This window comes from Bacillus infantis (assembly GCF_020171945.1).
Taxonomy (GTDB): Bacteria; Bacillota; Bacilli; order Bacillales; family Cytobacillaceae; genus Bacillus_AB; species Bacillus_AB infantis_A.
Genome location: NZ_JAIVAP010000002.1, coordinates 344,137 through 401,407, shown reverse-complemented (window position 1 = coordinate 401,407; position 57,271 = coordinate 344,137). Strand labels below are relative to the sequence as shown.

Below are 57,271 nucleotides of genomic sequence, written 5' to 3'. Positions count from 1 at the left end.
ACCCACGACGATGTCCACACCAGGGATGGCCATGATTTCCGCAGGCGAGGTCTGGGCGTAGCAGCCTGTTACACAGATAACGGCATCAGGATTCTTCCTGATTGCCCTTCTGATGACCTGGCGGCTTTTTTTATCGCCCGTGTTCGTTACTGTGCAGGTATTAATAATATATACATCGGAAGCAGATTCAAAATCTGTCCGTTCATAGCCTTCTTGCTTAAACAATTGCCAGATTGCTTCTGTTTCATAATGGTTCACTTTACATCCAAGTGTATGAAAAGCAACTGTTGCCATTGTATTCACCTCATTAGTTCAAAATGATAAGAAACAGCCGCAAGCGCATATAGCGGTGCTGTTTCAGTACGCAATATCCTCGGGCCAAGTCCGCATGACACAAAACCATTGTCCTTTAAAAGTGCAGCTTCCTTTTCCGAAAAGCCGCCTTCCGGGCCAAACACCATGAGAAGGGACTGCCCCTCTTCCATGCCAGCCAAAATAGATGCAAAAGCAGAGCTTTCCCCATCTTTGGCATCTTCCTCATAGGCGATCACTTTATGGTCATAGACCTCGCCAAGTTCTATCAGCTCTTTCATGCTCACAGGCTGCAGCACATCAGGCTGCATGTCTCTATGCGACTGCTCGGCCGCTTCTTTGGCGATTTTCTGCCAGCGTTCTGTTTTCTTTCCCGCTTTCTTTTCATCCCATTTTACAATCGAACGGGCTGCAGTAAAAGGGATAAACACTGAAGCTCCAAGCTCTGTCCCCTTTTGGATGATCAGCTCGAGCTTATCCCCTTTAGGCAATCCGCTCGCTATTGCAGCTTTGATTGGAAGCTCTGAGCTCGCTTCCTTCCATTGTACTACTTCTGCAATCACTTGTTCATCGGTAATTTCTGCAATCCGGCATACCGCACTCCTGCCTCCGCGGACCGCACAAATAATGCTGTCCCCTTCCTTCATGCGCATGACCCTTGTGATATGGTGAAAGTCGTCGCCTGCTATGCTGAATTTGCCATCTCTATCCCGGTCTGTGAAATAACGCTGCATGGCTGCACCTTCCTGCCTTTTCATTTTTGCAAATGCCGTATAGCTGCAAATCCGCCAAACGGAAAAAAGGGACTTTGAAGGACATGGGGTGTATCCCAGCTTCAAGTACTCCCGTTTTTTTCCGCCCAGTCAGATATTTGTCTTATTTATTTCTGGCAATGATGGCAACCCAGTCTTCCATTTGCAGGATTTCTTCAATTTCGAACCCGGCCTGGATGATTGCCTCTTTGACCTGCTGCTTTTTCTGCTGGATGATGCCTGATGCAATGAAGCATCCGCCTTTTTTCACTGTTTTGGCCACATCATCAGTAAAGCGCAGGATAACCTCGGCCAGGATATTGGCAACCACGACATCGGCCCCTTCCTGCACTCCGTTTAACAGGTTGTTCTGCGAAACACTTACGGTCTCATGGACCTTATTCAGCTTGATATTAAGCCTTGCAGACTTAACAGCCACTTCATCAAGATCAAGGGCTTCCACTTTTTCCGCTCCAAGCATGGCAGCAGCAATGCTGAGAACACCTGAACCTGTTCCAACGTCAACCACTCTGTCCCCTTTTGCCACCGTACGCTCCAGCGCCTGGATGCACATGACTGTCGTCGGATGTGTCCCAGTGCCAAAAGCCATGCCCGGATCAAGCTCGATAATCAATTCATCGCTGCTTACAGGAGTATAATCCTCCCAGGTCGGTACAATGGTGAACCGTTCAGATATTTTAACAGGATTATAATATTTTTTCCAGGCAGTAGCCCATTCCTCTTCGTTCACTTCACTGATCGTCACTTTATTGAGCCCGATATTAATATTGTAAAGGATAAGGCCATTGATGGCTTCCTTAATTTCATCGACCGTCTCGCCCAGGAAGCTGTTGACCGGAAGATAGGCTTTCACAATAACGCCTTCTTCTGGGTAATCTTGCGGATTGAGCTGGTAGATTTCACCGAATTGATCTTCTCTGTCTTTAATCAAGTCAAACGGATCCTCAATGACTACTCCGCTTGCTCCGGCTTCATGCAAAATGTTTGAAATCGGTTCAATCGCCTCATTCGTTGTATGAATGCTGATTTCTGACCATTTCATTCTCTACCAACTCCCATTCCTTTATTCACCCTTAAAGGCTCTTTTTACCTTTGCAAAAAAGCTTTCTTCCTGTTCACCCTGCGGCACTTGGCCGCTCACTTCGCCAAACTCCTGCAGGAGCTGCTTCTGTTTTTCTGTCAGTTTTGTCGGTGTGACAATCCGTACAATTATGTGCTGGTCGCCATTTCCGTAGCCCCTGACATTCGGCACGCCTTTTCCTTTCAGACGGAAGCGGGTGCCTGTCTGCGTCCCGGAAGGAACCTTCAGTTTCACTTTCCCATGAAGGGTCGGCACCTCGATTTCATCCCCTAGGGCTGCCTGGACAAAAGTGATTGGCATTTCACAATAAATATCGTCGCCCTCACGTTCAAAGAATTCATGTCCCCTGACATGGAATACTACATAAAGGTCTCCTGGAGGGCCGCCGTTTATGCCCGGTTCACCCTGTCCGGTCACGCGCAGCTGCTGTCCGTCATCAATGCCGGCAGGAATTTTCACATGGATTTTCTTTCGCTTGGTCACTTTGCCTGAGCCGCCGCATGTTTGGCATTTTTCTTTGATCTCTTTGCCTGTTCCGCTGCAGTACTGGCACACTCTTCTGTTTACAATCTTGCCAAATGGCGTATTCTGCTCTACATTCAGCTGGCCGGCGCCATGGCAATGCCGGCATGTTTCAGGCTTTGTACCTGGCTTGGCCCCTGATCCGTCACATGTCTCGCATGTTTCTTCCCTCGGTATTTCAATATCAGTTTCTTTTCCGAATACCGCTTCTTCAAAAGAAAGAGACATTGTATATTGAAGATCGGCCCCCTGCCTTGGTGCATTCGGATCCCTTCTCCTTCCGCCGCCTCCAAAGAAGGTGCTGAAGATATCTTCAAAGCCGCCGAAGCCGCCTCCGAAATCTCCTCCTCCAAAGCCCTGGTTGGGATCTGTATGGCCAAACTGGTCATAGTGGGCGCGCTTCTGATCATCACTCAAAACTTCGTATGCTTCTTTTACTTCCTTGAATTTCTCATCTGCATCCGCTTCTTTATTAATATCAGGATGATACTTTTTTGAAAGCTTGCGGTAGGACTTCTTTATTTCGTCCTTGCTGGCACTTTTGCTGACCCCCAGGACCTCATAATAATCCCGTTTGCTCATGAATTTCACACTCCCCGGTCATTTCACATAAAGATTATTGTATCACTCTACAAAGAAAAAGCGCAACAACAAACTAAAAGCGGAGGCGGCTTGTTCAGGCCCGACAAGCTTAAGACAAGCAGAGCGGAAGGTTGTTCTTTAACCTTCTGATCTGCTTGGCTTAAGACCTCGAGGGCCTAGCCGCCGGAGCTGGATAATACTAAAGCGGAGGGCGCTTGCCCTAATAAGGAATGCAGGCTAAACGGCTGTGCCTGTGCACCCGCTCCAGCTAAAGAAAAAAAGCCAAAGCCAAGTGAAACCTGACTTTGACTTTTATATCCTGCTGCCTGCTATTATTTTTTGTCGTCGTCGTTTACTTCTTCGTATTCTGCGTCAACGACATTGTCATCTCCGCCTTGGCCTTCAGCACCCTGGGCTGCCTGTGCCTGCTTCGCTGCGTCTTCGTAGAGCTTCATAGAAAGATTCTGGACGATTTCCTGAAGGGCATCCTTCGCAGTGCGGATCTCTTCCAGCTCGTTCTTTTCAATTGCTGCCTTCAGTGCATCCTTAGCTTCGTTCGCTTTCGCAACTTCCGCTTCATCCACCTTGCCTTCAAGATCCTTCAGAGTCTTTTCTGTAGTGAAGACGAGCTGGTCTGCCTCATTGCGAAGCTCCACTTCTTCTTTGCGCTTTTTATCTGCTTCTGCATTTTCTTCTGCTTCCCTGACCATTTGCTGGATTTCATCATCAGAAAGGCCTGTGGAAGATTTGATCGTGATTGTCTGCTCTTTGTTTGTTCCAAGATCTTTGGCGCGTACATTGACGATGCCGTTTTTGTCAATATCGAAGGAAACTTCGATTTGAGGAACGCCGCGCGGTGCCGGCGGGATATCAGTCAACTGGAAGCGGCCAAGTGTTTTATTGTCTGCTGCCATTGGGCGTTCACCCTGAAGCACATGAATGTCAACAGCAGTCTGGCTGTCAGCCGCTGTAGAGAATACCTGGGACTTGGAAGTCGGGATTGTTGTGTTGCGCTCGATCAGCTTCGTGAACACTCCGCCCATTGTTTCGATTCCAAGTGATAATGGCGTTACATCCAATAGGACTACATCTTTAACGTCGCCGGAAATGACTCCGCCCTGGATCGCTGCGCCCATAGCCACTACTTCATCAGGGTTTACGCCTCTATGAGGGTCTTTTCCAACTTCCTTCTTGATAGCTTCCTGAACGGCAGGAATACGGGTTGAACCGCCGACAAGGATGACCTTATCAATTTCTGATGGTGAAAGGCCGGCATCTTTAAGCGCCTGGCGGGTAGGTCCCATTGTACGTTCTACAAGACCCGCTGACAGTTCATCAAACTTCGCTCTGGACAGTGTAACCTCCAGGTGAAGGGGACCTGCATCTCCTGCAGTGATAAACGGAAGCGAGATTTGGGTAGAAGTGACACCGGACAAATCTTTCTTCGCTTTTTCAGCTGCATCTTTCAAGCGCTGAAGCGCCATTTTGTCTTTTGAAAGATCAATGCCATTTTCTTTTTTAAATTGCTCTACAAGATAGTCAATGACTACCTGATCGAAATCATCTCCTCCGAGACGGTTGTCGCCGGCAGTTGACTTAACTTCAAAGACACCGTCGCCAAGCTCGAGGATGGATACGTCGAATGTACCGCCGCCAAGGTCATAAACAAGGATTGTCTGGTCTTCGTCCATTTTATCCAGGCCGTAAGCAAGAGCCGCCGCTGTTGGCTCGTTGATGATGCGCTCTACTTCCAGGCCGGCAATCCTGCCTGCGTCCTTTGTTGCCTGGCGTTCAGCATCATTGAAATAAGCCGGAACTGTGATTACAGCTTTTTCAACCTTTTCACCAAGATAATCTTCCGCATAGCCTTTGAGATACTGAAGGATGATAGCAGACATTTCCTGAGGCGTATATTCCTTGCCTTCTGCTTCCACTTTATGATCTGTACCCATATGGCGTTTAACAGAAATGATTGTGTTTGGATTAGTAATGGATTGGCGCTTAGCCACCTCGCCGACCTGGCGCTCGCCATTTTTGAATGCGACAACTGATGGAGTTGTGCGGTTTCCTTCCGGATTCGGAATAACTTTAGGCTCTCCGCCTTCTAGAACGGATACACATGAGTTTGTTGTACCCAAGTCAATGCCAATGATTTTGCTCATGTTCCTTTACCTCCCGATATATGTAGTTTTATTATTGGTTTACTTTTACCATTGCCGGACGGATGACCCTGTCCTTTAGCATATAGCCTTTTTGGAACTCTTCCACAACTGTGTTGGATGCATAATTTTCGTCTTCAACCTGCATGACAGCCTGGTGCAGATGGGGGTCAAATTCTTTTCCGACAGCCTCGATTGCTTCGGCGCCTTCTTTTTTAAGTGCCTCTGCCAGACTGCGGTATACCATTTCCATTCCCTGCTGGAGCGTTTTGGCCTGCTCATTGTCAGTTTCCATTTTCAGTGCTCTCTCAAAATTATCAAGGGCCGGAAGCAATTCAGTAATCAGTTTTTGCGCTCTATATTTTTCAGCCGCCTCTTGATCAAGCTTTGCACGGCGCCTGGAATTATCAAAGTCTGCCTGAAGACGGAGATAGCGGTTTTCAGCTTCCCCCAGCTTAGCCTCAAGCTCAGCAATTTTTTCATGCGCAGCCTTCAGCTCTGCGGAGTCTTCCTGGCCCATTGATGGCTCTTCACCATTTTCACCAGTTTCAGATGCTTCAGCTGATTCGCCAAACACTGCTTCGATCGGCTCATTGCTTTCTTCTGCAGCGGCTGCTTTCTGTTCTTCTTCCTTTAAAAAGTCCTTATTGTCTGCCAACTAGTTCACCTCCCTTAAAGGTTAAGCATGCCTGGCCTGACTTGCATGCCATAGGACGCTGATTGATATAAATATTTAAACGCAATGAAAGGGATGGAAGACAGCTTCCACCCATATCAATATTACCCGTGTCAGCCTTTTTGATACAGCTTCGTCAGGACGTCAGTGAGATCTGCGCTGATAATCTGCAGCAGGCTGATCACCCTGGAATATTCCATCCTCGTCGGGCCAAGGACCGCGATGGTCCCCAGCTGCTCTGCACCCATCGAATAGGTGGCAGTTATGAGGCTGCAGTTTTCCATGGCCGAGTTTTCATTCTCCCTGCCAATCTTAATATTGATTCCTGATTTGTCTTTGCGTATTAAATCATAAATGCTTTCTTCCTGCTCAATCATATTCATCAAATTCCTGATCTTCTCAATATCATGGAATTCCGGCTGGCTGAGCATGTTCGTCTTGCCCCCGAAAAAGAGCTTTTCATTCGCTGACAGCTTCAGTATGTCGGCAAAAGAATAGAGCAGGAGATCATAGTGATTAACATGCTGTCTGAGCAGGACAGCCACTTCTTTATAGATTTTATCATTGAGATTATCTATAGGCACACCGGCTAGCCGCTCATTGAGGATATTGACCAGTTTTTCTATTTCCCCAGGATGGATATTCTCAGGTATGCTGAACATTTTGTTTTCCACATGCCCTGTATCAGTCACAATGATGGCAATGGCCGTATCCTTGTTCAAAGGAACAATCTGAATTTTTCTCAGTTTGTTTTCTTTTACGGCAGGACCAAGGACAATTGACGTATAGCTCGTCAGTTCGGACATGATTCTGGCAGATTTCTGCACAATCTTTTCAAGCTCATAGATCCGCTCTGCAAAGAGGGACTTGATTGTGAAAATATCCTGCTGATTCAGCTTCTGGGGTGATAATAGATGATCAACATAATAGCGGTAGCCTTTTTCAGAAGGAACCCTTCCGGAAGAGGTGTGTGTTTTCTCGATAAAACCCAATTCTTCTAAATCAGCCATTTCGTTTCGGATTGTTGCCGAACTGAAAGAGATTTCTTCTTTTTTCGACAGGCTCCTCGAACCGACTGGCTGGGCAGACCGAATGAAATCATCAACAATCACCTGGAAAATCAATAATTGACGATCTGTTAACACGTTTATCACCTCTGTTAGCACTCTTCAAGAGCGAGTGCTAAATCTAATAATAAATTATCAAATTTATAGGCGCGATGTCAATCATTAGATTACACCGATAAAGGATTGAAATACTTCGTTCCCAAGAAGCCGCCCTTTCAGCGTCAGCCGGATCGACTTCCCGCCAGCTTCGATCAGCTCTAATTTCTGAAGCTTTTCCAGTTCGCTCTTAAACAGCTGGAGCGGATCCTCTTCAAATTTCTCCAAAAAGCGGGAAACTTCTACACCTTCTGCCTTTCTGAGTCCCAGGAACATTTCCTCTTCCATCATTTCAGCTTTTGTCACAATATGCGATTCCATTACCGGAAGTTTGTTTTCCGACAGCGGCTCCATATATTTTTTCAGCGGGCCGAAATTGGCATTCCGGCTTCCCCCTGCATAGCCATGGGCTCCTGCCCCAAATCCATAATACTCTTCATTATTCCAGTATGTCAGGTTATGCCTGCTTTCAAAACCGGGAAGCGCAAAATTGCTGATTTCGTATTGACTGAAGCCCTCCATCTCCATCCTTTCCATAAGAAGCTCATACATAGCCGCTTCTGCATCTTCTCCCGGAGAAGGAAGTTTTCCTTTTCTCATAAGATTATAAAAAACCGTCTTCGGTTCTATGATCAGGGAGTAGCCGGAATAGTGCTGGATATCCAGTGTAAAGGCAGTATCCAGCGTTTCCTTGAAGTCAGAGATGGTCTGGCCCGGCAAACTGTATATAAGGTCTACGCTGATGTTCGTGAATCCTGTTTTTTTCGCAAGTTCAATTGATGCAAACACATCCTTGGCCCTGTGTGTCCTTCCGATCCTCTTCAGCAATTCTTCATTGAAGGTCTGGACTCCAAAGCTCAGCCTGTTCACCCCGGCATCATAAAGTGCCTTCAGCTTATCTTCAGAAAGATCGCCCGGGTTCGCTTCGAAGGTAAATTCTGCCCCTTCTTCCAGTGGCATATGCTTTCTGATTGATGTGCACAGCATCTCGAGCTGGCGTGCATCCAAGGCAGTCGGGGTGCCACCGCCAACAAAAATTGAACGAAAAGGGCTTGAGGGACGATCCTTAAGGGTCAATTCCATTTCTTTTTCAAGGGCCTGCAGATATTCATCGACCGGCTGGCCTTTGAGAAACACTTTATTAAAATCACAATAATGGCATATATGTTCACAAAACGGTATATGGATATAAGCCGCATTTATCATAAATCGTCACAACCTTTAATAATTTGCTCAAGAGCAGATGCTTTTTCCAACAAAAGCGCAAGCGCCTTGATCACCTTAAGGAACGCCACGTCCTGTGGCAACGTCTGCATGGCCAGCTTCCTGGGGGCCTCAAGCCGAACCTCCCGGAAAGGCGTTCTTTGCCTTTATGGGAGGTTTGGCTTGTGACCTCGGCGCAGCTGCTGGACGTTGATCAAGAATTGATAATTATCCACAGGATTTACACTTTATAAATTCCATTCCTAAACAATGAAAAAGGAGGCTAGAGCTGCTTGTATGCAAGCATATCTAACCTCCGGCAACAAATCAAACCTGGAGCCTGTTACTTTTTGGGGGTTGTATCGTCCATTTTCAGGACTGCCATGAATGCTTCCTGCGGAACTTCGACAGAGCCGACCTGCTTCATGCGCTTTTTCCCTTCCTTCTGCTTTTCAAGCAGCTTTCTTTTCCGGGAAATATCTCCGCCGTAACATTTGGCCAATACGTTCTTTCTCATCGCTTTAATCGTTGAACGAGCAACGATCTTTTGCCCGATTGCAGCCTGGATCGGCACCTCGAACTGCTGTCGGGGAATCAGGTCCTTCAGTTTCTCTACAATAACTTTTCCGCGTTCATAAGCGAAATCTCTATGGACGATAAAGCTTAGCGCATCGACTTTTTCAGCGTTGAGCAGGATGTCCATTTTGACAAGCTTGGATTCTTTATAGCCAATCAGCTCATAATCGAATGAGGCATAGCCTTTTGTACTGGATTTCAGCTGGTCGAAAAAGTCATACACAATTTCCGAAAGCGGGATTTCATACACAATGCTGACACGGGTCTCATCCATATATTGCATATCAATGAAAATACCGCGTTTTTCCTGGCATAGCTCCATGATTGCACCGACATAATCATTTGGCGCCATCATCGTGGCCTTTACATAAGGCTCCTCGACACGGTCAATTTTCTGTGCGTCAGGCATATCTGACGGATTGTCCACTTTCAGCAGGGTGCCGTCAGTCATGACAACATCGTAGATAACGCTTGGTGCAGTTGTGATCAGATCAATCTTGAATTCCCGCTCAATGCGTTCCTGGATGATTTCCATATGAAGCAGTCCAAGGAAGCCGCAGCGGAATCCGAAGCCCAGTGCCTGGGAAGTTTCCGGCTCAAACTGAAGCGCAGAATCATTGAGCTCCAGCTTTTCAAGTGCTTCGCGCAAATCATTGAATCTGGCGCTGTCAATCGGATAAAGTCCGCAGTATACCATTGGATTCAGCTTCCGGTAGCCTGGCAGCGGTTCAACGGCGCCATTCTTAGCGCTTGTGATCGTATCGCCGACACGCGTATCGCCGACATTCTTGATCGCAGCAGTCAGGAAGCCTACGTCACCGACAGAAAGCTCCGGCAGCGGAGTTGATTTCGGCGTGAAAACACCTACCTCCGTGACTTCGAATTCTTTGCCGGTCGCCATCATCTTTACTTTATCGCCGACCTTCACTGTTCCTTCAACAACCCTGATATAAGCGACAACGCCTCTGTATGCATCATAAAGGCTGTCAAAGATAAGCGCCTTCAGCGGGGCATCAGGGTCTCCCTGCGGAGCAGGCACCTTGTCAACGACTTGTTCCAGAATCTCCTCAATCCCGATCCCTGCTTTTGCAGATGCCAAAACGGCCTCACTGGCATCAAGCCCGATGACGTCCTCGATTTCGCCGCGCACCCGTTCAGGATCTGCACTTGGAAGGTCGATTTTGTTGATGACCGGTACAATTTCAAGGTCATTATCAATGGCAAGGTACACATTTGCCAGAGTTTGGGCTTCAATGCCTTGGGCAGCATCCACCACAAGCACTGCGCCTTCACAAGCGGCAAGGCTTCGGGACACTTCATAAGTAAAGTCGACGTGCCCTGGGGTGTCAATCAGATGGAAGGTGTAAATCTCTCCATCTTTTGCTTTATATTTTAATTGCACAGAATTCAATTTTATTGTAATCCCGCGTTCTCTTTCCAGGTCCATGGAATCGAGCAGCTGATCCTTCATTTCCCGCGCCGTCAAGGCATTCGTTCTTTCCAGAATCCTGTCAGCCAGCGTTGATTTCCCATGGTCAATATGGGCAATGATTGAAAAATTCCGGGTTCTCGATTGTCTTTCTAGTCTGTCTTCTCTATTCATAGCGTTCACTCCTACTATACTCGCGCATATACACTATTTTTGATTATATCAGCAGGGGTTGGAACATTCAAGGAAAAGCGGAAGCACCAAGAAGTCCTCTAAAATAAAACAGCCATCCCCTGGATGGCCGATTGTTCTCTATTATTTTATCAGATCTGCCACTTTCTGAATGGCGCTGTCTGCGGCCTTTGAAAGCCCTTCGGCAAGATCCCTGCCGGCAGAGGAGAAGAAATTATATGCCTTCATTTCCTCCAGCTTTTCTCTTTTCTTTTCCAGATCATGTGAAGATAAGTCCTCGCCGAGTATGGAGGCCTCCAGCTCCCCTGTGGTGCTTTCATTGATGGAGAAAGCAGGATTCAGCCCTTTCTCATCATAGCCTCTCATAGCCCTCGTCCCCTCATTGGCATGCTGCATGCCAAAAAGGACCGCAATGAACATCAATGCTGCTGCAAGAAAAGCTTTTACCATAAACATTTTCATCGCAATCACCTTTTTCATTCTTTGCCTGCAGGAATTTTTCCCGTGGAATCCACTTTCTCTGCCTGCCAGTAATATTCACTGAACACTTCTGCCAGAGCTTCAGCTGATCGGTAGAGCTCCTCGAACGTATTGTCCACCCCACCGATTTCAACCAGTATTGCATGTTCAGACAAATCCTGATTGAATTTACCGTTCGTCATGATTCCTTCCTTTATGAGTGCTCCTCTGCTCAAGCCTTTATATTTTTTTTCCATAAGTTTATGAAGCTGATTGGCAAACGAGAGATTCTGCTCATAGCCTTTATGCTCTGCGCCAATGATAAAAGCGATTTTAGCAAAATTGACACCGTCTATTTCCTTTGTAGTATCACTTTTTCTTTTGGCATCCCGATGGATATCAATTAAATAAGCCAAATTATGATCAGCTGTCAGGGCAGTTTCCACGGCTTCTCTTGACTGGTCATATGACTGTGAATATCCCCAGCCTTTTCTGTTTAAGTCAGCCTGAATGTCAGTCTTGTTCACCGCGGCGCCAATCCCTTTTGCCTCCAGGGCTGATTTAAGGCGGTCCCCCACCTTGGTGATATTCTGTTCAGGATGAAATGCCTGATCAATATCTTCTACTCCATCCAAGTAAGGAAGAAAGGATTCACGATTATGCGAAAAATAAATATAAACGATCTTTTTGCCTCCGGTCGTCATCCTTGCTTCTTCACTGATCCCCGCCGCCATTCCGCCATTTAGCAGGGAGTCTTCCTGTTGTGCCAGAAGCACTTCAACTGGCGGCGTGGATTCGATTGGCATATTGGCATTATTCGTTCCTTCACCTATCGTAAGGAGTGCGCCTTCATAACCCCGAAAGGCAGGCAGTTCTCTGCCAAGCAGACTGCGCAGGTCATTCAGGCGTATATTCGTGGACAGCTCGAATATTAGGCCGGAAAGAGGCGGATGCGCCGGTCTTTCCGGCAGCGCTGCATGGAAATGGTGATTCTCCAGGCCAATCAGCCGGTACAGCCCCTCTGGTTTCATATTGGACAATGCAGCCCTGATAGATTCAGGGACAATCCTATATTCATTGCCTAGAGAAGCAGCAGCCCCGCTGACTGCAAAAACCAGGCAGGAAAACAGCAGACAGGCGGCGCTTGCCTTCAGAAATCCAGTCCCTTTCATGCCCGGGCGGTTATCATTTGGTTTCGCTGTTTTCATAGGTCCACCTCTTCAGCTTAAGTCTAGTAAATCTTATGACCATGCTAGATTAGATAGAACCTCAAAAAGGCTACCTCGTATAAAAACCGGAATTTTCCTGGTTGATTCTGCTATGGAGGGCAGCATTCAGCCCATTGGCTATCAGATTGGACATATCCTCCATAAACACATCCACCTCTTTCGGTGTTACCATCAGATTATGGCCGATAGGAGAAAGTACCTCATAAATCAGCTTTCTCTTTTCTTCCTCTGGAAGTGTGCCGACAATGCCAAGGAAAGTCTGCCGCTGCTGTTCTTCAGGCAGGTCTTCCTCTGTAAGCTTCTTCCTTTTCCCAAAATTCATGCCTGCAGGGGCGAGCGCCCGGGATGGCCTGTCCCCTTCCTTAAGCTCCCTGCCGAAATGCTTTAGAATAAAATCAATCGTATCGCTTGTGATGCTGACTGCGTCCACGACAGTCGGCACCCCTATCGCAATCACCGGAATCCCGAGAGTTTCCTCGCTGAGCTCCTTCCGCTTGTTCCCGACTCCTGAACCTGGATGGATGCCTGTATCAGAAATTTGGATGGTAGAGTTCACCCTTTCAATTGAGCGGGCGGCCAGAGCATCAACTGCAAGCACAAAGTCCGGCTTCGTCTTCTCCACTACCCCAAAGATGATATCGCTTGTCTCAATCCCGGTCAGTCCCATAACGCCAGGGGCAAGGGCACTTACCGGCCTGTAGCCTTCCTCAACATTTTCAGGCTGAAGCTGATAAAGGTGGCGTGTGACCAAAATATTCTCACATACCTGGGGTCCCAGTGCATCGGGAGTAACATTCCAGTTTCCCAGGCCAACGACAAGGCAGCTTGCATCTTTCTTAATCCCCATTCCTTCAATGAATCGGGACAATTCGCTTGAAAATACATTTTCGACCTTCTGCTGAAGCTCTGTGTCCTGCTGCCTGATACCCTGGACCTCAATGGTTAAATACTTACCTTCTTTCTTCCCGAGGGATTTGGCGCCCTCTGAAGTTACCTCAACATAAGAAATCTTAAGGTCATCTTCTTCTTTTTCTTTAATTATGACTCCTTCAAGCTGCGAGAGATCCTCTTCCTTCTGGAGGTTTTTTGAGCGTTCATCCATTACAATTTCCCTGGCTTCAATGGCAAGATCGGTTCTTATCGAATAATTGCTAAGATCTAAAGGTTCTTTCACATCTCTACCCTCATTTCTCCATTCCGGCTTTAACCGGTGCTTTTTCCTAGTTTTGCCTGAAGCCTGCCAATTCATTCAGAAGCAGGCAATAAGCTTAAGCTAAGCCCATCCTTTAGAATTTATAAGCCGGCTTATAGTGCTGACCTCTAAAAAAAATGGTTTTTAAACTACAGTATTGCATTATTGGCATGCCTTTGATAAAATAGCACTTGTTCTTAATTATTGTTAATGAATGATATGAAAGTCGAGTTAATATAATCTCGATTGCTTTTTTCTAGGAGGTGAATGGAATGCCAAACATTAAATCTGCTATTAAACGCGTAAAAACAAGCGAAGCCCGCAATGCTCAAAACGTGACTGTTAAGTCTTCAATGCGTACTGCTGTCAAGAAAGCTGAAGCTGCAATCGTGAACGAAGATACAGCTGCTGCTAAGACTGCATATGCTAACGCAGTCAGCCAGCTTGACAAAGCTGCTGCAAAAGGCCTTATCCACAAAAACGCTGCTGCACGCAAGCAATCTCGTCTTGCTAAAAAACTAAACTCTTTGAACGCTTAATCGTTTAAAGATTCCCGGCTATCTTTACAGATAGCCTTTTCTTATGCCTTAAAACAAATAAAAATGGCCTTCTGGGCCATTTTTATTTTTGTCTATTTATGGAGGGCATGGTCGTGGAGCCTGAACAGAAACATTTCAATGAGCATTTCCTTGTTCATGCCCCCGGTTTTCATATCATAATCCGCTTCTGCCAGAAGCTTCATGATGCGGGACAGTTCTTCATCGCCGAAAAGCTGGGCTTGTCCGGCTGCAAGCTTGACCCTGAAGGGGTGGACCTTTAAATATCCAGCTGTCTGCTGCTGGCCGTATCCTCTCCTCGACAGCTCCTTCACCTGGTATATAAGCCTGAATTGGCCAGTCAGAATGGAAAGAATTTTAATCGGCTCTTCATTTTGCTTTAAAAGATCATAATAAATCCGCAGGGCCTCGTCGATTTTTCTGTGGACCACCTTGTCGACAAGGGTGAAAATATTCTGCTCAAGCGACCTGGCAACCAGCCTGTCAACTGCGCCGGCATCTATCAGCTTTTCCTCATCAGCATATAAGGCCAATTTATCAATTTCACTTGTCAGCATAAAGAGGTTGGTACCCGCCAAAGTCAGCATCAGCTGTACGGCCTCCTCCTCAATCTGGACGCCGTTCTGGGCAGCCCTCTCCCTGATCCAGACTTTCAGCTCCTGCTCTCCCAGCTTTTTGGCCTCAAGGACACTTGCTTTCTTCTTCAGTTCCTTCGTAATCTTTTTTCTTTCATCCAGCTTTTCATAGGGTGCCGCAAACACAACTATTGAATATGGCGACGGCTCTTTTAAATAGGATTCCAGCTTGGCCAGATTATGCTCAGTCTTCCCCTTTGTTTTTTCGGAAGTCAGAAAAGAGGGGTTTTGAAGAAAGATGAGCCTCTTATCCCCCATAAAAGGGAAGGTCTCTGCATCCTCAAGTGCCGCTTCTATCGGTGTTTCCTCCAGATCATATGTAGACAGATTAAAATCGCTCTCATCTTCAGCCAGCACATTATTGATAAGCAGCTGTTTTGTTTCATTAATCAAAAAGCCTTCTGTTCCGTATAATAAATACAGCGGGGTAAATTGTTTGTTATTTATTTGCTTCCACACATCTAAAACCAAATGTCTCGCTCCGTTCAATACTTTTTTTCATACTACTATCCTAAAGAAGACCGGACGATTTGACAAGCATTCAAAGGAACCGGGCTCGCCGATGCCCGGTTCCCCATCTATATTGAACGTCGCCAGCCAAGGCCTAGGATACTTGATTGGCGGCGGTGCGAAAACATCGTAATACTATTTTCTGCAGCACGAAATCAAACTATTTGTGACAACTCCTTCTAGTCCAGGAAAACGCGCACAGGAATTGTGGATTTTTTTTAATATATCGCTTATACTAAAAATGATATAGGAGGGGTAGACTGTGAACGAATTTGAAAAGAACGTCCAAAGCAAACGCAACGATGCTGTTGATTCCGGCGTAGGGTTTGCCGTATCTTTCGGCTTTTTCGCATTATTGTTTGTTATTGCAACAGTCATTAAGTTCATTGGAGCGTAAAAACAGCTACATAGCGTAAATTTATGGAGACTGCATACACATGCAGTCTCTTTTCATTTCTGCTTATGAAGCCTGCGGTGAATGGGAAGGGCTTTCTTAATCTTATATTATGGGAGCTTGAGGGAAAACGTTCCTGCCTTTTCGGTAAATGTATAGGTTATTGCCCCATGAAGATCAGTTCTTAAGATTTTTATTTTCTCTGAACTCAATCTTGAAAGGACTTCTGGATGAGGATGCCCGTATCGATTATTCCTCCCGGCAGAGATAACGGCCGCTTTGGGCTCAATATGACGCAGAAACCGGATTGAACTGGAGGAATTGCTTCCATGGTGCCCAGCTTTAAGTATATCAGCCTTTAGATGAGGGTAGGTTTGTATGATCCAGCTCTCTCCCTCCTCCTCAAGATCGCCTGTAAAGAGCCATCTTAATCCTCCGGCTCTCGCCAGGATGACAAGCGAGCCGTCGTTTTTACTTCCATACTCCCTGCCCTGTATCGGGGAGATGATTTGAAAGCTGCTCCTGCCGATCTGCCATCCGCTCCCTGATCCCGCATAGACAACTGGTATGGACAGTTCCTCCGCCCTCCGGATCAGCGATTTTTCAAGCTCTCCGCTCTCGGCCCCTGAAGGGAACACGATTTCATCGATTATAATCTCATCCAGCACACCAGCTGCTCCCCCTATATGATCCGCATCCCCATGTGTCAGGATCAGTCTGTCCAGCCGGGAAATACCTCTGCTCTTCAAGAATGGCACCACAATATCCTTCCCTGGATCAAATGTTTCTTTTCTTTTTTCCCACTCCTCAGTCTCAAACAGAAGCCTGCCGCCTGTGTCGATCAAATAATTCCCCTTGCCATACGGCAGGGAAACCAGAATGCTGTCCCCCTGCCCTATATCCAGAAAGGTGATTTCCCCTTTTGGAGAGATTCTTTGCTCCAATGGCTGAAAGGAGAAAAGCAAAAGCATGCCTGCAGCCATTTTAAGGGTAAAGTGCTTTTTCTTCTTTTCCCAGATAACCAATAATGCCGGCACTCCTGTCACGTACAGGAACAAAGCAGCTCCAGAAGGCTTTCCCAGCACCAGTACAGCGCCAGGCAATGATCCAAGCTTTCCGGCGGCCATATTAGCCATGTCAGCGCTCCAATCAAGCGCGTTAAGGATCAGGCCCGCATTTTCCCCTGAAAGTATATGGAAGAGGAATCCGAACAGGATGCCAGGCAAGAGAACAAATGAAAAGAAGGGTATATACAGAAGATTGGCGAAGAGAGCGAAAATCGATATCTCATAAAAGAAGAGCAGGATGATCGGGGCGGATGCAAGCTGGGCCACCAATGAAACTGCCATACTTTGGGAAATCCAGTGGTTCAGATTTTTGAAGATAGAGGGAGCAGAAATAATGAGGGCAAAACTGACGCAAAAAGACAGCTGAAATCCAGGTTCGAAGACGATATAAGGAGAAAAGAACAGGCAAGCGGCAAAAACAGAGCTAACGGCATCAATAGGCTGAAGCTTCTTCTTTCCTCTGGCAGCCAGCGAATAAATCAGCATACACATCAGCATCAGCACGGCCCTGGTGACAGAGGGAGACCCCCCACTCAGAACACCGTAAACCGGCAAGAACAGCAGCAGCAGGAGCTTCATCCTTTCGCCGGTAACGCCTGCTCTTTTCCCTATATAAAGGATCATGCCTGCAAGGAGGCCTACATGAAGGCCTGATATTGCCAGAAGATGGACAATGCCAAGCTTCTGGTAGTCCTCCAGCAGGCTGGTGTCCATCAGGCCCCTTTCTCCAAAAACAAGGGCGGCTGCAAGCGGTGCAAGGCTTTCTGGGAATTGTGCTTCAATATAATTTATCCCTGACTGCCTCAGCCTCTTTAATTTTGCCACAGGATGGCTATTCGGGCGGGAACAGCGGCTGAGCAGCAGCGAATCGGCTTCAAGAAGCCAGAACGTTTTCTTTCTTTCCAGATAGAGCCTGTAGTCAAATCCATTCGGATTGACAGCCTTCATGGGCTTTTCAAGGGTGCCATCCACACGGCATACCAGTCCTGGAACCAGATACTTCCGCAGAAGCAGTTTTTCTTTCTCGGAATCCAGCTTATAGACAAGAAGCAGCTTTTCCCCCGTCTTGCTGTCACGGGAGTTTATAGAAACGCGGTTTCCATCAATCTTCCTTTCAGCAAGCTCCAGCTGAAACGTTTTCTCGGCTCCGCTTAGTACACTGTGATTCGCCTTGCCTGCAAAATAGCCTCTGCAGGCAAATATCAGCAGCGTTAAAAATAAAAGAAGAATCATCATTTTTGAAAATCGTTTTATTAGTGCAAATGCACTGAACAGGAATACGGCAAATAGCAATAATGCCATGTTCCCCTCCAGCACGATTACCAGTCCGGCCAGGGCAGCAGCAGCAAAATAAAAAGAATTCCCTCTCACTGATACCTCCTATCATGTTATTTAGCTGTATTGCCAGCCCCGGTTCCGAACAGCATCTCGGCTTCTGCCTGAAGTTTATCCATTCGTTCACGGTCTGTCCCGTTTTTCTTCATCTCTTCCAAAAGGTTTTTAATATATTCAGCCTTTTCCGCACGGTTGAATTCGAGGGAAATGTCTTTATGCTTTACCTGCTCCACCCTGACGCCGGCCTGTTCAAACAGCTCAATCGCATACGGATGGTTTTTATAGGCTTCTGCATAATACACTGTTGCAATGCCAGCCTGAATGAGGGCCTTGCAGCATTGAAGGCATGGGAAATGCGTAACATAAATATCAGCTCCTGCCGTCGGGACACCGAATTTGGCGCATTGAAGAATGCTATTCATCTCAGCGTGGATTGTCCTGACACAATGATTGTCAATGACATAGCAGCCGTGGTCGATGCAATGGTCTCCTCCCGCGATTGAACCGTTGTAGCCGCCGGCGATGATGCGTTTGTCGCGAACGATTGTAGCTCCGACTGCCAGCCTAGTACAAGTGCTTCTTAAAGCAAGCAAATGGCTTTGAGCCATAAAATATTGGTCCCATGATAAACGCTGTTCCATTTTTCTCCTCCTAAAACCTCTTTTTCATAGAATAATCTCCTGCTACAAGTTTAATCTCTTTTTCAAAAGCCCGTCAATGAGGCTCATTTCAATTTTATATAAGATTTAAGCTTTTCAAAGGTTTTTTCACCTATCCCGCTTATCTGCATCAAGTCCTCAAGCGACTTAAACGGACCTTCCGTTTCCCTGTACTCAATGATGGCGGCGGCTTTTGATGGGCCAATACCCGGAATATCCTGAAGCTCCTCACTTCCCGCACTGTTGATATCTACCATTCCATCTTCTCCCGAGGCTGCACTTATTGTCTGTGCCGGTTCAATTCCCCCTGACAATTCCTCCCCTTCTTCCGGTACGTAAATAACCATCTCATCGCCCACTCTTTGGGCAAAGTTAATCCGGGTCTCATCTGCATTTTCTGTCAGCCCCCCTGCCTTTTGAATAAGATCGGCCACACGCTCTCCTTCGGCTGCTTCATATAAACCCGGATTCCTCACACTCCCCTTCACATCGACTTTAATGACAAGCGGAGCAGATTCTTTTTCCTTTTTTTCCTCTCCTTCCTCATCCTCCCCTTGGCCAGGCAATGACTCCAGTTCTTCCTCCATCTGCAGGCTGTCAAGCGGGTCCTCCTTCCCGCTGTTTCCCTGAATAAAAAAATAAAACAGCAAAATTGATAATAATACCGCACCAATCCCGGCCATCGGGCGGTGCTTGATCCATTCCAGCATGCTCGGCATCCCCTTTCAAGGTATATTTGAGTTTTCAAATTCATATCGTTATATGAGATATCTTGCTGTCAAAGGAGGGTTATTTATGAATGTAGGATTTATCGGTACAGGGAATATGGGGAAAATTCTTATTCAGGCCATGCTTGATGCAAAAGCCGTTCCCCCCTCCTCTGTGACGATTACAAACAGAACTTTGGAGAAAGCGGCAGAGATACAGCAGGAATATAGCGGCCTGAAGCTTGCGGAGGGAGCAGCTGAAACGGCTGCCAATTCGGATTTGATTTTCATTTGTGTGAAGCCTCATGATTTTGCAGATGTAATCCAGGAAATCCGGCCATATTTAAGCGATGAGGATTGCGTGATTTCAATAACAAGCCCTATTAGTGCCGAACAGCTGGAATCTTTTGTCCCCTGTTCAGCAGCGCGTGTGATTCCAAGCATTACCAACAGGGCACACGCGGGGGTGGCTCTTGTTACTTACGGGGAGCATTTCAGGGATGAATGGAAGCAGAAGCTCATGCCGCTTATCGAGGCCATTGCCAAGCCAGTGGAAATAGAAGAAGAAATAACAAGGGTATCATCTGACATTGTCAGCTGCGGGCCTGCATTTTTCAGTTATCTGACACAGCAATTCATTAATGCGGCCGTTGCGGAAACAAAAATAAACCGGGAGACTGCCACCGTTCTTGCAAGCGAAATGCTGATCGGAATGGGAGAGCTGCTGAAAAAAGGGCATTATACCCTTCCTGCCCTTCAGCGGAAGGTCTGTGTTAAAGGAGGAATAACCGGTGAAGGAATAAAGGTGCTGGAGAAGGAATTAGGTGATGTTTTTCGGCATGTGTTCCAGGCAACACATTCTAAATTCGAAGAAGATCTCACACAGGTCAAAAAACAGTTCACTGTCCATTAACATTCTCTGTTTCCTTTTAAAATTCCTTCTTATTCCTTTGCTGCCTCTGACTTTTTTTAAAAAAGAACCTTCCGGGAATGCCGGGAACAGCAAAAGCCGCCCCATCAGGGAGCGGCTTTTGCTAGTTTTTACGGCAAATGAAAAAGATTCTTTCCGACTCTTGCGCCGGAAGCTCGGTCTCAAAGTCCGCTGTTATTTCCAGCAGGGTAAAGCCTGCCTTTAAAAGCCAGTCTTTATAGATATCAATAGGATAAGTGCGCTGCAGATGCAGCTCATCATATCTGTCATATTTCATGATCGAAGGGTCCAGCTGAAAGAAAGTCAATTCATGCTCAACACTGAAAGGATGCTCCCCAGGGAAGCATTCCCAAATATAAGAGATTTCATCTTCATTCAGGGCAAAGGTCTGATCCCTGAAGATATGCTCCATCTTATAGACAGAATGTACATCAAAGATGAACAAACCGCCTTTCTTCAGGTGCCTTCCCACACTCTCGAATGTCTGCTCAACCTCTTTTTCGCTCTGAAGATAGTTCAGGGAATCACAGAAGATCCCTGCAATATCATACTCGCCAAGCCCCTCGAGTTCTGACATGTCCTGCTGATAAAAAGAGATATCTGCCCTCTGCTCCATAGATTTTGCCTGGGCGACAGCGAGCATATCCTCCGATAAATCAACTCCGGTTACATTGTATCCGGCTTGTGCGAGACGGACAGAAAGCTCCCCGGTGCCACAGGCAAGATCAAGAAGGCGCTTCCCTTCGATGCCGTACTTCTCCGCACTGCTTTTTACTGTTTCCACCCAACACCCATAAGGCACATCCTTCATCAGTGCATCATAAAGGTAGGCGAACTTCCCATAGGTCATTGTCCAAGCACGCTCTGGACATCCACTGAAGGTGCATCGCCCCACAGGCGTTCTAAGTTATAATAGCTTCTTTCATCCTTATGGAAGACATGGGCTACGACATCACCGAGGTCAACGAGTATCCATCTCGCCTCGTCGAATCCTTCCATCCGGTTGACTGTATAGCCAAGCTCTTCGCTTTTTTCTTTCATTTCACGGGCGATTGCCTGGACCTGCTTATCAGAATTGCCGTGGCAAATCAGAAAATAATCTGAGATTAGGGATATCCCTTTCATATTCAATACCACAATATCTTCTGCTCGTTTATCATCGGCTGCTTTTACAGCCATATCTAATAAGGCGCGTTCACTCATTTAATCAGTCTCCTTTTTCATTACAAGATCATTATACGACAGAAAAGTCAGCGGAAACACCGGCTGATTCTTCTTCATTAAAAACGTGATAGTATTCTGCATTGCTTTTATTAAGGCTCCATCAAGATCTGCTTCAGCCAGTTTCCGGACTTCATCCACCCCTGGAAAATGCCTGCCGGGTTCAATATAGTCGGCGAGATAAATAATTTTGTCAAGCAAAGGCATTTGCGGCCTCCCTGACGTATGATACCGGATTGCATCCAGGATTTCAGGATCGGTTACCCCTGCCTCTGATTCTGCAAGGTAGGCACCAGCAGGAGCATGCCAAAGCTCGCTGTTATACATAAGGAGCTCCTCAGGCATTTTTTGCTCTATGATGATCCTCTTCATTTCTTCCTTGGGGCGGAACTTCGCATAATCATGGAGAATAGCTGCCGTTTCGGCCTTTTTAATATCAGCCCCGAAGATCCGGGCAAGGCCGATTGCCGTTTCCATCACACCGATTGTATGCTGGTAGCGGTGTTCCGTTAATTGTTTCTTTACTATTTTTAGATAAAATTCACGATCCATACAAACGATTCTCCTCAATATACTTCCTGACGCTTTCCGGAATAAGATAGCGCACGGTCTCCCCCTGGCTGAGCCTTTCCCTGATCATGCTCGATGAAACATCCATCTGCGGCACATCAACCTGGACAACCGGATAGTCAGTACGGCTGTTATAGGAAGGCCTGCCGACGCCAGCAAAGACGGCAAGCTTAAGGAGTTCATTTATTTTATACCACTTCGGCAGATACTCAATCATATCAGCCCCGATGATAAAATAGAATTCGGTATCCTCATTCTGCTCTTTAAGCAGCTTCATTGTATCATAAGTGTAGGAAGGCCCCCCGCGTTCCATTTCAATTTTCTGGATTTCAAAGCGCGGGTGCCCCTCTATCGCAAGCTCCAGCATTTCTACCCTAGCTTGATCAGATGCAGCTGAAGACTTCTTTTTATGCGGGGGATCCTGGTTTGGCATAAACCAGACCTTGTCCAATGAAAGGGAATGGAGCACCTCATTTGCAATCAGCAGATGGCCATGATGGGGAGGATTGAACGTACCTCCAAGAATGCCGATTCTCTTCATCTGCAGTCCTCCTTTTGCCGCCTCCTGGCTGCAATCAAGCCTTCATTATGGCAGCTGGATTTGTTTGTTTTCTTTTGATTCTTTATAAAGGACGATCATATTGCCGATGATCTGCACCAGCTCTGCTTTAGTCCCTTTAACGAGCTTCTCAGCCACTTCGTCTCTATCTTCATCACAGTTCTGCAGGATGCTTACCTTCAGCAATTCCCTTGCCTCGAGCGCTTCCCCGATCTGTGCGATCATATTTTCGTTCACCCCGCCTTTTCCAACCTGAAAAATCGGGTTCAAGTGATGTGCCTTTGAGCGCAATAATCTTTTTTGTTTTCCTGTTAACATGTTTGTCCTCCCAGTTGTGTAATAACGCCTGCTTCCATCCTGTCTGTATCCGGAAAGGTTCCAGTCCACCTTTCAAAGGCCAATGCCCCTTGGAAGACAAACATTTTCAGGCCATTCTGGATGGATGCACCTTTGTTTTTAGCTTCCCGCAAAAATTTGGTTTCAAGCGGGTTATATATAATATCGCTGACAAAAGCATTGGCCTTCAGGTTATACATTCCAAAGGGCAATGCATCCAAGCCGGGCAGCATTCCGATCGGTGTTGTCTGGATGATGATATCATACTCAGCCAATTTTTCTTCTGCCTGCTGAAAACCAAAAGCATTTGTTCTAACAGGAAAGGGGCATTTGTCCGCAAGAGCCTCCGCCTTCGCGGCTGTCCGATTGCTTATATCTATTGCCTGAACGCCTTTTTGCGCGAGCGTATAGTAGATTGCCCTTGCCGCTCCTCCTGATCCGGCAATCAGGATTTTTTTCCGGCTGAAATCAGGCAAATCAGAAGCGAGGCCTCTTACATAGCCCTCCCCATCCGTGTTATAGCCAATCAATTTCCCATCTTTATTAAGGACAGTATTCACCGCCCCAATCGCCTCTGCCAGCGGATCGATTTCATTCAGAAAAGGCATGATTTCTGTTTTATGGGGTACAGTGACATTAAAGCCGGCAATCCCGATTGCCCGCAGCCCCTTCACTGCGTCCCCTAAATCTTCCCGGCTGACTTTAAGCGGAACATAGCAGGCATCCAGACCATATACATTAAACAGATCATTATGCATCGCCGGCGACATTGAATGGCCAATCGGATCGCCGATTACAGCAAAGAGCTTTTTCAAGTCCCTCTCCCCTTTCTGTTAAATCAGGGATTTCCTTACCATCGCCTGCACTCCTTTAGGTACATAAGCGGCAACCTTCGTTCCCGGCTCACTCACTGTAACCCAGCCCAGACCAGAAATCACAATATCGGTTTTCCCTTCCTTGACAGTGAATTCATGCCTGACAAGCTCAGGAAATTCATCCATCTGTTCAGGGCGGGGCGGCGTCAGCATTTCCCCTGCGTGCTTCTCATACAGTTCATCTGCATTTTCAAGCTTTGTGCGATGAATATTGATTTCGTTGGATACATGGCAAATGAATGCCTGTCTGCTTCCGCTGATAAAATCAAAGCGCGCCAGGCCGCCAAAAAATAAGGTCTGTCCTTCATTAAGCTGATATATCTTTGGCTTGATTTCCTTCTTAGGCATTATCACCTTAAAGTCACGCTTATCGACAAAGTGGGCCATCTGATGATGGTTGATGATGCCCGGTGTATCAACCAGAGCTTTTCCATCCTCTAAAGGTATCTCGATAATATCCAGAGTTGTCCCTGGAAAATGGGAAGTTGTGATGATATCCCCTTCTCCTGTTACTTCCTTCAGGATCCGGTTGATGAAGGTCGATTTGCCGACATTTGTACAGCCGACCACATATACGTCCTTGCCTTCCCTGTACTCATCTATCGCAGAAGCCACCTCCTGGATCGACTGCCCTTTTGCAGCACTGACAAGGAACACATCTTCCGGCCGGAGCCCCAGATTTTTCGACTCCTGCTTCATCCAGTTGATCAGTTTATTGCGCTTCACTGATTTTGGAAGCAGATCTGCTTTATTGCCGACCAAAAGAACCTTATTGTTCCCTGTAAAACGATGCAGTCCCGGAAGCCAGCTTCCATTGAAATCGAAGATATCGACAATCTTGACGATCAGAGCATCGCTTCTTCCGATTTCATTCAGGATTTTAAGAAAGTCGTCATCAGTTAAGCTGACATCCTGAACTTCATTATAATGCTTGAGGCGAAAACAGCGCTGGCAGACGATCGCCTCTTTCTCTAAAGCTGATTTTGGTGCGTAGCCGAGCTCCTCGGGATTTTCTGTCTGGACCTTCACTCCGCAGCCTATACATACAAATTGTTCACTCACGCATTAATCCTCCCATTGAATCTTGCCTTTTTTTCTGAACCAGTTTAGAATCCGCCTTTCAACTTTGCGGTTAAATCTTGTTACAAATCCGTCCGTCTGGGCAACGGGGACGACGAGGATTGTATGGAACCCGCTCCTGTTGCCGCCAAGAACATCGGTAAGCAGCTGGTCACCTATTACAACCGTTTCTTCCTTTTTAAGGCCCATCTCACCAAGTGCCCTGTTAAAAGCCCTTGTCATCGGCTTGCGTGCCTGGAAAATGAACGGGATGCCCAGGGGCTCAGAAAAGGACTTTACACGGATTTCTTTATTATTCGAAACAATTGTCACCTTGATGTTCTGATGCTTCATTTCCTCAAACCATTTGATAAGCTTCGGGGTAGCAAGAGGCCTGTCCCACTCAACAAGCGTATTGTCCAGGTCAGTGATGATTCCCTTTACTCCCTTTGCCTTAAGGCTTTCGGGTGTTATTTCAAATATATTCTTAACATGCTGATCAGGCAAAAAATGCTTTAACATTGAAAACACCTCATTATTTTCATCCATTTTTGCAATGTATCCATCATACCCAATTTTAACCGCCAGTTCAAAATAAATCTTGCAAAGAGTGATCCTTTTTTAAAGGCTGTATTAATGTACCTTGCTGATTTTGGGCTCATTTGTGTGAAACTCTGTTTCACACACATTTCAGCAAAGCTTTTTAAAAGATGCCTGACAGGCAGTAGATAGATTCTCAGCTTTATTCCAAAAGATACCCAAATATTTTTCGACAAAATTCAAAGCGCTTCCAGCATGTGGATAACTTTATTCACAAAACCCACTATGTTTTATATAATATTTTCCCATTTATAAACAAAATAATCACAGGTTATCCACCGGTCTATGTGGATAATCAGAACGGTTGTTCCTTCCGTTTATTTCTGATAGAGTAAGGGTACAACAAAACATCTTACATTATATGTATATAAATATGCTTTTTAGAACCGTTATTTTACCGGACAGGAGGTACGGATTTATATGCGCAAGCTGTCGGACGAGCTGCTGATCGAATCTTATTTTAAAGCCAGGGAACTGAACCTCAGCCCGGACTTCATCCGCCTGATTGAAACCGAAATCCACAGGCGTTCATTGACACATAAGATAAGGGTTTCCTCTTAAACAACAATGATACATAAACATTCCAGAAGGCATGAAAGAACAGAGGGTGAGCTCAGGGCTCACCCTTTTGCTTTACTCTCTTTTCAAACCCGGAATCACTGCTGCATAAATTCCCCTATTGCTTCCCCGACTTTGATATGCGCCGGAAGCTGAAGATTGTCCGCAGGCTTGAAGGTGCCTGCTTCAAATAAGAGGACCACAGTCGATCCAAAGGAGAAATAAGCCATTTCTTTTCCTTTTTCGAGCTGTTCACCTTCGTGGGTCGCTTCAATAGTATTGACAAACATGGCGCCTACCTTAACAATGGCAAGATGGCCAAAAGCGTGGGCTACCTCCGTAACAGTACGATAATTTTTGGATAGCGGGGCTTTACCATATTTCAGTCCATGCTTATTGACTGGATAGGATTTGCCGCCCAGGGTCCACTGTCCTTCTACAGTCCCTGTAACCGGGCTGTGGATGCGGTGATAATGGCTTGGGCTCAAGTAAAAGATCATATAATGCCCATTCCTGTATTTTTTCAGTGCATCCTGATTGCCAAGCATTTCTTCAATGGAATAGACCTTTCCTTTTACGGTGATCATGTGGTCATCCTGAATGATGCCAATATCTTCTATCACTGCGTCAACCGGGCTGCCCGCAGCAGCCGGACTCGGATCCGCCGGGCGCATCCCGCCCTTCAGGCGCCGGATGAAGAAGTCGTGAAGTGTAGGATATTCGTCGATGGACTTATCCATTTCTTCTATATTAATATTATAGGCATTTGAAAATGGCCGGATCATAATGCGGCTCTTTTTCGAGCGTGCAAACCTGCGCAGTAGTGCAGAGGTGCCTTTTCCGTTTGTAAGTTCAATGAACATTCGATATATTGGACGAATCAAGTTTTCAGCCTCCAGAGTTTGAGAATGCTCTTTACGTACATGCATAAAAGAATTAAAATAAAATATTATTATATAACAAATCGAAAATAAGTTGTATCCTTTCCGGCTTATAAGGAGTGAAGAGATTGTTCTTATTGGAGGTTTTTGACAGCACTGTCAAAAAACTAAAGACCCAGACAGCGAATGCTTTAACGCTTCTGAACCTTTCGCTCGGCGGTTTTGCCATCATCTACAGCCTTAAGGGCAGCCTGAACCTCAGCCTTTTGCTCATTTTTATAGCGGCGCTTGCCGACCGATTTGACGGCATGCTGGCCAGAAAGCTGAATATCGAATCAGAGCTTGGCAAACAGCTGGATTCCATGAGTGATATTATATCATTTGGCGTGGCTCCGGCGTTACTCATTTATCAATCTGTTCTGTTTGATTTCGGGGCTCCCGGCTCCTTCTTCACCGTCTTCTATATAGCATGCGGCGCTTTCAGGCTGGCACGCTTCAATATTTCTGAGAATACCGGCTATTTTACCGGGCTGCCAATCACTGCGGCAGGCTGCCTGGCCACACTCAGTTTTCTTGCTGTCCCATACTTCCCGCAGCATTTTTATTTATACCTCATGATGCTCCTCTCCCTTCTGATGATCAGCCCATTCAGGCTGAGGAAAATGTAAAAGCTAAGAATGCATTTAAAAAACCGCACAGATATGTGCGGTTTTCATTGTTATCTTTTTTCAGTCAGGCTCAGGAATTCTTCGACATCATCCATACACAGCTTTACAGCTTTTTCCCAGAAATCAGGCTTAGTCAAATCAGCATTCAAATGCTTCATCGCCAGATCCTCGACTGTCATGGAAGCTGTATCTTTAAGCAGGCTGATATACTTTTCTTCATAACCTTTTCCTTCTTCCAGTGCATTGGCATAAATGCCAAGGGAGAAAAGGTACCCAAATGTATAAGGGAAGTTATAGAACGGAACCCCGGTAATATAGAAGTGAAGCTTCGATGACCAGAATGATGGATGATACTCATCCAGGGCATCGGCGTAGGCCTCTTTTTGGGCATTGAGCATCAGTTCATTAAGGCGCTCGCCGCTTACCATGCCATTTTTGCGCTCATTGTAAAAGCTTGTTTCAAAAAGGAAGCGGGCATGGATATTCATCAGGAGCGCCACAGAACGCTGAATTTTGTCCTCCAGCAGGGCCAGCTTTTCCTCTTCCGCTTCCGCATTTTTAACAGCTGCATCAGCCACGATCATTTCAGCAAATGTAGAAGCTGTCTCCGCGACATTCATGCTGTAATTCCTGTTAAGCGGATGCAGATCTTTCATGGCATAAGTATGGAATCCATGGCCCAGTTCATGCGCAAGTGTGGACACGTTTGAAGGAGTCCCGGAATAGGTCATGAAAATCCTGGACTGGCTGCTTTCAGGGAAATAAGTATGGAAACCTCCTGGACGCTTGCCAGGACGGTCCTCGGCCTCAATCCATTTATTTTCGAATGCCATTTTTGAGAATGAGGTCATTTCCCCGCCAAATTTTGAGAAGTGATCCAGGATGAATTCCGCTCCCTCCTGATAAGGCACCTTAGTCTCTGTAGAACCAAGCGGAGCATCAAGATCATACCAGCTGAGCTTTTCAAGTCCAAGCAGGCTTGCCTTGCGGTTCAGGAATTTCACCAGCGGCTGTTTGTTTTTGGAAATGACACCCCACATTGCATCCAGGGTTTCTTTTTTCATCCTGTTGATCTCAAGCGGCTCTTTCAGAACATCGTCCCAGCCGCGCATTTTGTAAACATTCAGCCTGAAGCCGGCAAGATGGTTAAGTGTCTTCGCCAGATAGTCCTGTTCTTTGTCCCAGGCATTTTCCCACTCTTTAAATACATTCTTCCGGACACTTCTTTCCGGGCTTGAAAATTTATTGGCTGCCTGGCCGACAGACAAAAGCTGTTCCTGCCCTTTATCACTGAAAGGAATCCTGATCTTTCCGACGATTACATCATACATCTGTCCCCAGCTGTGGTACCCGTCAATACCGAGTGCATTGATGAGGGATTCCTCCTGCTTGGACAGCTTCTCAGCTGCCCTTTCACGGCGCTCTGTAAGGACGAACTCAAGCTCTGACAATTTATCATTCTGCAGGAGCTCCTTCCATCCCTCATCAGAAAAACCGGCCAGCTTCTCGTCAAAATCAGTCAGCGCATTCTGAAAGCCTGCACTAAGTACTGTGACTGCAGCACGAAGCTCACTGGCTTTGCTGTCAGCCATATTCTGCGCTTCAAGGCAGCTTACAAATGCTCCTGCCTGGCGCAGTTTCTTGGTGGTTCCTTCAAATTTCCCGATCAGGTTCAGCAGGGTCTGCTGATCCTGCTCTGCCGATGATGGCTGCCAGCCTTCTGTCAGCGCGATAAATTCATCGATCAGCTCTTTAGTTTGATCTATATGTACTGCAAAATCCTTGGAGGAGCTGCCCCCTTCGAAAAAAACATCCAAATCCCAAACCTCTGAATATAAAGCTGTTGCCATTGTTAGTCCCCCCTTATGTATTCTAGTCTATTATAGGTTTATTTTTCCGAAATTTCTATCAATATGCACGATAACAAGGGATGGCCGGTCCACCATCCCCCCTTGCTGCTGCTAGCAGTTGCCGTAATAATTCCATCCCCCGAACACGATCAGCAGGATCAGAAGTACGACAATCAGCGCATACCATGCGCCCCCTGCCCTGTAATAGGGCACTGGCGGAGGCGGCGGATAGTAAGGATATGGATAATACACTGCTCCCTTACCTCCCTTCAGACTAAGGCTGCCAGATGAAATTTATTAGACTTTCTGATTCTATTTTATGCAGTACAAACGCCCCTGTTTGGGCAAACATGCCGGTTTCCGCGAAAAGAGCATAAATTTGTAGCAATTCATTCCCGGGTGAATACCCTGCATTATAGCATTGGAACGGGGGGATTCCATGAAGATCATTTCGATTTGCCGGAGATGTAAAGGAACAGGCCGGGCTTCAGCATTCAGGCTGTTCAAGAAAAGCTGCTCCCTTTGCGGAGGATCCGGAAAAATAAAAATTACCATTTCTGAACAGCAAAAAAGCACTGGGCACTCCTGAAAATTTTTCTTCCTATAGATTGCAGATTTTTGAAATGGACAAGCATATGGCACACTTAAGCTCTTTTGTGTCTTTTCTGATATAATATTGTCAGCGCACAGGCTTATTAAGAAGCCGGATTGCTGACTATACATAGCTGGAGTGAATACAATGAAGTTGAGAATAGCAATAATTGCCCTGCTTTCCTTCACCCTGCTCATTATGCTGGCAGGATGCACACCTGAAAAAGAGGAGCAAAACAGCAGCCAGGAGAAGGAACAGGCCGGGAAAGAGGAAGCATATGAAATTGAAAAGGCAGAAAAACAGCAGATCAGCAATATTTATGGCCTTGGCTATCCTGGAAATGATGATGCGCTTTATACAGCAGAAGAAGATGGCCTGAAATTCTATAAAGACGGCCAATGGCTTGAGCAAAATAAAAACAAGCATATGTATACGGGCTTCCAGGCAATCGAAAGCGGATTTATTGCAAGCGGAAAGCCTGCAGAAGGAGCAGGACTGAGAAGCCCGCTCGGCATTATCAAAAGCGATGATAAAGGAGCTACCTTGTCCCAAATCAAGTTCTATGGCAAAGACCAGTTTTATTTCCTGGCCGCAGGCTTCAGTGGAGATACCTTATACGTCATCAGCCAGGAGCCTGAATCAGAGCTTGGTGCCGGGGTTTTCCGTTCCACTGATAAAGGAGAGAATTGGGAGCCAGCGGAATTGGAAGGAATTGAGTCCGATACTCTTGGGATGATAGCTGTTCACCCTTCAAAGGAGGGCGTGATGGCCATGTCTACCCGCTCAGGGATCTTCCTGTCCAATGATTTCGGAAAAACGGTCCAGCGAGTCACAGATCCTGTTATGACCACTGCACTGGCATTTACGGAGGACAGTCTGATTTATTCCTCAGTGGAAAATGAAAAAATCCTTTTAAAAAGCCTTGACCTTGCCAGTTTGGAAACCGAGGGGCTTGACATACCTTTTCTGAGTTATGACAATCCGATCACTTATATTGCTGCAAATTATAAAAAAGCTGGCACCATCTCGTTTTCCACCTATTTATATGATATCTACGAATCTGCTGATTCCGGGGATCATTGGAACCAGCTTCTGAAAAACGGAAGAATTAAATAATGAAGAAGGGCACTATCCCCAGTGCCCTTCCTGTTAGCAAGGGACTATTTATCCCCGCTTTTTCTTTTCTCTTTTTCTGCCCGGTAAAATTCATGGAACATTTTCATGAGCGCCCGCTTTTCGATTCTGGATACATAGCTCCTCGATATCCCGAGCTCCTTGGCAATTTCCCTCTGGGTCTTTTCTTTTTTCAAATCAAGCCCAAATCTGCCGATGATGACCTCTTTCTCCCGGTCATCCAGCACATCAATATACTCCTTAACCTTCTCCAGTTCCATATTCAGCTGAATCGTATTAATAACATCCTCTGACTCAGACTTCAGCACATCAATCAGGGAGATTTCATTACCTTCTTTATCCTGTCCGATCGGATCATGGAGAGAAACATCCTTCTTTGTTTTCTTAAGGGCCCTGAGATGCATGAGGATTTCATTTTCAATACAGCGTGCGGCATAGGTTGCAAGCTTTGTGCCTTTCCCTTCTGAATAGCTTTCAATTGCCTTGATCAGGCCGATGGTGCCTATAGAAATGAGATCTTCTGAATCCTCTCCCGTGTTTTCAAATTTTTTCACAATATGCGCCACAAGCCGCAGATTATGTTCAATCAGCATATTGCGTGCATGGGCATCGCCTTCCGCCATGAGCCGCAGATACTTCCTCTCGTCGGCAGCTGAGAGCGGCTGGGGAAAAGCATTGTTTTTTACGTAAGAGACAAGGAAAAAAATCTCCTTCACCAAATAGCCAAGTGCTGTTGCAATTCCTGACATAAATGCACCCCCGCTTTCTAGGACTATTGCCTATATCTCATTCCTATGAAAGCGCAAGCCATGTTTTGTCTGTCCCACATATATTTTTCCAAACAATCATGCCCGGCATTGCTTCCCGGCTAGCTGTACAGCATTAGACAAAACAGCTTATTCTCTATAGAATGTAAGGACAAGATATGAAAGAGGTTACATTATGCTACCGCAAAAATTAATCATTTTATTGGTTCTAATTATAGTCTTATTATCAACCGCAGCTGAGTTTATCTTTGAAGGACTTTCTGCGAGGGGACTGTTTCTGCTGGCAGCGACGGCCGGCTTGACTTTTTATCTGTGGAAGCGTCCGGAAAGAGAAAAATAAGCTTAAGCGGGGATTTTTTAAGGAAAGAAGCAGAATAGCGATTCCAGCTCACAGTTCCCAAATCGCTATTTCAACAAAAAGAAGCACAAGCAGGTTCTGAGGTTCCCCCAGTCCCGCTTGTGCTTCTTTTCTGTCATTCCGCCCCTACCTCGGCTGAGATGATCAGGCCGGCTGCACAGCAGACTACCAATCCCATTACAATCATGAACATGGTCAGCACTCCCTATGGTTAGTCACTTCCTGACTTGAATGTACCATATGAAAGCAGCATGGCTGCGCCCCTGTTGTGAAAGTTTTGTTAACCTTGTTTTTTGGCGGCCTTTTTCCTAAACGGCAATGTCAGCAGCAATACGTTCAAAAGCATCTTTCATTCCTCCCAACCGATCAGTTAGGTGGAGTCCTTCTCCACCCAGAAGATTGCCTCACGGCCCTGCATTAAGTAAATCATCTAAAATTCCACCTTTCGCGAAGTATTTTTTCAAAACAGATTAAAATGGGCGGTACATAGAATATTGGCGATCCTTGTTTTGATCATGAATCTTTTTGGCTTGCTCCTGCATCATAATTTCTTCTGCAGTCATTGTTCGCTTTCTAATCGTAATTGATAAAAATAGAATATTTAGTGTCATAATGTCTCACCTCCCTTGTCATATCCTGCGGGCACGCAAAAAGGCCGCAGAGGATTATCCCCTGCGGCCTTCAAATGGACATAAAAAGCCGCAGGGCACGATTCACCCTGCGGCACGGATATGCTAATTAATGCTTTGCATTGAAATTAAGCGTTCCATTCCTTAAAGGCTGAATACGTGTTAAATTTAGTTGTTTTTGACTTCATCACAATTACATTGATCATTTTGTTCAGCCTCCTTTTCTAGAAATATTCGCTTACATTGGTAAGTATATCCACTTTTAATCTATTTGTAAACCTAAAATCTGCCTAATTTTTATTTTTTATTTTTTTCATATCAGGCAGCTGTAAAAAAGCATGAAAAATAGCTTCGGAAGTATCATGCCATTCTAAAAAAAAAAAACAGGGTTCAGAGCATATCGCCCCGAACCCAGCTATCTATAAATCTTTATTTTTTCATCAGGAAATCTTCGCCTTCATCCATTTCGCTGAGCCTGCTGCGCAGCTTTTTGGAAACAGAGAAGAAATATATAGAACCAAGCAGAAACACCATTGAAGCAGCAGCCATGATATTAAGGCTGAAAGCTTCCTTCGCTTCCTGCGGAATGATAACACCCAAATAGAAAAACGCGCCGACTGCCAGTAAAGCAATTGCAAACCTCTTATAATCTGCCATTTTCTGATAAAGCTGTTTTGCCTGGGTCTTCAATGCGTTCACCTACTTTTCTAAGCTATGCATCTACCATAACATAATTGAGGCAGGTATTCGATGTAAATATCTGTTAAATCTCTGCCTGAGAACAAAAGCGCAAGCGCCTTGATCACTTTAAGGAACGCAGACTAAGAACGCCACGTCCTGTGGCAGCGTCTGCATGACCAGCTTCCTGGGGGGCCTCTAGACGAGCCTCCAGGAGAGGCGTTCTTTGCCTTTTTGGGAGGTTTGGCTTGTGACCTCGGCGCAGCTGCTGGACGTTGATCAAGAATTGATGTTTATCCACTAGACTTACAATTTATAAATTCCTATACAGCAAAAAAGGAGAGCCCTCTTCAGGCTCTCCGCTGTTTTACTTTTCCAGTGCGTTTTTCAAGTCTTCAATCAAATCTTCACTATCTTCAAGTCCGACAGAAATACGCACAAGCCCGTCTGTAATGCCGAGTTCAGCACGGCGCTCCGCAGGAATGGATGCATGCGTCATCCTGGCCGGCACTGAGATCAGACTTTCAACTGCCCCGAGGCTTTCTGCCAGGGTGAAGTACTTTACCTTGCTTAGGAGCCTGTCGGCATTCTCTTCGCTGCCGACATCAAATGAAACCATGCCGCCAAAGCCCTGTGCCTGTTTTTTAGCCACTTCATGATTTGGATGGGATTCAATGCCAGGATAGTAAACCTTGCTTACAGCAGGGTGGCCTTGCAGGAATTCAACGATTGCTTTTGTGTTTTCTTCTGTTTCTTCCATGCGCACCCCAAGTGTCTTGATACCGCGCATCAGCAGCCAGCTGTCCTGCGGGCCAAGCACCCCTCCTGTGGAGTTCTGGACAAAATGCAGATCCTCTGCCAGCTTGCTGCTGTTCACTACTACGAGGCCGGCTACTACGTCACTGTGGCCGCCGATATATTTGGTGGCGCTGTGGAGGACAATATCCGCCCCAAGACTGATCGGTGTCTGCCAGTATGGAGTTGAGAATGTATTATCGACGATTGTCAGCAGGCCATGCTTTTTTGCAGCTGCTGCAGCCCCTTCAATGTCTGTGATTTTAAGAAGAGGGTTCGTCGGAGTCTCAAGATAGACAGCCTTTGTATTGGGCTTAATTTCAGCTTCAATGTTGTCAAGATTGCTAGTATCTACAAATGAAGACTCTATCCCAAAACGGTTAAGTACTTTGGACATAACGCGGTAGGTGCCTCCGTATACGTCATCTGTCATGATGACATGGTCACCGCTGCTGAACAGCATCATAACAGCTGTAATGGCTGCCATGCCTGAACCGAAGGCAAATCCTGCCTCGCCTCCTTCAAGGTCCCTGATCAGCTCTTCAAGCGCATGCCTTGTCGGGTTTCCTGTCCTGGAATATTCAAAGCCTTTATGTCCGCCGACACCTTCCTGCTTATACGTGCTGACCTGATATATTGGAATATTGACGGCCCCAGTGTGCGGATCGCCCGCAATCCCGCCGTGTATGAGTTTTGTTTTTCTTTTCATATTAAATGCCTCCTTCGTAAATCTTCTTGCTCAAATAGCGTTCGCTGCTGTCAGGGAATATCATGACGATATTCGTTCCCGGCCCCGCTTCCCTTGCTTCGGCCAGTGCTGCATGCAGTGCGGCGCCTGAGGAGCTGCCGACAAGCAGACCCTCTTTTTCTGCCGCCTCCTTTACACGCCTGAATGCATCTTCATCAAGGACCGTATGGATGCTGCTGAAGTAGGCTTCATCCATATAATCCGGCAAAAATTCCATGCCGATGCCCTCCGTTTTATGCGGTCCTGATTCTCCGCCGTTCAAAATAGATCCCTCAGGCTCCACAATGACGGTTTTGATATCAGGATTTTGTTCCCTTAAGTATCTTGCCGTTCCCATGAAAGTTCCGCCAGTGCCTGCCCCTGCCACAAATACATCAACATTGCCGGCCATCTGCTCCCACATCTCAGGGCCAAGCGTCTTATAGTAGGTTTCAGGGTTTGCCGGATTGCCAAACTGTCTTGGACAATAGGAGCCCGGTATTTCCTCCAATAGTTCATCAGCCTTTGCGATTGCGCCTTTCATTCCCAGCTCAGTCGGGGTATTGATGACCTCTGCCCCCAAAGCTCTCATTAAGTCCTGCTTTTCCAGGCTGAATTTTTCAGGCACGATTACTTTCACGTTAATGCCTTTATTCAGGGCTGCCAGCGCAAGGCCAATACCGGTATTTCCTGCTGTAGGTTCAATTACCGTACCGCCTTTTTGCAGCTTTCCGCTCTCAAATGCTTCATTCAAGAGCTCCATCCCAAGGCGGTCCTTCACACTGCCTCCCGGATTCATGAACTCCAGCTTGGCAAACAGCCTGACTCCTTCAGGCACATCGAAATGCTGAAGCTCAATGATTGGTGTATTTCCAATAAGCTCATGGACACTTTTAAAAACTTTCAAAGAGTCTCTCTCCCTTTTTTCGCCTTCCTTATGCTTTCTCTTTAAGCGAAGAAACGATTTTCATAACTAAATTTGCCGAATGCAGGGCAGCCTTCTCAAGGAACTGGTCGAAGGAAACATCGGATTCCTTGCCGGCAATGTCTGATAACGAGCGAATGACCACAAATGGTGTGCCGAACTGGTAAGCTACCTGTGCAATTGCTGCTGCTTCCATTTCAACAGCCTGCAGATCCGTAAATTTCGTCCTGATCGCTTCTACACGCTCGGGATCGCTCATAAATGAATCTCCAGTTGCAATCAGGCCCCTGACAGTCTGGATGCTGCTGATTTCCTTTGCAGAATCCTCGGCAATCCGGATAAGCTCCTGATCTGCCTCAAATGCTGCAGGCAGCTGCGGCACCTGTCCGTATTCGTAGCCGAACGCCGTAACATCGACATCATGATGGCGGACTTCAGTTGAAATGACCACATCCCCGACATTCAGCTCAGGGTTGAAGCCGCCGGCTGATCCTGTATTGATAATATAGTCGGGCTTGAAGCGTTCGAGGAGAATGGCACTGGACATTGCCGCATTTACTTTGCCGATGCCGGAGCGAAGAAGGATAACCTCGGCTCCATGCATTTTTCCTGAAGTGAACTCACAGCCGGCAATCGTTTCTGCTGCTGCCTCTGAAATATTTTCCCTTAATAGAGTCACTTCTTCTTCCATTGCTCCGATGATTGCTATTTTCATGATAGAACCTCTTCCTTAAATTTTTTCACCTTCCATCAGCCAGACAAAGTCATTGCAGCGGGAAAAACTTGCCTTAAAACCATTCTGTTCCAATATCCCTCTAAGGATCGGGATGGTTGTGTAATATTCACGCTGCAGGTCCTCTGCAAGATTGTGGAAGTCCTGTTCTTCTGCATCTGATATCGCTTTCTTATAGGCTTCTTCAGACTCATACATTGTATCCGCAAAAACTATTTTACCACCTATCGCAAGCAGGTGGCTATATGATGCAACCGCTTCGTTCTTTTCTTCATCCGTCAAATGGTGGAAAGCATAAGTAGACACAACCGTATTGACCGGGTCCTTATCAGGATAGGACAGGAAGTCTCCCTCTACGATGGACGCCTGCTCCCCAAGCTTTTCCCTCGCAATCTTCCTCATGGCAGGAGAAGGCTCAGCACCAGTTACCCGGAGCCCTTTTTCCAGCAGCTTCGCAGTCAGGTTCCCAGTCCCCGGGCCGAACTCCAGTACATGGCCCGATGCGCGGCCGGCCACTGCATCCAGAATCCCCTCATAATTTCTGAAAACCTCTTTATATTCAAGATCATGGCCAGTCACACTGTCATCATATGAATCCGCCCACTGCTCAAACAGCTCAATAAACTCTTTACCCATTTTTTTTTCACTCCTGTTTTTGTATACTCATAAATCCTATAAGTATACTATGAATTAAAAAATGACTTGTTCTCAATTTATCACAGTCTTTTTTTATATTCAACTCCGGGCTCATAAGAAATTTCTTCAAAATTCGTTTCAACCCCCGGGCTGTCAGGTACAAAACAGGCAGAACTTCCTGTAAAATAAGGGGGGAAAAGCAAGAAGGGAAGATGCGCATGAACTTTCAATTTGATATGATTGAAGACAAAGTTGAATTTTTTGAGGCTGCAGATTTAAAGACTCTGGAGAAAAAAATAAATGATCAGATTGAAGTGAACAAGGCGATCCTGCTGACTGTCCACCATGTCTCCCATCAAATGCATGTGGATGAGAACGGAAGGACTTACTATACTGCCGTTGTTCTCTTCAAGTCAAAGTCACATAAATAAAAACTGGCCTGCCGGCAATCTGTGTACCACAGATCGTCTGGCAGGCCAGTTTTTATTTTAGGCTGTTTTCGTATAGATTATTGCATTCGGAAAAATCCCAAGGGCCGGATTTATCCCCTTAATACAAAGACTTTCTCTTTGAAAAAGCAAGCAGCTATTTCTTATCATGATATTTCATGGTAAGAAGGGTATATCTGAATAAATTTTTATTGGAAAACAAAGATGTGTAAGAAAAGAGCCATTTTTATTGAATGCTGTTCAGCTGTTCCATTTTGACTGGCTTCCACCCTTGTCCGTCCACCCATTCAATATAGACGCGGTATTTTTCCTGCTGGTCTTTGGTGGAGACGGTTCCTACCGATTGATTTGGGCCGTTATTCCCTAAGAACCAGATGGTCATATTGCTCTCTGGTATTCCAGTGGCATATGTGATGGCCTGAACCATTTCATTCCAGTCCACGCCTTCATAGACGGCTGTATGTTCGCCTGTCTGGGAAGTGCCGACCGGCTGCCATGATGGATTGACAATGGTTTTTTCAACATCAGGAGCACTGCCGCCGTCGGTGACCTCAGCATCTTCCTCTATATCCTGGTCTCCTTCTGCTTCTTCCCCATTATCCTCATCCGGATTTTCAGCATCTCCGCCATCCTCGGCAGAATCCTCAGCCTGGTCTGTTTCTTCTTCCTGGCCTGCTGTTTCATCAGCTGTATTATTATTATCCTTATCATTATTTTCTGGATCGGCTTTTTCAGTCGCCGGTGCCTGCTCGGCTGCTTCATCATCATTGCCGCCCAGGAATATCGCGGCTGAGACAATAATGATTAATAAGAGCACAACCCCGATCAGCGTATTTAGTATAATATTGGTTTTTCTTCTTTTAGCCCGTTTCCCTGAGCGGGAAGACCCGTTTGATTCTTCAAAATTGCCATTCACGTGTTTTTCTCCTCCCCATATATATGGTTGTCAACATTCTACCATGACTGCCGGCAAAACATGAAGGAATTTGTTGTTAGAAAAACTTGCCGGCTGCGGGCCCTCCACTATTCCTTTCCCGCATCAAGCCCATGGACGAGTTTAACCATATCCGCAAACAGCGGATTGACTCCCCCCTCGTTCTCCTTGACTCCAAGATTAACTGTAACCAGGGCGTATTTTGGTTTTTCATAGGGAAAATATCCAGCAAACCATTTGTTGTGCAGCTGCTCTCCATCTGCAAACTGCCCTGTTTCAGCTGTTCCTGATTTTCCGGCAACTGCGTATGGAAGCTCCTTGAACCATCTGCCTGTGCCTTCCTCATTGACTATAACTTCCCGCAGCAGCTTTTGAAGCTTCATAGCCGTATAAGGGGATATTTTGCCGCCCCCTAACTCTTTGGACGGAAATTTCAGCAGCGAGGTTTCATTTTGATATTCAATTTCCGAGGCAACACGGATGCTTTCTTTCTTTCCCCCCTTTGCAATGGTCCCCATCATATTTGCCACCGCAAGCGGAGTTGCCCTCACTTCATGCTGCCCAATACCGGTCAACGCCACAAAGTTGCTGTCCTTTTTAGCTTCCTCTGAAAAAAACACCCGCCCCTCGTCCTCCCGCGGGAGCTGACGGAAATCAGTAAAATGATAGATATCTCCTTCCCACCCAGCTTTTCCGGTCAGAGACAGCTTTCCGGCGTACTCTTCAAGAATAGCAGGGTCAATTTCCTTCAATTCTTTTGCAATGGTAGCAAATGTATTATTGCAGCTTCTGGCAAAGCTGTCTGTAAAATTAAGCATTCCATGCTGATAAACCGTGTCAGGCTGCCCATTGATTTTCCTGCTGCAGTCAAACTGCCTTTCCGGGCTGTCCAGGTTATAATCAATGGCTGCAGCTGCCACCACTGTTTTAAAAACGGATCCGATGATCTGCTGTTTGATCATTGCGTTCACCAGGCCGCCATCTTTATAAGGGGCCGTTTTATTGACTTCCGGCCTGGACACCATGGCAAGGACGGTATTTGTCTCTATATCCAGTAAGACTATCCCCCCATTTTTAATTCCATGCACATCTGCCAGCCGTTCTGCTTCCTTCTGAAGGGCGGCATCCAGAGTGGTTTTGATGTTGACAGGATAAAAAGGGTTTGCCGGCTCGACGTATTTGACGTTTATCCCAAACAGCGGGCCTCCTGCAGCGTCCACATGGTAGACGAGCTTGGATTCACCGTCTGGCAGCAGAAACTCATCGAAGCTTTCTTCAAGACCGGAAACGCCGATTACAGTATCTTCAGGAAGATTTTTGCCGGGATAGCGCTTTTGCACCGCCTCTTTATTCTGTCCGGTGATGCCGATCAGCTGTTCAGCCAGATTATTGGCCAGCCCGTATTTCTTTTCAACAGCAAATACACCCGGTATCTTCAATGAATTGATTTGTTCTGCCTGTACATCCGTCAATTCGAGAGGCTTCGGCTTTCCATAGGCAAACGGCTCTTTTGCTCCTTTGATGCTATACAAAAGAGCAGTTTCCGATATACCTGTGATGGAGGCGACCTTTTGCGAATCCCAATCCATATTTTTTAAAAACGGAAATAAAACCAGCACAGGTATTTCCTGATGGGTCAGGGGCTCGCCGTTTCTGTCCAGGAAAGAGCCTCTGCCGCTGTCGATCACCATCTCCTGTGAACGCTGTCTGACGCTTGCATCCAGAAGATTGATATTATGGGCAGAAAAATGTTCTGCTGAAACAAGCTGGATCTGGATGAGCCGCCCGATCAGCAGGACGATTCCCAGCATGAATATACTTATGACAATGACGGCCCTTTTTTTCCACATAAAAAAACACCTCGTCAAAAGTGTTGACGAGGTGTGCCCATTTCAAACCATATTTATGAAAAAGACTGGTTCCTTATTTAATGCTTGTAATACGGACGCTCATATCCCCGCCCGGTGTCTGAACTGTCACTTCATCCCCGACCCTTTTGCCCATCAGGCTTTTCGCAATTGGAGAATCATTGGAAATCTTTCCTTCAAACGGATCTGCCTCTGCACTTCCGACGATTGTGTAAGATTCTTCTTCTCCATCCGGAAGTTCAACAAATGTAACAGAGCGTCCTAGTGTCACTGTATCGCCGCTTGCTTCATCTTCTTCGATGATCTTTGCATTGCGGATCATATTTTCAAGGGTAGTGATGCGCCCTTCTACAAATGCCTGTTCTTCTTTCGCTGAATCATATTCAGAGTTCTCGGAAAGGTCTCCGAAGCTGCGGGCGATCTTAATGCGCTCTACAACATCTTTACGCTTCACTGTTTTTAAATGTTCCAGTTCCTGCTCAAGCTTTTCTTTCCCAGCCTGTGTCATCGGGAATACTTTTTCTGTAGCCAATATCCTTCACTCCTTCTAGAATCACAACCCCCATTAAGATTGTGCATTGGTAAGTATGTAAGCATCTGCTTTATTCGCAAATGCACAGGAGCGCGTCCTTTTGACAAAGGGCGCGCATGCTTTCTGTTCATTAGACTTATCTTAACATTTTTTCTATGCTATTGTTTCATAAAAATGACTTTTGTTCAAGAATTGTATGAATTTTTGTTACCATCAGGTCAATGGCCACATGGTTATGGCCGCCCTCCGGGATGATGATATCTGCGTATCTCTTGGTCGGCTCGATGAATTGGTTGTGCATCGGGCGTACAACATTGACGTATTGCTCAATGACTGAGTCCATCGATCTGCCCCGTTCCTTAATATCCCTGAAAAGGCGCCTGATGATGCGCAAATCTGCATCTGTATCAACAAAAAGCTTCATATCCATAAGGCTGCGGAGCCTTTCATCCTCCAGTACAAGTATGCCTTCGAGGATGATGACATCCTTTGGCTCCACATGGATGACGTCATTGGACCTTGTATGCATGGCATAATCATAGACAGGCTTCTCAATGGGTTCATAGCTCTGCAGCTTTTCGATATGCTCAATCAGAAGGTCATTATCAAATGCAAGCGGATGATCATAATTGGTTTTCAGCCTTTCTTCAAAAGGAAGATGAGTCTGGTCTTTATAATAATAATCCTGCTCAAGCATTAAGATGGAATGACCCTTAAAGCTTTCATAAATCGCTTTTGTCACACTTGTCTTACCAGAACCGGATCCGCCGGCCACACCAATAACAACAGGTTTGCGATTCATTATGTTAAAACTCCTTCCGCATCATGTTGTTAGGGTATACCGGCTTGTCCAATTTAAACTGGACGATTTGCAGCGGGTGGCGGGCAGCATCCAGTTCGTTGCCTTTTTCATCCCAGATTTTATCGACCACCTGTGTAAAGTTATCGATTTCCGGACCGAAGAATTCCACTTCCTGTCCCGGTGCAAATTTATTGCGCTGCTGGAGTGTAACGATTTGCGTTTCTTCATCATATCCAAGGACCAGGCCGGCAAAATCATTGGTCGTCTTTTTGCTATGATTTCCAAACATCTGCTCTTTATACCCTGGAACCCCTTCAAAGAAGGCTGGTGCTGTTTCCCTGTTCGCACACTTGTCCAATTCTTCCAGCCATTCCTGCTTGATTACGAAATTATCGGGATCCGCACAATAAGCATCAATAACTTTGCGATAAACACTGACAACTGTAGCAATATAGTGGATCGACTTCATGCGGCCTTCAATCTTGAGACTGTCAATGCCCAATTCAATCATGCGCGGGATTGATTCTATCAGCTTCAGATCCTTAGGGCTCATGGCAAATGGTGCATCCTGTTCCTGGAATAACGGCACTTCCTCAGAGCCTTCCAGCTTGTACAAATCATAGTCCCAGCGGCATGACTGGCAGCAGCCTCCCCGGTTGGAGTCCCTTGCCGTCATGTGGTTGCTCAGCGTACAGCGGCCTGAATAGGCGATGCACATTGCGCCATGGATGAATGTCTCAATTTCAATATCCACTTTTTCCTTCATTTCACGGATTTCTTCGGCACTTGTTTCCCTTGCAAGCACAACCCGCTCAAGCCCTTCTTCCTTCCAGAACTGGACGGCTTTCCAATTTGACAGTGACTGCTGGGTGCTAAGGTGAACCTCGATTTCCGGAGCAACCCTGCGGCAGGTTTCAATAATAAGCGGATCAGCTACGATAATACCAGCCACTCCCGCTTCCTTGAGGCCAAGAAGATAGTCCTCTAGTCCGTCGATATTTTCGTTATGGGCAAAAATATTAGTGGTAACATAAATTTTTGCTCCATAATTTTTGGCGAACTCTACGCCTTCCTTCATTTCCTCAAATGTAAAGTTGCCGGCATTTGACCGGAGCCCATACTCCTGGCCGCCAATGAAAACGGCATCTGCGCCATAGTGTACGGCAATTTTCAGCTTTTCCAGGTTCCCGGCCGGAGCAAGAAGCTCAGGCTTTTTTACGATTACCCTTTTGCCGTCCACTATTTGCGAGATATTATCTTTAACTGCGTTCACGATAAAACCTCCTGATTATAAGTCAAAATAGGCTTATAGTTGAATTAATATACTGTTTCTTTGAAGAAGAAGCCTGTATCCAGCGGCCTGCTGTCCGGCTGGATTTCTTCGGCCGCGTTCAGCAGATCCTCTTTCACTTCTTCGTATTCTTCCGGATTTTCTGTGCACAAATCGATCGCTTTGCGGTAGAGCTTTGTGATTTCCAGGATATATTCTGCTGATTTCATGATACCATCAATCTTGAACGAATCTACACCGGCTTCGACCATTTCCTGGAGCTCATCGATAATGCAGATATCATTAGGGCTCATGATATGGGTCCCGTTCGCGTCTTCAAAAATCGGATATTTATTTTCCCGTTCTTTGTCATGAAGGAACATATTCTGCTCTTTCGCCCGGTTTTCGACCTTCATCGCTTTTCCCTGGTATTCATAATAGTTCCCGAGAAGGGAGCGCTTAGACTGGAACATTGCCGTCATGCCGTGCACCTGGACTTCGATTTCAACGTCTGCGTTTTCCTTGATTTCAATAATGGAATCCATATTGATTTCACGGGCAAGCACTGAGCGCTTGGCTCCTTTTCTTCCCCAGTAGTTGCATGTATACCAGTTTGTGGCAGTTGTTTCTGTATTCCAGTGGAGCTTCATCTCAGGCGCCGTCTCCCGGGCTGCCATCAATACAGCCGGATCACCGAAAATAACTGCGTCCGCCCCGGCTTCCTGTGCAAAACGGATATAATCTCCAAGCTCGTCCACTATTTCATTATGGAAAATGGCGTTCATGGCCACATACACTTTTTTGCCTTTTGAATGGGCCAATGTGATTGCTTCTGCTACTTGCTCCCTGCTGAATTCACCGGCCAGCCTCAGGCCGTATCTCTGCTCACCAACTACAAAAGCATCTGCCCCTGCTTCCGCAAGCGGGATGATATCTTCTGTCCCTGTTGGAGTAACAAGCAATTCAGGTTTTTTCATTATGGTCACCTCTTTTTACTGATTGCAACGCCGTCGCCGACCGGAAGGATGACAGTATCATAATCCGGATGGTTCATCAGCCATGCATTGAACTCGCTGATTTTCTTCACAAGACTGCGAATGCGTTTATTCTCAATCTCACTTTCACAGACAAGCCCTTTGAACAAGACATTGTCCGTTATGATCAAGCCGCCATTTGAAAGCTGGCGCGCATACATCTCAAAGAATTTTTTATACTGGCCTTTTGCCGCATCAATGAATACTGCATCGTATGGGCCATATTTTAATGTTTCTCCCTCGAGCTCAAGGGCGTCACCCTCAAGCAGGGTGATCTGCTCTTCCCGGTCTGCAGCCCTGATATATCCGCGGGCCTTGTTAATCCGCTCTTCATCCCTTTCAATTGTCACAATCTGTGCATCAGGAATGGCGAACGACATCCGGAGAGCAGAGTAGCCTATTGCTGCACCAACTTCCAGTATCCTCTCAGGACTTTGGATCCTGAGAAGCTGGAGAAGAGCTTCTATCCCCGGCAATTCCATGATGGGTACACCATTCTCTTTTGCATACTCCTCCATCTCAAGAAAAAGCCCCGGCCGTTTTGGAATCAGTCCCTCTATATATCCATGTACTTTATCTGTCAGCAAGCAGTCTTCCCCTCCATCCTTTAAACGCCTGCAGCCTCCATTTCAGGCATGAAAAAATAGCGCACAACAGAGCGGATGTCTCGCAAAGCCTTAAGAAGGCCGTACAGAAAAGGGCTTAAGTGAAGCCAATCCATGCTTGTCTGTGGTTCACGCTATCACACATGCGTATGAAGGATGCACAGGCTTACTGTGCAGAAAGATAATAATCGCTATACAGGCAGCTGCCGGCAGTTCCGCTGCAGCGTGCCGGGCCGATTGAATCAGCCAATTAGTCAGTCTGTATAAAACACTTGAACTATTTTACCATAAACAAAAAGGGAATGCGAGTGTTTCCGCATTCCCTTTTTCCGGCCCTGTCCCTCACCTTAAGCCAATCAGTTCAAAAGGTTAAAGAACAACATTCTGCCCTGCTTGTCTTATGCTTGAGGCCCACAGGATGTGGGTCATGCAGACGTTGCCACAGGACGTGGCGTTATTAGTCTGCGTTCCTCTATCGAGCAAGGCTTTTCCGCTTTTCTCATTGTCCAGCTCCGGCTCCTAGGTGCTCGAGTCATAAGTCACTTTGGAACCGAAGGTAAAGGACACCTTCAATTCCAAAGCGCCTTATGCTTGCCGCACCTAACCAGTCGCCTCCGCTTTTCTCATTGTCCAGCTCCAAAGCCTAGCCCCTCGAGTCATAAGCCAATCAGGCCAAAAGGTTAAAGAACAACCTTCCGTCCTGCTTGTCTTATGCTTGAGGCCCACAGGATGTGGGTCATGCAGACTTTGCCACAGGACGTGGCGTTATTAGTCTGCGTTCCTCTATCGAGCAAGGCTTTTCCGCTTTTCTATTTTATATGTTCTGCTTTCTTCTCATTATGCTCATCAAGCGTGTTGGAGAATAGGACTTCTCCCTCCGGGGTGGCAAGGAAGTATAGGAAATCCGTGTCTTCCGGGTTAAGGGCCGCTTCAATTGACATGGTGCCCGCGTTGGCGATCGGGCCAGGGGTCAATCCGGTATTTTTATACGTATTATACGGCGAGTCCACTTCAAGGTCCTTATAAAGGACTCTGGATTTGTGCTCGCCCTTTGCATAAAGGACTGTCGGGTCAGTCTGCAGCGGCATGCCCTCTTCAATCCTGTTGTAGAATACGCTTGCGATTTTATTGCGGTCCACCTGCTGTGTAGCCTCTTCCTCGATAAGGGAAGCCATTGTCAGGAGCTGATGCGGTGTCATATTCTGCTCTTCTGCCTGGGGGATGTACTGGGCCAGCACCTCTCTTGTCTTATCGAGCATAACCTTTACAATCTCTTCTAATGATGGATCTTCTTTATAAAATGGGTATGTTGCAGGGAAAAGATATCCTTCCAGCGGATATTTGATATTTTCATTCAGAATTTCTTCTGTCAGCACCTCTGGATATTGTTCCATCAAAGTGCTGATGAATTCCTTATCATTAAGCTTGGCAAAAACATCCTCCTGCTTCTGCCCGGTTTGATCCGCAATAATACCGGATATCTGGTCAAGCTGAATGCCTTCAGGGACAGCCAGTTTAAACACGGCTTCCTGAACCACCTTTCCAGTCTTCAAGCTTTCGATAATCTCCGGGATCGTCATCGACGGATTCAGAGGATAATCCCCTGCCATGAATCCGGACTCGTTTTTAAGCTTGACATAATACTTGAAGACGCGGGCATCTTTAATAAGCCCTTTATCTTCCAGCAGCCGAGCGATCTCGCCAACGGAAGATCCGATCGGCACTTCAACGGGAATCTTCTTCTTGTTGTCCGGATCAGTTGGCTCGAGTGCCGACTTTATGTAAAAATAGCCTCCTCCGGCAACCAGACCGACTGTAAGCACAAGGACAGCCGCTATGATCAGCACAATTTTGCGGACTACCTTTGCCTCATTCTGGCGCTCCAGCATCTTTTGCCGAATCAGGTCTTTTTTAGAATTCTTTTCTTCAGCAGACATCTAATCCCCCTCAGTGTACAGGATTCTAAGGCTGTTTGGCCTGTTCCTTTATATATAATCTCGCATTATTATACTATACTTTCAAAATCAGCGTGCGAAATTTAGCGAAAAACCGGAAATTTTCCACTCTTTTCCTTAAAATAACCAGTTTTCCTAAAGACAGAAAAAAACCGGCCCCTCTTAAGGACCGGTTAAGCTCTTATTCTTCGCCTTCTTCTTCATCAAGGAAGGTATTGAGCATTTCCTCAATCATATCCCACTCTTCGTCTGTTTCAACCGGCAGCAGGTCGCCTTCTTCACTTTCCCCAGGCACATATGCAGAAGCATGGATCTCGATGTCATCCTGATCATCTTCATCTGCTCCTACAGGATAGTATAATACGTAAGACTTGCCAAATTCCTCAGAGTCGAATGTGAAGAGCACCTCACATAATTGTTCGTTGCCGTCTTCATCTACGATTGTAATGTTCTTTTCTCCGTGTTCCATTATGCCACCTCATCATTTCCGGCTGTCCAGGTATCCTTGAAGGATCATGGAAGCAGCCATTTTATCGATTACTTTTTTCCTTTTTTTCCTGCTTACATCAGCTTCAAGCAGAACCCGTTCTGCTGCCATTGTAGTCAGGCGTTCATCCCAAAGGACAACAGGGAGCCCGAACAGCCTTTCAAGCTCGCCCGCAAAAAACTGGCTTGCTTCTCCCCGGGGACCGATCGTCCCGTTCATGTTCTTCGGGAGGCCTACCACAATGGTGCTGACATCGTACTCTTTAATTATTTTACCTAATTGATCAAAACCAAACTCTTTTTCTTCTTCATTTATGCGGATGGTCTCCAATCCCTGCGCAGTCCAGCCAAGTTCATCGCTCAGCGCTACGCCTACAGTCTTGGAACCCACATCCAGCCCCATGCTTCTCATAATAGTCTATCCCTCTCGCTGCTGCTTTAAATACGATTTGACCAATTCTTCGATTATCTCGTCCCGTTCAAGTTTGCGGATGATATTTCGTGCATCTTTATGGCGCGGGATGTATGCAGGATCTCCTGAAAGAAGGTACCCGACAATCTGGTTAATGGGGTTGTACCCTTTTTCTTGAAGTGCTTCATAGACTTGCAGAAGAACATCATTTACATCATGTTCAAATGGCTCCTCAGGAAAATTGAATCTCATTGTCTTATCAAATGAGCTCATCACATTACACCTCGCTTTTCTGCATTGCGGCCGGAGCCGGCACATCTGCCAAGAAGCTTGTACCGGCTTTTCGGCCCCGCACAGCAAATGTTAATAGTTACCTACATTCTACACTACTTTCAAACGATATCAAACGGATTTTACCCATTCTTCCACAAATTGAAGCGCACTTTCCAGTTTTTCAGGATCTTTTCCGCCCGCCTGTGCCATATCCGGACGGCCGCCGCCTCCTCCGCCGCAGCGTGCTGCCACCTCTTTGATGACTTTGCCGGCATGATAGCCTTTTTCAATATAGTCCTTTGTCACAGCTGCGATGAGATTTACTTTCCCTTCATTCACACTGCCAAGTACGACGACTGCTGAACCGAGCTTCTGCTTCAGGTCATCCGCCATATTGCGGAGGTTGTTCATATCTGCTGCCTGAACCTTTGCAGCCAGATAAGTGATCCCATTTTCTTCCTTCGCTTTTGAAACAAGGCTTCCAGCTTCAATATTGCCCAATTTGGCTGAAAGGGATTCATTTTCGCGCTGAAGCTGCCTCATTTCGCCGATAAGTGCATCCACCCTGGAAGCTACATCCCGCGGACTAGATTTCAGTGAAGCTGCAGCTTCAGACAGGATATTGACCTGTTCCTTAAGGAGCTTGTAGGCTGCTTCGCCAGTCGCTGCTTCAATCCTTCTTGTCCCGGCGCCTATTCCGCTTTCGGATACGATTTTGAACAATCCGATGGCCGACGTATTGCGGACATGGCATCCGCCGCAGAGCTCAAGGCTGTAATCGCCGACTTGGACCACCCTGACAATATCTCCGTATTTCTCGCCGAATAATGCCATGGCCCCCATTGCCTTCGCTTCATCGATCCCTTTATTCTCTATGACGACATTCAGGCTGTTCCAGATCTTTTCATTGACGATTTGTTCGATTTTTTCCAATTCATCTTCCTTCACTTGCCCAAAATGGGAGAAGTCAAAGCGGAGGCGGTCCGGACCTACGAGTGAGCCTGCCTGGTTTACATGTGTGCCAAGCACATCCTTAAGAGCCTGGTGCAGAAGGTGGGTAGCAGTATGGTTCTTAATAACTTTATTGCGGGAATCCGGGTCGACTTTCGCCGCGACGACGGCCCCGGCCTCAAGGATGCCGCTTTTCACGACTGCACTGTGCAGGTTCTGGCCGTTCGGCGCTTTTTGGACATCTTTAATAATGACCTTTACCCCATCGCCTTCAAGTACGCCTTTATCGGCAATCTGGCCGCCGCTTTCTGCATAGAAAGGCGTCTGGTCAAGAATCAGCTGCACTTCTTCGCCTGCCCCGGCTGCTTCGGCCACTTGCCCGTCCTTGATGATGACAGCGACGGCAGATTTTGTTTCAAGCCCCTCATAGCCGACGAACCGGCTTTCAGTTTTGATATCGCCAAGCACACCTTCCTGGACCTTCATAGAGCCGACGTCCTGGCGTGCTGTACGCGCGCGTTCACGCTGGCCTTCCATTTCAGCTTCAAAGCCGTCCTGGTCGATCTTCATGCCTTCTTCTTCGGCATATTCCTCTGTCAGTTCAACAGGGAAACCGTAAGTGTCATACAGGCGGAATACGTCTGTGCCCGGGATGGTATTGCTGCCTTTTTCTTTTTCCTTCTTAATAACAGATGAAAGGATGGAAAGGCCGTCATTCAAAGTCTCGTGGAAGCGCTCTTCTTCATTCTTGATGACCTTTTTGATGAATTCAGCCTTTTCCGTTACCTGCGGGTAGAAGTCTGCCATGATTTCTCCAACTACATCTACCAGTTCAAACATGAATGGGCGGTTAATATTGATCTGCTTTGCATAGCGGACTGCCCTGCGAAGGAGCCTGCGCAATACATACCCTCTGCCTTCATTGGAAGGCAGAGCGCCATCCCCGATTGCAAATGCAACTGTCCTGATATGGTCCGCAATTACCTTGAACGCTGTATCCTGTTCATTGCTTTCCCCATACTTGCTTCCAGAAATCTTCTCTACTGCATGGATGATCGGCATGAACAGGTCTGTATCAAAGTTTGTTGCAACATTCTGGACAACAGATGCCATCCGCTCAAGTCCCATGCCTGTATCGATGTTCTTCTTCGGAAGCGGTGTGTAGGTGCCGTCCGGATTATGGTTGAACTCGGAGAATACCAGGTTCCAAACCTCAAGGTAACGCTCGTTTTCCCCGCCAGGATACAGCTCAGGATCGTTATGATCATCACCGTACTCTGGTCCCCGGTCATAGAAAATTTCGGTATTCGGGCCGCTTGGGCCTTCCCCGATATCCCAGAAGTTGCCCTCAAGACGGATGATCCTTTCTTCCGGCACTCCAATTTTTTTCGTCCAGATGCTGAAGGCTTCTTCATCTTCAGGATGGATGGTGATTGACAGCTTTTCTTTGTCAAATCCGATCCAGCGCTCATCCGTCAGGAACTCCCATGCCCAGTCGATTGCTTCTTCCTTGAAATAATCGCCGATCGAGAAGTTCCCCAGCATTTCAAAGAAAGTGTGGTGGCGCGCAGTTTTGCCGACATTCTCAATATCATTTGTCCGGATTGACTTTTGGGCGTTAGTGATCCTAGGGTTTTCCGGTATCACCCTGCCGTCAAAATACTTTTTCAAAGTCGCCACACCGCTGTTGATCCATAGCAATGATGGATCATCGTGGGGCACAAGAGGCGCACTCGGCTCTACAGAATGGCCTTTTTCCTTGAAAAATTCCAAAAACAGCCGGCGTATTTCTGAACCTGTAAGATTTCTCATTAGAATTTCCTCCTGATCTTATTTTGCCGCCCATTGCTTTATAAGCAGAGCAGCTAAGAAGTCTAAAAAACAACAAAAAAAGCCCTCATCCCTGGACAGGGACGAGAGCTTGCTCGCGGTACCACCCTGATTACGAAAGTAAACTTTCGTCTCTCAAGCTCCTTAACGCGGAGAACGGCAGGGATTAGCTGCACTCAGGATTAGCGTTCTGTTATTCTTCATCCGGAATCCTTTCAGCCGCGGAATTCCTCTCTGGTGCACCCCTAAAAAAGAGATGCCAGGATGGTCTATAACATACTCGATCCTTCTTCATGTTGTTCTTATCTTCAATTATCGTATAGTCGCATTATACTGATATGAAAATTGATTTGTCAATCTGTTCTTTTCGGGCGGCTCCATTTTCATCCTGCCGCCAGGCTATTCGGCTGCCGGTCTTGATGCAAAATGCCTTCTCGCATGGATGGCGCCTACTTTAAGGACGGCCAGTACCGGAACAGCCAATATAAGGCCGGCAACACCGGCAATTTCCCCTCCTGCCAGCAGGGAAAACATGATGAGGAGCGGATGCATATGCAGGCTTTTGCCTACAATCAGCGGAGACAGGATGTTTCCTTCCAGGAATTGAAGCACCATGACGATGACTGCAGCAAAAATGATCATTTTCACTGACATGGTAGAAGCAATCAGTACAGCCGGCACCGCCCCGATGATCGGGCCGAAATACGGGATTACATTTGTCGCCCCGATGATTGCGCCTAATAGAAGCGGATATTTTATGCCGGCAATCCAGAAGAACAGGGAACTCAATGCACCGATGACTGCACATACAAGCAGCTGTCCCCGTATATAGCTTCCCAACGATTTGTCAGCATCCCGCAGGAACAGGCTTCCGCTTTCCCTCCATTTTTTTGGCGTGAGATACCAGACGGCTTTCTTCATCAGGAGAAAGTCCTTCAGCATATAAAAGGATATAAACGGAATAATGATAAGAATCAAAGCAAAGTTCAGGATAGCCCCGGCAAATGCCATTGCCCTTGAGAGCAGCCTGTCAAGAGATGCTTCGAGAGACTGGATTCCTTCATCAAGCCTAAGCTGCACCGGCTCAGGCCATTGGGACGTCTTTGCCTGAAGAAGAAGGAGCCACTCCCGGTACTGGTCGGCCAGCTGCGGAGCATGCTCCGCCAGATCCCTGATCTGGACTATAATGGCCGGAAGCCCTTTGTACAGCGCATAGCCTGCTCCCCCGAAGAACAGGGTATAAATGATAATCACTGCCAGCCCGCGGTGGAGGCCTGCTTCATGGAGCCGCTCAACTACCGGATGAAGGAGATATGTAATAAACGCTGCAGCTGCAAATGGAAAGATAATAATGAAAAGCGTCCTGATGATTGGAAGCCATAACGGCTGAAGCTTTAAAAATGTGAATAAGACAATGAAAAGCAGCAGAAGGAAACCAAGCCTGTAAAACCATTTCAACCGGATATCCATTTTTCCCACCTCTTTTGTAGTGTGAAGCAGGAAGCTTAAAATATGCAAAAATCCCCCGGAATGGGGGATAGAATCATGAAAATGAACGGACAATACTTTTCTGCAGTTTCTTCATCTGCCTTGAAGACATGATATCATTTTTTTGTATATAACTTTGGGCTGCCATGCCGGCGCCGATGAGAAGAGCTGTTGTCATTAATCTGTTCATGCTGTCACCTCTTCATTTCATAGTATATAGCGGCGGTCATCTTCATCAAACAGGTCATCCAGGGAGCTCAAGGTCCCGTCTTCCTCTACCTGATGGGTGCTGATGACTCCTTTTGACAAGGACAGCTCAATGAAGCAGCTCCAGCAGTAATATTGGTTGATGCCGATTTTTCCAATATCTTTGCTTTGGCAGTTAGGGCATTTTAACATATGAAGGACACCTCGCATTGTTTGGCAAGCCAGCCTGTTCAGAAAGAGCAAACGGCTATTTCTTAGCGTTAACAATGATGGCATCCTTTCCAAATGCAGGCGGTTCATCTGAATTGACTACCTTTTTTCCTTCGGTTATATCCGAAAAGAAGCCATCTGATAACTCATACCCTACAATGGTGCCCAATTCTTCCAGAAAATATACATCCTCCAAAAGGCCGAGCTGCTCCCCTTCACGGGAAATCATCATCTTACCGCAGATCCGATGCTGATTTTCAAAGGTATACCCGGAAAGGCGTTTAACCGGAGAAAGCCCGGAAGCTGTTTTGATCATGACCCCGCCGCTGCCAAAGCTTGCAATGGATGCAAAGGGAATCAGAAAATTTTTCTTCAGGAATGCGCCTTTGCGGAGGAGAAGGCCGGTGATGCTGCCTTCCGGAGAAATGCATATATCATGCACTTCACCGACTGAAGCCCCGTTCTCCATGTCAAAGACAGGCATCCCTTTCAGCAAGGAAAAAGTCCGCAAAGATCGTCCCACCTTCCCGAACATTTATTATTGTCTGCTCCCGCCCTTGAATTATTAAGCAAAAAATTTACCTGAATAACAGAAAAAAACCTGTCAGGCACTATGCCGGACAGGTCTATTCTCATTCTTTTTCAGCTCTTTCAATGAATTCATTTCTTTCTCCGCCATCTGAAAGCTCTTCAGAAAATTGCAGTTCGTCACTGTTTCCGGTCAGCTCGGATGATTTCAGTTCTGCTGCGGGAAGATTATTGTTCGGAGCGCTTTCCTGATTCCATTTTCTCATTTGTGCACCTCTATGACTGAAATAGTGATATCTTTCAGTCTGTTCAGGAATCCGCCGGATTATGCTTTCTCTTCCAAAAAGTCATATGGGGTGATGGAGCCCATGCCAATCATTGGATCTGCATTCATGAGCTTAACCTCGTATGGAAGGTCTTCTCCCTCTTCGCCTGCTTCTTCCTGTCCAGCTTGTTCAGCCTGTTCAGGGGCTTCCCCCAGTGCATCCTGAAGCCGTTTTGTCAGCGAAGTCAGCCTTGCCTGTTCATCCGCCCTCTGTACCCCTGATCTCAAGGCTGATTCTTCCCCGCAAAGAATGAGAAACTGCCTGCTTCTCGTAATGGCTGTATAAATCAGGTTTCTTCTGAGCATGCGGTAATAGCTCCGGACGATCGGCATAATGACAATCGGAAACTCGCTTCCCTGTGATTTATGGACAGAGCAGCAGTAAGCAAGCGTAATCTGGCTGAGGTCCTGTCTCGTATAGGTTGCCTCGTTCCCATCAAAAGAAACAACGATCATATCCTGCTTTTCAGTGTTTTCCTTCGCATAAAAAACTGATACAATTTCGCCCATGTCTCCGTTAAATACGTTATTTTCCGGCTGGTTGACCAGCTGAAGGACCTTATCGCCAACCCTGTATTTCACATCGCCGAACGAAAGCTCTTTCCTGGTGCCATCAGGGTTGGGATTTAAAATTTCCTGCAGGATCTTATTCAGGTTATCAATTCCTGCCGGCCCCCTGTACATGGGAGCGAGAACCTGAATGTCTTTGGATCTGTAGCCTTTTTTCCTGGCATTCAGGACTACCTTTTCGACCACATCGGCAATTTGGGCAGGGCTGCACTTAAGGAATGATCTGTCAGCCTGCTGAACCGAGATATCATCAGGAAGACCGCCTTTCTTGATTTCATGCGCCAGCTCAATGATGGATGAGCCTTCTGCCTGCCGGTAAATATCTGTCAGCCTGACAGTAGGCACTTTTTCTGAAAGAAGAAGATCCTTCAGCACCTGGCCGGGTCCGACTGACGGCAGCTGGTCTTCATCTCCTACCAGGATGACCTGGATGTTTTCCGGCAAGGCCTTGAACAGCTTGTTCGCCAGCCAGATGTCTACCATGGAGGTTTCATCGACAATAAGGATTTTCCCTTCCAGGGGATTGTCTTCATGGTGGTCAAAGCCTTCGGTTCCATTCCAGCCGAGCAGCCTGTGGATCGTTACAGCAGGCAGACCGGTCGATTCGGACATCCTCTTGGCTGCCCTTCCTGTCGGGGCGGCCAGGAGAAACGGAAAAGGCTCTTCCTTTTTATAATCTTTTGGTTCCAGTGAGCAGCCATGCAGCTCAGCATACAGCTCGACTATGCCTTTAATGACTGTCGTCTTTCCAGTTCCCGGTCCCCCTGTCAGAATAAGCATCGGGCTCATCAGGGCAGTCTGGATCGCCTCCTTTTGTGAAGGGGCATACTGCACGCCTATCCTGTCCTCAAGGCTTCCAAGGGCAAGCAGGAACTCCGACTCAGGGAATTGTTCATCATACTCCGTCTGCTGCAGCAGCCGCTTGATGCTCGTTACAAGCCCTTTTTCAGCAAAATAAAGGGAAGGAAGATAAATCTGCTTATCTTCTGCCATGATCTTGCCTTCTTCTTCGAGCTTGATGACTTCCTGCGAAATGGAGCTGTATTCAATCTGATCGCGTTTATTTTCTTCAAGAAGGGCCCTCGCTTTTTCCAGGAGGGTGCGGGCGTGCACATAAACATTTCCGTTCTGCATGCTTTCTGTTTCCAGGATATACAGGCATGCCGCCTTGATGCGGTCGGGATGGCTCCCTGAAATGCCAAGCTGGTAGCCAAGCTCATCCGCCCTGCCGAAGCCGATGCCCTCAATATCCTCAACCAGCTTGTATGGATTGGTCTGCAGAAGCTGGACGGTCTCATCCTTGTACATCTGATAAATTTTCATGCTCAGCTGGGGGCCGAAGCCATACTGATTCAGTGCAATCATTGCCTGTTCCAGACCCTGGTGCTCCATGAGTGTGTCATAAAGGAGCTTTGCCTTTTCAGAAGGGAGTTTCGGGATCTCGTCAAGGAGGGAGGGCTGGTTAAGGATTCTGGAAATCGCATTCTCCCCAAGTTTATCTACGATAGATTCAGCCGTCTTTTTCCCGATGCCTTTAAAGAGCTCGCCGGAAAGATAACTGACTACGCCCTGCTTGGTCTGGGGGATATCCTTCCTGAAATGATTCGCCAGGAATTGAAGCCCGAATTTCGGATGCTCCTTGAATTCCCCGTAGAAAATATACGATTCATGGTCATGAACCTTTGGAAAATAGCCGGTGATGACTGCTTCCTTGTCTTCATATTCATGATTGGTCTCTTCGACCCGGATCCTGAGAACCGTATATAAATTTGATTCATTATGAAAAATGGTCACGAGATGCTTCCCTTTGATGAACTTGCCCTGTTCGGCAAACAGATCAAGAGAATCCTGCTTCTCCATATTTATTCCCCCTTCCTTAAAGCAGGCTGATTTCTTCGGTTTGTCAGCTTTTTTCAATCAATTTTTTGCCATATCCTGCAAGCATGTGATCCGGCTGGATTTCCAGTGCCTTATCGAACATAGAAAGCGCCTTTTCAGCTTCTTCCTTGAATCCATAGGCTACACCGAGATTGTAGTAACCGTCAGCATGATCTGGGTCAATTTCCACACAGCGGCTGAACTGGACGATTGCCTCGTCAATTAATTCCTGCTGGGCAAGGCATAGTCCATACTGGAAGTGTGCTTCAGCATCGTCCCCATTCAATTCAGTGCTTCTTTGCAGGTACGGCAGAGCCAGTCTGGCCTGATCCAGCTGCATTAGTGTGAGTCCGAGCATGAAATAGTTATCGGCTGATTCGAGCCCCTTTCTCATTGCCTGTTCAAACATATTTTTAGCAGAATCCAGCTGATCTGCTTCGAAATAAAGATTGCCTGCACTGTAATAGGCAGCAGCGGCATTTTCATCAATTTCAATGGCCTTTTCATAGAATTTAAGGGCTTGTTCGTTTTCCCCTGCTGCGGCGAGAACATTGCCTAAATTAATATAAGAAACAGGATCCGTGCCATTTTCACTGATAGCCTCCATAAAGACCTTGGCCGCTTCCTCCCATTTCCCTTCCCTCATAAGCTCGATTCCATGCTGATTTTTGTCCATATGAACCACTCTCCATCTATGTAATGCAAGGAGGCACGCACTGACAGCGTCCACCCTGTTCCTTAAAAAGCAAAACTGCACCATAAAGGCGTCTGCAGAAATTATATCATAATGATACGGCTGATTTCCGCTTGGGCAAAGCACCCTTACTATCCTTCATTCCAAAAGAAAGCCCCGATTCCAGCTGGACCGGGGCCTTGCTCAGCCGACATATGTCAGCATTTGTTCATTGTTGAATACACGGTCGATCGTTCCGCCTCCAAGGCAGACTTCGCCATCATAAAACACGACAGCCTGGCCTGGTGTAACAGCTCTGATAGGCGAATGGAAGGTTACCTTTGCCTGTCCATTCTCAAGCAGTGTGACCGTTACTTTATTATCCGGCTGGCGGTATCTGAATTTTGCCGTGCACTCAAAGGTTTCACCTGGCGCTTTTGAAACCCAGCTGACCTTGTCAGCAATGATTGAATCTGAGTAGAGCTTTTCATTGTCGA

The 57,271-nt window shown here is 46.6% G+C and carries 62 protein-coding genes (2 of these 62 running past the window's edge); 8 read left to right on the top strand and 54 right to left on the bottom strand.

The window, feature by feature from the left end:
* From mtaB to gpr, 12 genes are all read right to left on the bottom strand, one after another.
* Positions 1-294, bottom strand: the start of a protein-coding gene (mtaB, locus tag LCM00_RS06040) for a tRNA (N(6)-L-threonylcarbamoyladenosine(37)-C(2))-methylthiotransferase MtaB (RefSeq protein ID WP_224898915.1). The gene continues 1,059 nt to the left of window position 1, outside the view; the window shows 294 of its 1,353 coding nt (coding positions 1-294); its start codon is at positions 292-294; the stop codon falls past the left edge of the window.
* 5 nt (positions 295-299) lie between these two features.
* Positions 300-1,046, bottom strand: coding sequence for a 16S rRNA (uracil(1498)-N(3))-methyltransferase (locus LCM00_RS06035; protein ID WP_224899330.1), 747 nt, complete (start codon positions 1,044-1,046; stop codon positions 300-302).
* Between the two features lie 142 nt (positions 1,047-1,188).
* On the bottom strand, positions 1,189-2,127 hold the full coding sequence (gene prmA / locus LCM00_RS06030) for a 50S ribosomal protein L11 methyltransferase (RefSeq protein WP_224898912.1): 939 nt from the start codon (positions 2,125-2,127) through the stop codon (positions 1,189-1,191).
* Positions 2,128-2,148: 21 nt separating this feature from the next.
* A complete protein-coding gene (dnaJ, locus tag LCM00_RS06025) occupies positions 2,149-3,270 on the bottom strand; it encodes a molecular chaperone DnaJ (protein ID WP_224898909.1) in 1,122 nt (373 codons plus the stop codon).
* A 332-nt stretch (positions 3,271-3,602) separates the two neighbouring features.
* Positions 3,603-5,432: a molecular chaperone DnaK gene (gene dnaK, locus LCM00_RS06020; RefSeq protein WP_224898904.1), complete on the bottom strand. Its 1,830-nt coding sequence runs from the start codon at positions 5,430-5,432 to the stop codon at positions 3,603-3,605.
* A 31-nt stretch (positions 5,433-5,463) separates the two neighbouring features.
* Positions 5,464-6,087, bottom strand: coding sequence for a nucleotide exchange factor GrpE (grpE, locus tag LCM00_RS06015; protein WP_263623282.1), 624 nt, complete (start codon positions 6,085-6,087; stop codon positions 5,464-5,466).
* A gap of 131 nt (positions 6,088-6,218) precedes the next feature.
* Complete coding sequence (gene hrcA, locus LCM00_RS06010; protein ID WP_224898901.1) at positions 6,219-7,250, bottom strand: heat-inducible transcriptional repressor HrcA; 1,032 nt, start codon at positions 7,248-7,250, stop codon at positions 6,219-6,221.
* Positions 7,251-7,334: 84 nt separating this feature from the next.
* The gene (hemW, locus tag LCM00_RS06005) at positions 7,335-8,474 is read right to left on the bottom strand and encodes a radical SAM family heme chaperone HemW (RefSeq protein ID WP_224898897.1); all 1,140 of its coding nucleotides are present in this window, start codon (positions 8,472-8,474) and stop codon (positions 7,335-7,337) included.
* A 340-nt stretch (positions 8,475-8,814) separates the two neighbouring features.
* Positions 8,815-10,650 carry a translation elongation factor 4 gene (gene lepA, locus LCM00_RS06000; protein WP_224898894.1) on the bottom strand — a complete coding sequence of 612 codons (1,836 nt, stop codon included), beginning with the start codon at positions 10,648-10,650 and terminating at the stop codon, positions 8,815-8,817.
* A 141-nt stretch (positions 10,651-10,791) separates the two neighbouring features.
* Positions 10,792-11,148, bottom strand: a complete 357-nt coding sequence (locus tag LCM00_RS05995) for a YqxA family protein (RefSeq protein WP_224898891.1) — start codon at positions 11,146-11,148, stop codon at positions 10,792-10,794.
* Positions 11,145-12,335, bottom strand: coding sequence for a stage II sporulation protein P (spoIIP, locus tag LCM00_RS05990; protein ID WP_224898888.1), 1,191 nt, complete (start codon positions 12,333-12,335; stop codon positions 11,145-11,147). The genes LCM00_RS05995 and spoIIP overlap by 4 nt, the downstream gene beginning before the upstream one ends.
* A 70-nt stretch (positions 12,336-12,405) precedes the next feature.
* A complete protein-coding gene (gpr, locus tag LCM00_RS05985; protein ID WP_224898885.1) occupies positions 12,406-13,530 on the bottom strand; it encodes a GPR endopeptidase in 1,125 nt (374 codons plus the stop codon).
* Between the two features lie 290 nt (positions 13,531-13,820).
* Between gpr and rpsT the strand changes: the two genes are divergently transcribed.
* Positions 13,821-14,087 (top strand): 30S ribosomal protein S20, encoded by a 267-nt coding sequence (gene rpsT, locus LCM00_RS05980; protein ID WP_009796269.1) that lies wholly within the window; start codon positions 13,821-13,823, stop codon positions 14,085-14,087.
* Positions 14,088-14,179: 92 nt separating this feature from the next.
* Here the strand turns inward: rpsT and holA are convergent, their stop codons facing one another.
* A complete protein-coding gene (gene holA / locus LCM00_RS05975) occupies positions 14,180-15,211 on the bottom strand; it encodes a DNA polymerase III subunit delta (RefSeq protein WP_224898882.1) in 1,032 nt (343 codons plus the stop codon).
* Positions 15,212-15,512: 301 nt separating this feature from the next.
* On the opposite strand from holA, the gene LCM00_RS05970 reads away from it, so the two are divergent.
* Positions 15,513-15,647, top strand: a complete 135-nt coding sequence (locus tag LCM00_RS05970) for a YqzM family protein (RefSeq protein ID WP_009796271.1) — start codon at positions 15,513-15,515, stop codon at positions 15,645-15,647.
* Positions 15,648-15,754: 107 nt separating this feature from the next.
* On the opposite strand, the gene LCM00_RS05965 is transcribed toward LCM00_RS05970, so the two are convergent.
* From LCM00_RS05965 to LCM00_RS05955, 3 genes are all read right to left on the bottom strand, one after another.
* Positions 15,755-18,082 (bottom strand): DNA internalization-related competence protein ComEC/Rec2, encoded by a 2,328-nt coding sequence (locus LCM00_RS05965; RefSeq protein WP_224898877.1) that lies wholly within the window; start codon positions 18,080-18,082, stop codon positions 15,755-15,757.
* 17 nt (positions 18,083-18,099) lie between these two features.
* Positions 18,100-18,687 (bottom strand): ComE operon protein 2, encoded by a 588-nt coding sequence (locus LCM00_RS05960; RefSeq protein ID WP_224898875.1) that lies wholly within the window; start codon positions 18,685-18,687, stop codon positions 18,100-18,102.
* A gap of 83 nt (positions 18,688-18,770) precedes the next feature.
* Positions 18,771-19,415, bottom strand: a complete 645-nt coding sequence (locus LCM00_RS05955) for a helix-hairpin-helix domain-containing protein (protein WP_224898872.1) — start codon at positions 19,413-19,415, stop codon at positions 18,771-18,773.
* Between the two features lie 85 nt (positions 19,416-19,500).
* Here LCM00_RS05955 and comER point away from each other — a divergent pair, with 85 nt between their 5' ends.
* The gene (gene comER, locus LCM00_RS05950) at positions 19,501-20,325 is read left to right on the top strand and encodes a late competence protein ComER (protein ID WP_224898870.1); all 825 of its coding nucleotides are present in this window, start codon (positions 19,501-19,503) and stop codon (positions 20,323-20,325) included.
* Between the two features lie 121 nt (positions 20,326-20,446).
* Here the strand turns inward: comER and LCM00_RS05945 are convergent, their stop codons facing one another.
* The 8 genes from LCM00_RS05945 to LCM00_RS05910 are packed head-to-tail and all read right to left on the bottom strand — an operon-like array spanning position 20,447 to position 25,485.
* On the bottom strand, positions 20,447-21,193 hold the full coding sequence (locus tag LCM00_RS05945; RefSeq protein ID WP_224898867.1) for a class I SAM-dependent DNA methyltransferase: 747 nt from the start codon (positions 21,191-21,193) through the stop codon (positions 20,447-20,449).
* Positions 21,190-21,546 (bottom strand): ribosome silencing factor, encoded by a 357-nt coding sequence (gene rsfS, locus LCM00_RS05940; RefSeq protein ID WP_009796232.1) that lies wholly within the window; start codon positions 21,544-21,546, stop codon positions 21,190-21,192. Before rsfS ends, LCM00_RS05945 begins: the two co-directional genes overlap by 4 nt.
* Complete coding sequence (yqeK, locus tag LCM00_RS05935) at positions 21,547-22,116, bottom strand: bis(5'-nucleosyl)-tetraphosphatase (symmetrical) YqeK (protein ID WP_224898864.1); 570 nt, start codon at positions 22,114-22,116, stop codon at positions 21,547-21,549. It abuts the gene before it with no gap.
* Positions 22,106-22,675, bottom strand: a complete 570-nt coding sequence (locus LCM00_RS05930) for a nicotinate-nucleotide adenylyltransferase (RefSeq protein ID WP_224898861.1) — start codon at positions 22,673-22,675, stop codon at positions 22,106-22,108. Before LCM00_RS05930 ends, yqeK begins: the two co-directional genes overlap by 11 nt.
* A 45-nt stretch (positions 22,676-22,720) precedes the next feature.
* Positions 22,721-23,011 (bottom strand): ribosome assembly RNA-binding protein YhbY, encoded by a 291-nt coding sequence (yhbY, locus tag LCM00_RS05925; protein ID WP_094767020.1) that lies wholly within the window; start codon positions 23,009-23,011, stop codon positions 22,721-22,723.
* Positions 23,005-23,844: a shikimate dehydrogenase gene (locus LCM00_RS05920; protein ID WP_224898858.1), complete on the bottom strand. Its 840-nt coding sequence runs from the start codon at positions 23,842-23,844 to the stop codon at positions 23,005-23,007. The genes yhbY and LCM00_RS05920 overlap by 7 nt, the downstream gene beginning before the upstream one ends.
* A gap of 18 nt (positions 23,845-23,862) precedes the next feature.
* Positions 23,863-24,966: a ribosome biogenesis GTPase YqeH gene (gene yqeH / locus LCM00_RS05915; RefSeq protein ID WP_224898854.1), complete on the bottom strand. Its 1,104-nt coding sequence runs from the start codon at positions 24,964-24,966 to the stop codon at positions 23,863-23,865.
* Positions 24,967-24,969: 3 nt separating this feature from the next.
* Positions 24,970-25,485: a YqeG family HAD IIIA-type phosphatase gene (locus LCM00_RS05910; RefSeq protein WP_224898852.1), complete on the bottom strand. Its 516-nt coding sequence runs from the start codon at positions 25,483-25,485 to the stop codon at positions 24,970-24,972.
* A gap of 498 nt (positions 25,486-25,983) precedes the next feature.
* Between LCM00_RS05910 and LCM00_RS05905 the strand changes: the two genes are divergently transcribed.
* A complete protein-coding gene (locus LCM00_RS05905) occupies positions 25,984-26,124 on the top strand; it encodes a sporulation histidine kinase inhibitor Sda (RefSeq protein WP_009796240.1) in 141 nt (46 codons plus the stop codon).
* 95 nt (positions 26,125-26,219) lie between these two features.
* On the opposite strand, the gene LCM00_RS05900 is transcribed toward LCM00_RS05905, so the two are convergent.
* Positions 26,220-27,050, bottom strand: a complete 831-nt coding sequence (locus LCM00_RS05900) for a phosphatidylserine decarboxylase (protein ID WP_404802142.1) — start codon at positions 27,048-27,050, stop codon at positions 26,220-26,222.
* 80 nt (positions 27,051-27,130) lie between these two features.
* On the opposite strand from LCM00_RS05900, the gene pssA reads away from it, so the two are divergent.
* Positions 27,131-27,670, top strand: coding sequence for a CDP-diacylglycerol--serine O-phosphatidyltransferase (gene pssA, locus LCM00_RS05895; RefSeq protein WP_094767014.1), 540 nt, complete (start codon positions 27,131-27,133; stop codon positions 27,668-27,670).
* A gap of 50 nt (positions 27,671-27,720) precedes the next feature.
* Here the strand turns inward: pssA and LCM00_RS05890 are convergent, their stop codons facing one another.
* Positions 27,721-29,520, bottom strand: a complete 1,800-nt coding sequence (locus LCM00_RS05890; protein ID WP_224898849.1) for a M3 family oligoendopeptidase — start codon at positions 29,518-29,520, stop codon at positions 27,721-27,723.
* Between the two features lie 111 nt (positions 29,521-29,631).
* Positions 29,632-29,772 (bottom strand): hypothetical protein, encoded by a 141-nt coding sequence (locus LCM00_RS05885; protein WP_165352525.1) that lies wholly within the window; start codon positions 29,770-29,772, stop codon positions 29,632-29,634.
* 487 nt (positions 29,773-30,259) lie between these two features.
* On the opposite strand from LCM00_RS05885, the gene LCM00_RS05880 reads away from it, so the two are divergent.
* Entirely contained in the window at positions 30,260-31,228 is a 969-nt protein-coding gene (locus LCM00_RS05880; protein ID WP_224898847.1) for a F510_1955 family glycosylhydrolase, read from the top strand.
* Between the two features lie 44 nt (positions 31,229-31,272).
* Here LCM00_RS05880 and sigK read toward each other — a convergent pair whose 3' ends face one another.
* A complete protein-coding gene (gene sigK, locus LCM00_RS05875; RefSeq protein ID WP_094767010.1) occupies positions 31,273-31,995 on the bottom strand; it encodes an RNA polymerase sporulation sigma factor SigK in 723 nt (240 codons plus the stop codon).
* A 193-nt stretch (positions 31,996-32,188) separates the two neighbouring features.
* On the opposite strand from sigK, the gene LCM00_RS05870 reads away from it, so the two are divergent.
* Positions 32,189-32,353: a hypothetical protein gene (locus LCM00_RS05870; RefSeq protein WP_165352526.1), complete on the top strand. Its 165-nt coding sequence runs from the start codon at positions 32,189-32,191 to the stop codon at positions 32,351-32,353.
* 488 nt (positions 32,354-32,841) lie between these two features.
* On the opposite strand, the gene LCM00_RS05865 is transcribed toward LCM00_RS05870, so the two are convergent.
* From LCM00_RS05865 to LCM00_RS05840, 6 genes are all read right to left on the bottom strand, one after another.
* Complete coding sequence (locus LCM00_RS05865; RefSeq protein ID WP_009796252.1) at positions 32,842-32,982, bottom strand: YrzI family small protein; 141 nt, start codon at positions 32,980-32,982, stop codon at positions 32,842-32,844.
* Between the two features lie 447 nt (positions 32,983-33,429).
* Entirely contained in the window at positions 33,430-33,699 is a 270-nt protein-coding gene (locus LCM00_RS05860; protein WP_224898845.1) for a YrhC family protein, read from the bottom strand.
* A 346-nt stretch (positions 33,700-34,045) separates the two neighbouring features.
* Positions 34,046-35,182, bottom strand: coding sequence for a bifunctional cystathionine gamma-lyase/homocysteine desulfhydrase (locus LCM00_RS05855; RefSeq protein WP_224898843.1), 1,137 nt, complete (start codon positions 35,180-35,182; stop codon positions 34,046-34,048).
* Between the two features lies 1 nt (position 35,183).
* Positions 35,184-36,107 (bottom strand): PLP-dependent cysteine synthase family protein, encoded by a 924-nt coding sequence (locus LCM00_RS05850; RefSeq protein WP_224898841.1) that lies wholly within the window; start codon positions 36,105-36,107, stop codon positions 35,184-35,186.
* Between the two features lie 28 nt (positions 36,108-36,135).
* Complete coding sequence (gene mtnN / locus LCM00_RS05845; RefSeq protein ID WP_224898839.1) at positions 36,136-36,840, bottom strand: 5'-methylthioadenosine/S-adenosylhomocysteine nucleosidase; 705 nt, start codon at positions 36,838-36,840, stop codon at positions 36,136-36,138.
* A gap of 15 nt (positions 36,841-36,855) precedes the next feature.
* Entirely contained in the window at positions 36,856-37,494 is a 639-nt protein-coding gene (locus LCM00_RS05840; RefSeq protein ID WP_224898837.1) for a class I SAM-dependent methyltransferase, read from the bottom strand.
* Positions 37,495-37,712: 218 nt separating this feature from the next.
* On the opposite strand from LCM00_RS05840, the gene LCM00_RS05835 reads away from it, so the two are divergent.
* Positions 37,713-37,925: a YrzA family protein gene (locus LCM00_RS05835; protein WP_224898835.1), complete on the top strand. Its 213-nt coding sequence runs from the start codon at positions 37,713-37,715 to the stop codon at positions 37,923-37,925.
* A gap of 244 nt (positions 37,926-38,169) precedes the next feature.
* Here the strand turns inward: LCM00_RS05835 and LCM00_RS05830 are convergent, their stop codons facing one another.
* The 20 genes from LCM00_RS05830 to mnmA form a co-directional block, all read right to left on the bottom strand.
* Positions 38,170-38,859: a DUF1510 family protein gene (locus LCM00_RS05830; RefSeq protein ID WP_224898833.1), complete on the bottom strand. Its 690-nt coding sequence runs from the start codon at positions 38,857-38,859 to the stop codon at positions 38,170-38,172.
* 107 nt (positions 38,860-38,966) lie between these two features.
* The gene (locus LCM00_RS05825; protein ID WP_224898831.1) at positions 38,967-40,727 is read right to left on the bottom strand and encodes a peptidoglycan D,D-transpeptidase FtsI family protein; all 1,761 of its coding nucleotides are present in this window, start codon (positions 40,725-40,727) and stop codon (positions 38,967-38,969) included.
* A 73-nt stretch (positions 40,728-40,800) separates the two neighbouring features.
* On the bottom strand, positions 40,801-41,277 hold the full coding sequence (gene greA / locus LCM00_RS05820; protein WP_009791707.1) for a transcription elongation factor GreA: 477 nt from the start codon (positions 41,275-41,277) through the stop codon (positions 40,801-40,803).
* A gap of 166 nt (positions 41,278-41,443) precedes the next feature.
* Positions 41,444-42,079, bottom strand: a complete 636-nt coding sequence (gene udk / locus LCM00_RS05815) for a uridine kinase (RefSeq protein ID WP_129612089.1) — start codon at positions 42,077-42,079, stop codon at positions 41,444-41,446.
* Between the two features lie 4 nt (positions 42,080-42,083).
* Entirely contained in the window at positions 42,084-43,352 is a 1,269-nt protein-coding gene (locus LCM00_RS05810; RefSeq protein WP_224898829.1) for a peptidase U32 family protein, read from the bottom strand.
* A 44-nt stretch (positions 43,353-43,396) separates the two neighbouring features.
* A complete protein-coding gene (locus LCM00_RS05805; protein ID WP_224898827.1) occupies positions 43,397-44,326 on the bottom strand; it encodes a peptidase U32 family protein in 930 nt (309 codons plus the stop codon).
* Positions 44,327-44,331: 5 nt separating this feature from the next.
* Entirely contained in the window at positions 44,332-44,970 is a 639-nt protein-coding gene (locus tag LCM00_RS05800) for an O-methyltransferase (RefSeq protein ID WP_224898824.1), read from the bottom strand.
* An 827-nt stretch (positions 44,971-45,797) separates the two neighbouring features.
* The gene (mltG, locus tag LCM00_RS05795) at positions 45,798-46,925 is read right to left on the bottom strand and encodes an endolytic transglycosylase MltG (protein WP_224898821.1); all 1,128 of its coding nucleotides are present in this window, start codon (positions 46,923-46,925) and stop codon (positions 45,798-45,800) included.
* A gap of 199 nt (positions 46,926-47,124) precedes the next feature.
* Positions 47,125-47,412, bottom strand: coding sequence for a DUF1292 domain-containing protein (locus LCM00_RS05790; RefSeq protein WP_009791701.1), 288 nt, complete (start codon positions 47,410-47,412; stop codon positions 47,125-47,127).
* A gap of 12 nt (positions 47,413-47,424) precedes the next feature.
* Entirely contained in the window at positions 47,425-47,841 is a 417-nt protein-coding gene (gene ruvX, locus LCM00_RS05785) for a Holliday junction resolvase RuvX (RefSeq protein ID WP_094766997.1), read from the bottom strand.
* Positions 47,842-47,847: 6 nt separating this feature from the next.
* Positions 47,848-48,114, bottom strand: a complete 267-nt coding sequence (locus LCM00_RS05780; protein ID WP_009796225.1) for an IreB family regulatory phosphoprotein — start codon at positions 48,112-48,114, stop codon at positions 47,848-47,850.
* A 129-nt stretch (positions 48,115-48,243) separates the two neighbouring features.
* A complete protein-coding gene (alaS, locus tag LCM00_RS05775; protein WP_224898817.1) occupies positions 48,244-50,877 on the bottom strand; it encodes an alanine--tRNA ligase in 2,634 nt (877 codons plus the stop codon).
* 417 nt (positions 50,878-51,294) lie between these two features.
* The gene (locus LCM00_RS05770) at positions 51,295-52,365 is read right to left on the bottom strand and encodes an AI-2E family transporter (RefSeq protein ID WP_224898813.1); all 1,071 of its coding nucleotides are present in this window, start codon (positions 52,363-52,365) and stop codon (positions 51,295-51,297) included.
* Positions 52,366-52,438: 73 nt separating this feature from the next.
* Positions 52,439-52,573 carry a YrzQ family protein gene (locus tag LCM00_RS05765; protein ID WP_224898809.1) on the bottom strand — a complete coding sequence of 45 codons (135 nt, stop codon included), beginning with the start codon at positions 52,571-52,573 and terminating at the stop codon, positions 52,439-52,441.
* Between the two features lie 17 nt (positions 52,574-52,590).
* Entirely contained in the window at positions 52,591-52,782 is a 192-nt protein-coding gene (locus tag LCM00_RS05760; RefSeq protein ID WP_009796221.1) for a hypothetical protein, read from the bottom strand.
* Positions 52,783-52,837: 55 nt separating this feature from the next.
* Positions 52,838-53,311, bottom strand: coding sequence for a PRC-barrel domain-containing protein (locus tag LCM00_RS05755; RefSeq protein WP_129612096.1), 474 nt, complete (start codon positions 53,309-53,311; stop codon positions 52,838-52,840).
* 121 nt (positions 53,312-53,432) lie between these two features.
* Entirely contained in the window at positions 53,433-53,594 is a 162-nt protein-coding gene (locus LCM00_RS05750; protein WP_224898806.1) for a hypothetical protein, read from the bottom strand.
* A 59-nt stretch (positions 53,595-53,653) separates the two neighbouring features.
* Complete coding sequence (gene recD2, locus LCM00_RS05745) at positions 53,654-56,083, bottom strand: SF1B family DNA helicase RecD2 (RefSeq protein WP_224898803.1); 2,430 nt, start codon at positions 56,081-56,083, stop codon at positions 53,654-53,656.
* 43 nt (positions 56,084-56,126) lie between these two features.
* Positions 56,127-56,777, bottom strand: coding sequence for a tetratricopeptide repeat protein (locus LCM00_RS05740; protein ID WP_224898800.1), 651 nt, complete (start codon positions 56,775-56,777; stop codon positions 56,127-56,129).
* 201 nt (positions 56,778-56,978) lie between these two features.
* A protein-coding gene (mnmA, locus tag LCM00_RS05735) for a tRNA 2-thiouridine(34) synthase MnmA (protein WP_224898797.1) crosses the window boundary here: on the bottom strand, positions 56,979-57,271 show its 3' portion. 820 nt of this gene lie beyond the right edge of the window; the window shows 293 of its 1,113 coding nt (coding positions 821-1,113); its start codon lies beyond the right edge, outside the window — the gene reads right to left on this strand; the stop codon is at positions 56,979-56,981.

Excerpts from the sequence above, each read along its gene's own strand:
- LCM00_RS06035 (WP_224899330.1), bottom strand. The coding sequence starts at position 1,046 with ATGCAGCGTTATTTCACAGACCGGGATAGAGATGGCAAATTCAGCATA.
- prmA (WP_224898912.1), bottom strand. The coding sequence starts at position 2,127 with ATGAAATGGTCAGAAATCAGCATTCATACAACGAATGAGGCGATTGAA.
- dnaJ (WP_224898909.1), bottom strand. The coding sequence starts at position 3,270 with ATGAGCAAACGGGATTATTATGAGGTCCTGGGGGTCAGCAAAAGTGCC.
- dnaK (WP_224898904.1), bottom strand. The coding sequence starts at position 5,432 with ATGAGCAAAATCATTGGCATTGACTTGGGTACAACAAACTCATGTGTA.
- hemW (WP_224898897.1), bottom strand. The coding sequence starts at position 8,474 with ATGATAAATGCGGCTTATATCCATATACCGTTTTGTGAACATATATGC.
- lepA (WP_224898894.1), bottom strand. The coding sequence starts at position 10,650 with ATGAATAGAGAAGACAGACTAGAAAGACAATCGAGAACCCGGAATTTT.
- LCM00_RS05995 (WP_224898891.1), bottom strand. The coding sequence starts at position 11,148 with ATGAAAAAGGTGATTGCGATGAAAATGTTTATGGTAAAAGCTTTTCTT.
- spoIIP (WP_224898888.1), bottom strand. The coding sequence starts at position 12,335 with ATGAAAACAGCGAAACCAAATGATAACCGCCCGGGCATGAAAGGGACT.
- rpsT (WP_009796269.1), top strand. The coding sequence starts at position 13,821 with ATGCCAAACATTAAATCTGCTATTAAACGCGTAAAAACAAGCGAAGCC.
- LCM00_RS05960 (WP_224898875.1), bottom strand. The coding sequence starts at position 18,687 with ATGGAACAGCGTTTATCATGGGACCAATATTTTATGGCTCAAAGCCAT.
- LCM00_RS05955 (WP_224898872.1), bottom strand. The coding sequence starts at position 19,415 with ATGCTGGAATGGATCAAGCACCGCCCGATGGCCGGGATTGGTGCGGTA.
- comER (WP_224898870.1), top strand. The coding sequence starts at position 19,501 with ATGAATGTAGGATTTATCGGTACAGGGAATATGGGGAAAATTCTTATT.
- LCM00_RS05945 (WP_224898867.1), bottom strand. The coding sequence starts at position 21,193 with ATGACCTATGGGAAGTTCGCCTACCTTTATGATGCACTGATGAAGGAT.
- rsfS (WP_009796232.1), bottom strand. The coding sequence starts at position 21,546 with ATGAGTGAACGCGCCTTATTAGATATGGCTGTAAAAGCAGCCGATGAT.
- yqeK (WP_224898864.1), bottom strand. The coding sequence starts at position 22,116 with ATGGATCGTGAATTTTATCTAAAAATAGTAAAGAAACAATTAACGGAA.
- LCM00_RS05930 (WP_224898861.1), bottom strand. The coding sequence starts at position 22,675 with ATGAAGAGAATCGGCATTCTTGGAGGTACGTTCAATCCTCCCCATCAT.
- yhbY (WP_094767020.1), bottom strand. The coding sequence starts at position 23,011 with ATGTTAACAGGAAAACAAAAAAGATTATTGCGCTCAAAGGCACATCAC.
- LCM00_RS05910 (WP_224898852.1), bottom strand. The coding sequence starts at position 25,485 with ATGTTAAAGCATTTTTTGCCTGATCAGCATGTTAAGAATATATTTGAA.
- LCM00_RS05905 (WP_009796240.1), top strand. The coding sequence starts at position 25,984 with ATGCGCAAGCTGTCGGACGAGCTGCTGATCGAATCTTATTTTAAAGCC.
- LCM00_RS05900 (WP_404802142.1), bottom strand. The coding sequence starts at position 27,050 with ATGCATGTACGTAAAGAGCATTCTCAAACTCTGGAGGCTGAAAACTTG.
- LCM00_RS05890 (WP_224898849.1), bottom strand. The coding sequence starts at position 29,520 with ATGGCAACAGCTTTATATTCAGAGGTTTGGGATTTGGATGTTTTTTTC.
- LCM00_RS05880 (WP_224898847.1), top strand. The coding sequence starts at position 30,260 with ATGAAGTTGAGAATAGCAATAATTGCCCTGCTTTCCTTCACCCTGCTC.
- sigK (WP_094767010.1), bottom strand. The coding sequence starts at position 31,995 with ATGTCAGGAATTGCAACAGCACTTGGCTATTTGGTGAAGGAGATTTTT.
- LCM00_RS05870 (WP_165352526.1), top strand. The coding sequence starts at position 32,189 with ATGCTACCGCAAAAATTAATCATTTTATTGGTTCTAATTATAGTCTTA.
- LCM00_RS05865 (WP_009796252.1), bottom strand. The coding sequence starts at position 32,982 with ATGACACTAAATATTCTATTTTTATCAATTACGATTAGAAAGCGAACA.
- LCM00_RS05855 (WP_224898843.1), bottom strand. The coding sequence starts at position 35,182 with ATGAAAAGAAAAACAAAACTCATACACGGCGGGATTGCGGGCGATCCG.
- mtnN (WP_224898839.1), bottom strand. The coding sequence starts at position 36,840 with ATGAAAATAGCAATCATCGGAGCAATGGAAGAAGAAGTGACTCTATTA.
- LCM00_RS05840 (WP_224898837.1), bottom strand. The coding sequence starts at position 37,494 with ATGGGTAAAGAGTTTATTGAGCTGTTTGAGCAGTGGGCGGATTCATAT.
- LCM00_RS05835 (WP_224898835.1), top strand. The coding sequence starts at position 37,713 with ATGAACTTTCAATTTGATATGATTGAAGACAAAGTTGAATTTTTTGAG.
- LCM00_RS05825 (WP_224898831.1), bottom strand. The coding sequence starts at position 40,727 with ATGTGGAAAAAAAGGGCCGTCATTGTCATAAGTATATTCATGCTGGGA.
- udk (WP_129612089.1), bottom strand. The coding sequence starts at position 42,079 with ATGAATCGCAAACCTGTTGTTATTGGTGTGGCCGGCGGATCCGGTTCT.
- LCM00_RS05805 (WP_224898827.1), bottom strand. The coding sequence starts at position 44,326 with ATGAAAAAACCTGAATTGCTTGTTACTCCAACAGGGACAGAAGATATC.
- mltG (WP_224898821.1), bottom strand. The coding sequence starts at position 46,925 with ATGTCTGCTGAAGAAAAGAATTCTAAAAAAGACCTGATTCGGCAAAAG.
- LCM00_RS05790 (WP_009791701.1), bottom strand. The coding sequence starts at position 47,412 with ATGGAACACGGAGAAAAGAACATTACAATCGTAGATGAAGACGGCAAC.
- ruvX (WP_094766997.1), bottom strand. The coding sequence starts at position 47,841 with ATGAGAAGCATGGGGCTGGATGTGGGTTCCAAGACTGTAGGCGTAGCG.
- LCM00_RS05780 (WP_009796225.1), bottom strand. The coding sequence starts at position 48,114 with ATGAGCTCATTTGATAAGACAATGAGATTCAATTTTCCTGAGGAGCCA.
- alaS (WP_224898817.1), bottom strand. The coding sequence starts at position 50,877 with ATGAGAAATCTTACAGGTTCAGAAATACGCCGGCTGTTTTTGGAATTT.
- LCM00_RS05770 (WP_224898813.1), bottom strand. The coding sequence starts at position 52,365 with ATGGATATCCGGTTGAAATGGTTTTACAGGCTTGGTTTCCTTCTGCTG.
- LCM00_RS05765 (WP_224898809.1), bottom strand. The coding sequence starts at position 52,573 with ATGAACAGATTAATGACAACAGCTCTTCTCATCGGCGCCGGCATGGCA.
- LCM00_RS05760 (WP_009796221.1), bottom strand. The coding sequence starts at position 52,782 with ATGTTAAAATGCCCTAACTGCCAAAGCAAAGATATTGGAAAAATCGGC.
- LCM00_RS05750 (WP_224898806.1), bottom strand. The coding sequence starts at position 53,594 with ATGAGAAAATGGAATCAGGAAAGCGCTCCGAACAATAATCTTCCCGCA.
- recD2 (WP_224898803.1), bottom strand. The coding sequence starts at position 56,083 with ATGGAGAAGCAGGATTCTCTTGATCTGTTTGCCGAACAGGGCAAGTTC.
- LCM00_RS05740 (WP_224898800.1), bottom strand. The coding sequence starts at position 56,777 with ATGGACAAAAATCAGCATGGAATCGAGCTTATGAGGGAAGGGAAATGG.